This window comes from Streptomyces polyasparticus, from assembly GCF_014493765.1.
Taxonomy (GTDB): Bacteria; Actinomycetota; Actinomycetes; order Streptomycetales; family Streptomycetaceae; genus Streptomyces; species Streptomyces polyasparticus.
Map to the genome: position 1 here is coordinate 679,051 of NZ_JACTVJ010000007.1, position 52,986 is coordinate 732,036.

Sequence of the window (52,986 nt, forward strand, 5' to 3'; positions counted from 1 at the left end):
TCGCCGGGCAAGCAGAACGAGCTCAAGGAGCGCGAGACCGCCCTGGTCCTGAAGGACGACGAGGAGGACGGCGCACCGCCGCACCGCACTACGGTCGACCTCGACGGCGGCACGGCGGTCATCCGCCGCCCGGCGGCCTGACCGGGTACAACAGAGGCCACCGGGCACAACAGAGGCCACCGGGCACAACAGAGGCCACCGGGCACACCAGAGGCCACCGGGCACACCAGAGGCCACAGCCCTCAGACCTCCCGCAGCTCCGCCGCCCCGAACGACACGTCGAACCGGTCGCACCAGATCGACACGCTCCCGAAGTCGTCCAGATTCACCTCGGCCGGGATCACGTAGTTCTGGCTGCCCTTGTTCCCCTTGAGCTTGCCGAGGCTCACGTACTCCCCGTCGTCGAAGACCCGCCAGCCCGCGGTGCCCTCCTTGACCGGTGCGTCGGTGATCCAGACCCGCAGATCCGGACCGTTGCTGGTCTCCAGGTCGGTCAGCCGCAGCACCCGTGAACCGTCGGCCAGTTCGAGCACCTGCACCGACCCGCGCGTCTCGTGCTCATGGCTGATGAACTCGCCCCGCACCAGCGTCTTCGGCCCGGCGGGCGCGCTCGGGGCGGGCGAACCTTCCGCGGACGGCTCGGCCGCCGGCTTCCCTGCCGGCGGTGCGCTCGCGGTGGGTGAGATCCCGGGCAGCGCCTCGTTCACGGTCTCGTCCTGGAAGAGCTTCCACGGCTGGAACCAGTACAGGCCGAAGCCGACGAGCACCGCGCCGACCACGGCCGCGCTCACCACGACCTTCGGCTTCAGCAGACTTCGTATACGGGACATCGCGCTCTCCGCTCCACACGCGGCCGGACCGGCCGCCCTTGCCGTATTCAACGGCAGGGACGACCGGTCCGATCGCAGCGCGGAGCCGACGTAAGACTTCCGTCACCGCTTGACGGTCTTGTTGTACGCCCGCAGCGCCCACCAGTAGCCGAAGAGCGCGAGTCCGGCGCACCAGGCGAGGGCGATCAGGCCGTTGTTGCCGATCTCGCCGCCCATCAGGAGGCCGCGGACGGTCTCGTTGATCGGCGTGAAGGGCTGGTACTCGGCGAACCAGCGCAGCCCGGCCGGCATCGAGTCGGGGTCGACGACCGCGCTGCCCATGAGGGGCAGGAGCGTCAGGGGCAGCGGACCGTTGGAGGCGGACTCGACGGTCTTGGCGTTCATGCCCATGCCGGCGCACAGCCAGCTCAGGCCCAGGGCGAGGAAGATCAGCAGGCCGGCGGCGGCGAGCCACTCGACGACCGAGGCGTTCGGACGGAAGCCGATCGCGACCGCGACACCGGTGATCAGGGCGAGCACCGCCGTGACCTGGATGGTGCTGCCGAGCACATGTCCGCTGAGCATGGCGCCGCGGGAGATCGACATCGTACGGAAGCGGTTGATGATCCCTTCCGTCTTGTCGGTGCAGACGGACACGGCGGTGGCGACGGCGCCCGAGGTCGCGGTCATCACGATGATGCCGGGCACCAGGTAGTTGATGTAGTCGTCCCGCGTGGTGCCGGGGCCGAGGGTGCCGGTGCCGATCGCGCCGCCGAAGACGTACACGAAGAGCAGCAGGAAGAGCAGCGGCATGACGAGGATCGAGATCGTCATCGCCGGGTAGCGCTGCATGTGCTTGAGGTTACGGCGCAGCATCGTCAGGGAGTCGCGCACGGCGGTCGAGCCGCCGGGAGCGGTCTTGGCGGGGGTGAGGGCGGCGGTGCTCATCGGGCCGACTCCTTCTGCGGGGTGGTGTCCTGCGCGGGCTTGCCGGTGAGGGTGAGGAAGACGTCGTCGAGGTCGGGGGTGTGCACGGTCAGGGACTCGGCCGTGACCCCGGTGGTGTCGAGCACGTCGAGTACGGCGCGGAGGTTGGCCACCGAGCCGTCGCTGGGGATCTGCAGCGTCAGGGACTCCTCGTCCTTGTTCGCGACCCCGAACAGGCCGGCGGCGGTGTCGAGTTCGGCGGCGTCCGAGAACTGCAGCCTGACGTGCCCGCCGGGGATCCGCCGCTTGAGCTCCTCGGCGGTGCCCTCGGCGACGAGCCGGCCGTGGTCCAACAGCGCTATGCGGTCGGCGAGTTGGTCGGCCTCCTCCAGATACTGCGTGGTCAGGAAGATGGTCGTGCCCTGGCCGACGAGATCGCGGATGAGTTCCCACATGATCCGCCGGCTGCGCGGGTCGAGGCCGGTGGTGGGCTCGTCGAGGAAGATGATGCCGGGGCTCGAGACCAGGGTCATCGCGAGATCCAGCTTGCGGCGCATACCGCCGGAGAAGGTGGCGGCCGTCTTGTGCGCGGCCTCGGTGAGGTCGAAGCGCTCGAGCAGATGGGCGGAGCGCCGCTTGCCCTCGGCCTTGGGCAGATGGCTGAGGTCGGCCATCAGCATCAGGTTCTCCTCGGCGGTGAGGAGGTTGTCCACGGCCGAGAACTGGCCGGTGACGCCGATCGAACGGCGGACCTTCGCGGCCTGGCGAACCATGTCGTATCCGGCGATCTGCGCCTCGCCGCCGTCCGCGGCGATCAGGGTGGAGAGGATCTCCACGGTGGTCGTCTTGCCGGCGCCGTTCGGACCGAGCAGAGCGAAGATGCTGCCCTCCGGGATCGTCAGATCGATCCCGTCGAGGACGACCTTGTCTCCGTACGACTTGCGCAGACCGATGGCGGTGATGGCGGCGGGAGCAGCATTGGATGTGCTCATGACAGCCTGCCTCCTGTGCGTGGGTAGGGGGTGGTGAAGTGGCTTGTGGAGTACGGGGGTTGGGGTGGGCCCCTCGGATGTCGGGCTGAGGGGCCCGGCTCGATGACTGGTGAGGCGGATCAGGCGCGGCGGATCACGATGTCGCCGACCGAGGTGCGGCCGCGGACCTCCACGGTCTCCTTGGAGGCGTCGGGGCCCGTGCCCGGGCCGAGCTCGTTGCGTACGGCACCGGCCTTGGTGTTCACGTCCAGCCAGGCGGCCGTGCCTTCGGCGATACCGATCTCCAGGGGGCCGACGGAGGTCTCGAAGCGGACCTGGCCGCGCTCGACCCGGCCGATCCGGATGGCGCCGGCCGAGGAGGCCGCGTCCACGTCGCCGTGCGCGGTGCCCACGGAGATCCGGCCGTTGGCCGCCTTGGCCTGCAGGTTCCCGGTGATCGTGCCGACGGCGCTGTCGCCGTTGCTGTTCTTCACGGTGGCCGGACCGTCGATCTCGCCGAGGTCGATCCGCCCGGTGCCGGAGATGAACTGGTGGTCGGTGCCGCTCGCCCGGTCCACGCGGATGTCGCCGAACCCGGTCTTGATGTTGGCGTTGCCGACCTCGTCGAGATGGATGTTGCCCATGCTCGTCTTGACCGTGACATCGCCGAACCGGCCCTGGCCGTCGATGTAGATCATCGAGGCGTTGCTGCCGAGCGCGGAGCCCTCCGGTAGTTCGACGACCACGTCGATGCCGCCGGACTTGTTGAACACGGACCGCGACTTGGGCGCCTTCACGAGCAGCCGGCCGCCGGAGAAGGTGACCTGGGTGTTCTTCGCGGTGCGTACGTCGCGGTCGTTGGCGTCGTTGGTCGGCGTGACCTCGACGGTGGTGTCGGTGCGGTCGCTCGCGGCGATCCGCAGGTTGATCATGTCGCCCTCCACGGTGACGGTGATCGGTCCGGGGGTCTCGAAGCTGGTCATCTCGGGTCCGTCCTTACGGTGTGAAGTCTGAGGTCTGTGTCGTGCTTGAAGTCTTGGGGGCGGGGCCTCGGGTGAGGCTTCGGGCCCGGGGCCGTCAGCCGGCCCAGCCGGTGAAGTCCCGTGCGTGGTCGCGGTGGTGGGGGCCGGCCGGCGGCGGGGTCAGGGCGGCGGCCACGGCGCGGCCGAGCCAGGCGTTGAGCGAGAGCCCCTCGCGGGCCGCGGCCTCCTCGGCCTGCACCTTGAGGTGGGCGGCGAGGCGGAGGTTGATCCGCGAGGTGCCGCCCTCGTCGGGGGCGGCCGGCTCCGGGGCGGCCGCGGGCATCGGGTACGCGGTCGGCTCGGCGCGCTCCTGTACGTCGGGCTGCGGCGTGCTGACCACGAACTCGGGGTCGGTCCCCCGCAGCCGCACTCCGACGGAGCCGGGTGCGAGCTCACGGGTGACCTCGGCCATCGCGTCCGACAGTGCGTTGAGCAGTGCCAGGCGCGCGGCCGACTCGAGCGGCCAGGTGAGCCGCTCGGCCATGGCGCGTGCTTCCGGTCCGGCGGTCTCCGCGGCGGTCGCCAGCTCCTGGCGGAGGTTGTCGACGTACGGGGTGAGGTCCATGGCTCAACTATGGCGCCATCATGGCGCCACGTCAAGCGAAGTGTGGCGCCTAATGGTGCCAGGTGGCGCCGTGGGAGGCGTCATTGCAGGTCGGAGGGATCTGGGGGGGGAATTGGTGACGCCACCAGGGGTGCCGGAGGGCATCAGGGAGCGCCAGGGGTGCCAGGGAGTGCCACGGACGCCAGCCCGTACCGGGGACGCCAGGGGAGCGCGGCCATGCAAAAGCCCCCGGCCGTCGCACTCGGTGCGACGGCCGGGGGCCCTGTGCTCTGTGTCCGCTAGCCCACCCAGCCGGTGAAGCCCTGGCCCGCTCCGCGGGAGCGCGACGAGGGCGGGTCCTGGCGCGGGGCGGGGTTGATGGCCTGCGAGGCGGCGCGTACGAGCCAGGCGTTGACCGACAGGCTGTCGCGCGCCGCGGCCTCCTCGACCCGGGTCTTGAGGTGCGCCGGAAGCCGGAAGTTGATGCGCGCCATCGAGCCGTCGTCGGCCTCGGGCGCGGCCGGCGGCGCCGGGGGCAGCGGAGCCTGCGGGGGCTCGGGCAGCTGGGGCGCCGGCTCGGGTGCGGGCGGCGCCGTCACCACGAACTCGGGGTCGAGCCCGCGCAGCCGTACGTCCACCGAGCCGGGCGCGAGCTCACGGGTGACCTCGTCCATCGCCGCCGACAGGGCGTGCAGGAGGGTCAGCCGCGTCGCCGACTCCAGCGGTGCGGACAGCCGCTCGGCCAGATCGCGCGCCTCCGGGCCCGCGGCATCGGCGGCGGTCGCGAGCTCCTGGCGAAGAGTGTCCACATACGGCGTGAGGTCCATGACGCCAATTATGGGGCGTGTGGCGCCATGCCGGGTGCGAGGGTGCCAGGGGCGGAATGCGGGGGAGACGCAGGGCGGGCCGGGGTTGCCGGGCCCCGGGCGGACGGGACGTCACGCGCCCCAGTGCGGGGCCGGGCCGTGCGGACCACGGGGCTGCGGCGCGTGCGGTCCGCGGGGCTTGCGTACGGCGACGGTCACCGCGGAAAGCGCGGTGGTCACGGCGAGACTGCCGACCAGGACCATCAGGACGCCGACCATGAACAGGCCGCTGGCGTCGTCCGACCAGTCGGTGAACGCGGCGACGGACAGCCCGGCGGTGACACCGACGACGGGGACGGCGGGGTGGCGGCGGACGGCCGCCCAGTAGACGGGCGCGAGCAGGGTCAGAACCAGGCCGATCACCTGCCATGCCTCGTACGGTCCGGTGGTCGAGCCGTCGGGGTGCACATCGCGCTGCTGGTCCCAGCCGAGCCAGCCGGCCCAGGCGCCGATGGCCAGTGCGGTCAGGGCGAGGGCGGCGATCACCAGTCGGGCGGGGCCCGTGAGCTTCTTGTGCATGCCTCAAGCGTCCTCCGCGCCCGGGCGCGCGACCACCGTACGGATACTCATCCGCCCCCACCGCGCAGGTACTCACTCCCGGTGCCGAACCCCCGGCCCGGCACCCACCTCGGTGCCGAACCCCCGGCCCTTCACCCACCCCGGTCACGGCCTCCCGATCCCTCACCTCATCGCGTAGTACTCGGCCACCGCGGTGAGGGCCTCGGCCGGATACGTGTGCCGGATGCCCAGGGGCCGGCGGATGTCCTCGCCGTGCACGACGGTCTCGCCGAGCAGGGCGACGGCGGGCAGCGGAGGCTTGCGGGTGCTCGTCACCGCCTGCCGGAATCGGCCGAGCGTCTCGGCCGGCCCGCTGCCGAGCTGCCGCTCAAGCTGCATCGCCACCTGCCGGTCGAAGTCGAACCGGCAGCGCAGGACGCCCGCGAACCAGGTCACCGGGTTCAGCCGCGCGGAGGCGGTCAGATGCGCGAGGACCTCCCGTACCGACAAGCCCGTGCACAGCGAGGCCGTGGCCCAGCCCTCGGCGTCGAGATCCGCGAGGTCCTCGGCGAGCGCCGCCCGCTCGGCATGGACCAGCGGCCATACGTCACGGCTGGTGAGCCGCTTCTGCTCGGTCATCCGGAAACCCTTCTCCACGCGCGGCGCGCTGCGCGGCCGACCGCGCCGGCCGCACCACTCCTACCGGCACGCCCGCCTACTCGATCTCCCGCATCATCTTCTCCATCGACTCGATCGAGATCCGCGTGTGCGTCTGCTCCTCGATCGACCGGCGGTGCATCTCGATGTTGTCCTCTAGCAACTGCTGGTACTTCAGGGCCATCTGCTTGTACTGCTCCTCGCGCGAAGCCAGCATCCGGGCCCGCCAGGTCGCGGCGATCTGCCAGACGACCACGATCAGAAAGAGGAAGACGCCTCCGGCGCCGACCACTCCCGCCCAGTCCCCGCCGTTCATGAGGTGGTCTCCTTCATCGTCGTCTTCTCTTCCTTGGTGAGCTCCGTGGTGAGCGTGAGCGCCGCCCCGGCGACGGTCTCGGGGGTCAGCACATAGGCGAAGGGCGTGAGCTCGAAGTACTTCATCGCCTTGCCGTTCGCGGCCAGTTCGAGCGTCCCGGTCACCAGTCCTGCGGCTTCGAGCCGCTGCAGATGCATGTGCAGCAGCGGCCGTCCGATGCCGATCTCGCGGGCCAGGGCGCTCACGTAATTGCGGCCCCCGCCGAGCGCGGCGACGATCCGCATACGGTGCGGATTGCCGAGCGCCGTGAGGACCTTCAGGAGGTCGTCGCCCGACGGGGCGGGGGGCCGGCTCATGGGCTCCACAGTGCTCGCGCGGCCTGAACCCGTCAAAAGGATCTGACACATGTCGGGGAAGACTGGGGGACTTCCCGGGGTCCTGACCGGGGTCCGGTCAGGGTCGGTGTCAGGGTCAAGGAGTGGCGGAGGCGGAGGCCGGCGCCGACTCCGCACGCCCCGCCCGCAGATGGCCGCCCCGCTCCAGGGCCGCCACCGCTCCCGCGCACAGCGCACCCGTCGCGGCGAGCGCCGCCCACGGCAGCCAGGCCACGCCGGTGTCGAACAGCGCGCCCACCGCCAGGTTCCCGGCCGCGATCGCCAGACCCGAAGCGGTGTTGTACGCCCCGTAGTACGTGGCGACCAGACGCTCCCCGGACAGCCTGACCACGGTGTCCATCTCGAACGGGTAGAGCAGCGCGCCGCCCCACGCGAGCAGCGCGGCGCACAGGATCAACGCCGTCACCCCGTACAGGAACGAACCCCCGTACGGGAAAGGGCCGTTGTACAGGAGCGGCAGGAAGGCGCCGCCCATCAGGAGCAGTCCCCACACGATGGCCCGCGGCCCGGACAGCGTCCGCTTCGCCCACGCCGTCAGCCGCAACTGCCCCGACAGGGCGGCGAGCGCGGACACCGCGAAGACGGCGCCCGTCACCACACCGGTCCGCTCGCCGAACAGCTCGCGCGCCCGCAGCGGCAGGGCGAGATACACCTGGAAGGCCAGCACGTACGAGCCGGACATGGCCGCCGCGAACAGCAGGAACGGCCGGTTCGCCGCGATCGACCGCCAGTCCGCGAGCACCGCGCGCCAGGCCGGCTCGGCCCCGCGGTCGGCTGGCGCACGGGCGGGCAGCGCCCGCGCCTGGAGCAGCGCGAGCGCACCGAAGATGACCGCGGACGCCGCGCACACCGCCCTGAAGTCCCAGGCGAGCAGGGCGAGTCCGGCGAGCGGGCCGACCAGGATCCCGGCCTGGTAGAAGACGTTGAACGCGGCGAAGGCCTCCACCCGCCGCTCCGCACCGGCCTCGGCCGCCAGGTATGCCCGTACCGCCGGATTGAACAGCGCCCCCGCGAGCCCTGTCAGGGCGGAGGCCACCAGGAGCGCGGGCAGCGACTGCGCGAAGCCGAGCAGCGCGAAGGCCACGGTCCGCAGCGCGCACCCGGCCAGGATCATCGGCTTGCACCCGTAGCGGTCCGCGAGCGTCCCGCCGACCAGGAACATCCCCTGCTGCGACAGATTCCGTACGCCGAGCACCAGACCCACCGCCCAGGCGGCGAGCCCGAGGCCGTGACCGAGGTGGTCGGCGAGATACGGCATCAGCATGTAGAAGCCGAGGTTGATGGCGAATTGATTGACCATCAGAAGCCGTACGGCCGGGTCGAAGGACGCGACCTGCCTGCGGAGGTTGTGCTGCGTACGCGGCCCCTTCGTCGTCATCGCACACCCGCCGTACGGGCCAGCGGGTCGCGGACCTGCCCGCACCGCGTCCACCCGGTCACCACGCACGCGTCCGGCGTGGTGATCTCCGCGGGCCTGGGCGGCGGTTCGACGCCGAGAATCCCTTGTTCGGCACACCAGTTGTCGTTGTAGACCGTCTCCAGGTAGCGGTGCGGACCGTCCGGGAACACCGCCGCGATGCGCGTCCCGGGCGGCGAGGTCCGCGCCACCCACCCCGCGACCAGCGCGACCGCACCGACGCTCCAGCCGCCCGACGCGTAGTGCCGCCGCGCCAACTGGCGGCAGGCCCACACCGCTTCACCCGGCGCCACCCAGTGCACCTCGGCGAACGCCGCGTAATCCACGTTCGCCGGATGGACGCTGGAGCCGAGCCCGCGCATCAGGCGGGGCCCCGCGGGCTGCCCGAAGATCGCCGAACCGACCGAGTCCACCCCGACCACGCGCAGGTGCGGCGCGTGCCGGCGCAGCCCCTTGGCGATCCCTGCGGAGTGGCCGCCGGTGCCGACCGCCACCACCAGGGTGTCGATCCGGCCGAGCTGGGCGATGAGTTCGGCGGCCAGCGGCGCGTACGCGGCGACGTTGTCCGGATTGCCGTACTGATCCGGGCAGTACGCGCCGGGCCGGGCGGCGAGGAGCGCGGCGACCCGGGCCCGCCGCGCCTCCTGCCAGCCGCCCGTCGGATGCGGCCGCTCCACCTGGTCGACCTGGGCGCCGAGCGAGGCCAGGAGCCGCACCATCGCCGGCTCCATCCCGGGATCGGAGACGACGGTCACCGGATGCCCGTACGTGAGACCGGCGAGCGCGAGCCCGAGGCCGAGCGTGCCGCTGGACGACTCGACGACGGGCGCACCGGGCCGCAGCGCCCCGCGCCGCCGGGCCTCGCGGATCATGTGCAGGCCGGGGCGGTCCTTGATGCCGCCGGGGTTGGCGCCTTCGAGCTTGGCGAAGAAGCCGCGGCCGGGCGGGGCGAAGGGGCGGTCGATCCACAACACCGGGGTGTTCCCGACCAGTTGGGCGGGGCGGCGGGCGACGGCGGGGGCCGGCGGTGCGAGCTTGGTGTGGTGCGGGTGATGCATGTGCTCGGTGCACTTCATGGCGTACGGCTCCTACGTGCGGCCGTGCCGAAGGGGCGCGGGACGCACGGGATAGGCAGATCGGTTGGCGCGCGGCGGTACGTGGGGAACGTGGCGTACATGGCATACGTGACGTATCCGACGTACCGGGTGCGCCTATTGCCGCCAGACGCCGAGCAGGGACCGTTCGCCGCCGCGGCCCGGCGGACCCCCGTGGTCCACGCAGGTGTGTGCGGGGCGCCCGGGGGCGAAGGCCGGTGCGAGGTGGGGCAGGGCGGGCGCCGCGAGCTCCTGCGTGCCCGGATCGCGCGGCCGGTCGAGCGCGTGATCGACGTGCTCGCCGGAGTCGTGGTCATGCGCCGGATCCGTGACGAGGGCGGGCTGTTGGCCCTCGGAGATCCCGAGCTGCGGTGGGTGCGCTCCGTACGGGCCGTGCGTTCCGGAGAAGGACGCACTGTGCGCGGCGCTCGCGAGATGCGCGGTGATCAGCACGGCGAGCAGCGGCACCAGGACGGGACGTCCCCGTCGGATCGCCCGCACCAGGGCCGCCCGCCATGACTCGATCATTGACCGATCGTAAGTCGGCGCTTACGCGGCGTCACGTTCCGGTCGCGGCATATCGCCCGTACGTGGCGTGCAGGGCCGGTGAGGAGCGCCGGGCGTACGCGCTCAGTACGCCACCGTGTCGCACCAGGTCTCCGCCCAGGCCGAAGGCCCGTGGGTGTTGGCGGCGCGCACCGTGATGCAGACCTCGTCGCCGGAGAACGGGCCCCTGACCGTGTACGTCGTGGCGCCGGTGGAGTAGACGGTGTCGACGTTCTTGGCGGTGAAGGTGCTGCCCTTGTTCGTGTAGTGGATGTCGTATCTGGTCGCCCGCGGAATCGCGGACCAGCTCACCTTGATCGGCATATCGCAGGCGCCGACGCAGGAGTTGACGTACTCCAGCTTGTACGCGGTGAGCGCGGGCGGGGGAGAGCCCTCCGCCGAGCCGCCACCGGAAGAGCCGCCGCCGGACGCTCCGTCCTCGCCGGACCCGGCGCCGCCCGCCCCGTCACCCGAGGGTGCTCCGCCTCCGCTGTCCGGCTCCCGCGAACTGCTGCCGCTCTCCTGGCTGTCCGGGCCGTCGGCTCCCGCGCCGTCCTTCCCGCCGTCCTTGTCGTCGGCGTCGCCTCCGTCCCCCTCCTTGTCCTTCTTCTTGCCGTCCTCGGAGGGCGAACTGCTGGGCGTACGGGGGGATTCGCTCTCTCCCGGGGTGGCGCTCGCGCTGTTGCCGGGCGGCTGGGTGCGGGTCCTGTCCCCGTCGCCGCCGAAGGGTTGGAGCAGCGCGACCGTGCCGCCGCCGACGGCCAGGACGGCGACGATCGGCAGGACGAGTACGGAGCGCCGGCGCCGGGGACGCTCGTCGCGGGTCGCATGGCCCGGGCCGGTTATCGACTCGCCGGACCCCGGCTCGATCCCGGGCCCCGGCTCGATCCCGGGCCCCGGCGACGACCGCAGCCCGACCGTCGCCCGGTCGGCGGGACCGCCCGCCTGGCCGGTCCCGCCGACCGGTTCCTGCCGCATCGGAGCCACCCCCGCCTCGGCGTCCAGCAACTGCGCCGACTGCTGGGCGAGATGCGCGACGACGGGCGCGGGCAGCCAGCTGCCGCGCGCCATGGCGGGCCTCGGCCGCCGCGGGTCTGCGGTCAACTCCGCCACTCCGGGTCGCTGTTCGGCGTCCTTCGTCAGACACCGTGCGATCAGGTCCCGCAGCGCGTCGTGCTCGACCCCCGACAGATCGGGCTCGCCCTCCACGATCTGGTACATCACCGCATGCTGATTGCTCGCCCCGTGCCCGAACGGCAGCTGCCCCGTCGCCGCGTACGTGAGGACGCAGCCGAGCGTGAACACATCGCTCTTCACCCCGGCGCGCTGCCCGCGTATCTGCTCCGGTGACATGAACCCGGGCGAGCCGACGGCCATCCCCGTGCTGGTGAGCAGGGAGGCCACGGAGGCGTCGAGGGCCCGGGCGATCCCGAAGTCGATGACCTTGGTGCCGTCCACGGTCAGCATCACGTTGGACGGCTTGAGGTCCCGGTGCACGAGGCCGGCCCCGTGGATGTCCGTCAGCGCCTTCAACAGGCCGTCGGCCAGGGCGTGCACGGACGCGACCGGCAACGGTCCGTGCATCCGTACGACCTGCTCCAGCGAGAGACCGGCGACATATCCGGTGGCCACCCACGGCGGCTCGTCGTCGGGGCCCGCGTCGAGCACCGGCGCGGTGTACCGCTCGCCGACCCGCCGGGCCGCCTCGATCTCCTGCCGGAAGCGCGCCCTGAACTGCGGATCGGACACGTGCTCTTCGTGGACGACCTTCACGGCGACGGTCCGGCCGCGCTCCGCCCGCGCGAGGAACACCCGTCCCATGCCGCCGGCACCGAGCCGGCCGAGCAGCAGATACGGTCCGATCCTGGCCGGATGTCCCAGGGCGAGCGGCTTGATCCCGCCGTCGACGAAGTCCTCGCCGCCGGGCCCGCCCCGCTCGTCCTCGTTCGTCCCGCTCATGATGGTCTGGCTCCCCCGAGTCCGCGCGCCCGGTCAGTGGCGCAACGCCGTTGAGGATAAACGGTGTTGAGGCGCGTGGTGAAGGTGCGTCGGGTGCTGCGGACCGGCCCGGCTCGCGGACCGGCCCGCTTGCCGATCGGCCCCGCTCGCGGACCGGCCCCGCTTGCTGACCGGCCCCGCCGACGGATCAGCCCAGCTTCTTGCTGAAGTGGAACGCCACGATCTCCATGCCCTCGCGCAGATAGAACCGGTGCGCACGCGTGCGCTGGGTCCCCGAGTCCAGGTCGAGCCACTCACAGCCCGCCTCGCGCGCCCGCTCCTCCAGATACGCGAGCAGCGCGCGCCCCACACCCCCCGACCGTGCCGCTTCCGAGGTCACCAGGTCGTCCACGTACAGGCTGCGCAGCAGGCTCGTGTTCACGACGACCCGCCACCCGGCCACCCCCACGCAGCGCCCGTCGGCATCGTCGGCGTAGGCCGCGCTGAAGCGCAGGCCCTGTGTGTGCCCCTCGGCATGGACCGCGCGGAAGAGGTCCTCGGTCAGATGGGGGCGCAGCTCGCGCAGGACGGGCAGCACGTCGCTGCTGAGCCTGGGGTCACCGGGGGCGAGGTCGACGATCTTCATCCGGGCAGGATGTCACGCGGTCTCGCGGTACGGCAGGGGAGCCGTGCTCACACAGGTGCCGCAGGAGAGGAGTGCGCTCACAGGTCGGCTCCCCGGGCCCACACCTCACGGCCGCCACCGTCCCCCGTGCGGGGCAGCTCCTTCCAGCCCCATGTACGGAGCACCTCCCTGACCGCGGCAGTGCCCCGTTCCGGGGCGAGTCCGGTCACCACCAGGTCCGACGGATGGCGGGCGAGCAGCAGTTCGCCCAGGCGGGTGGCGACACCGCGGCGGCGGTGCGCGGGCAGCACCATCAGCTCGGCGAGCACGAACACCCGCCCGGACGCCGTGAGTTCCTCGGCGCGGGGCGTCACCTCGACGGGGTAGTCGGCCCACCATCGCCCGTCGCGCTTGGGGAGGTACCCGTAGACGCAGCCGGCAAGGCCGGACGCGTCCGCGACCGCCATGTCGAAGCCGTCGCGCTGTACATGCCGTTCGAACCGCTGCAGAAACCCCGTACGGTCGCGGAACTCGTCCCCGGCGGCGCCCCGGTAGGCCGTGACGTACAGATCGGCCACGGCCTCCCGCTGCTGCTCGGCCTGCCACCGGGTGAGCCTGCGCAAATACACCTCGGGCATCCGCCCTCCCCTCACGGTCCCTCGTCTGCGCCCCAGTTCAGCGGGCCTGCTTGTGCGTCGGGCGCTCCCGGCGGCGCCGGGCGGGGTGCCTTCCGCGGCCCCCGTCGCGATGGTCGTGCCGTTCGGCAGCCGGGGCGAACGGCGGCACGGGCGGCGGTCCTGTGCCTTCCGGGACGGAGGGCGGCCGGTGTCCGGGCTGGTAGCGGCTGTACGTACGCAAGGCGATCCTTTCGGCGTGCTGTTCGTTGAGGCGGTGGATCACATACGCGGCCACGGCGATCAGGGCCACGAGGGCGGCCGCAGTGACCGCGGTCTCCATGCCGGTCACCTCCTCGCGGCCAGCGGCACGGCGTGGGTCGAGGTCGCGCCGCCCTCGTACTCCCAGGACTCCTCCGAGTCCTGGGGCCGGTCGCCCGCGGCGAGGTCGGGGTGCCCGGCGATCTCGGCGGCGATGAGAGCGGTGGCGGTCAGCGGGGGCCCGTCCGTGACGCAGGCGGCGGCCATGAGCCGGTCCGCGGCCGCGGCATCCGTCTCGGGCGGGATCACCAGGAGGTCCCAGCGCCCCGCTCCGTATCCGAGGAGAAGGAGCTTGTGCGGGTCGAGCTCGGGGGTGAACCAGCCGATCTTCACGACACGGTTGCCGACGGCCGCCTGGCGGGGGACGACCGGCCAGAGCATCGGGTTCACGGCCACGCGGGTGATGCGGCCCCACAGCGGATCGAGCGCTTCCGCCAGAGCGGGGAGTTCGGCGGCCAGGTCACGGGAGCGGGGCCACCAGGCACCGTCCAACAGGCCATGTCCGGCAGGCGACTTGAGTGCCAGGCGGGCGGCGGCGGGCGCAGGGGCGGTGGGTGCGGAATGGGTGGTCGCGTTCATGATGCGAACCCGTCTTCGGAGTGGCGCGGCGGCCGTCCCCGATGGTTGTTGCTCACCGAGGACGAGACCCGCGCGGATGCCGGAGTACGAAGTGCCCTGGGTATTTCAAGAGTACTCCTGCGGTGGGCGCCGGCGGCAGGTCAGACGGCGCCCACCGCCATCAGGGCCGCCGAGTCGAGGCGGAGGGCGGGGTCGGCCGCCGCGGTCATCAGCCGGGCCGCGGTGTCGCCTTCACTGCACGGCGGTACGACGAGCAGGTCCCAGCGGGCCGCACCGTACGAGAAGAGCCGGATCGTGTGAGGGTCGAGGCCGGACGTGTACCAGGTGGCCGTGACCGTATGGCCGGTCACGGGCAGGATGCGCGGCTGCGACTGCCAGCTGTCCCGCTGGCACGCGACCCGGGTCACGCGTCCGTGCGAGACGTCGAACACATCGGTGAGCGAGGCGAGTTCGGCGGCCAGATCCGTGGTGCGCGGCCACCATGCTCCGCACACCGGTCCCTGCGGGAACGTCGGCGGACGCAGGGCGAGCCGTGCGGGCGGATAGCCGGCGGGCCGCCCGGCGCCGGCCGGATCGCGGTGGGCGGTCGGTGCGTTCATGACGCACGCCCTTCTGCGGGCCGCCGTGAAAGGAGGCAGGCCCGGTCTCGTGGTGCACCGGAAGCGGCGCCGAGCGGAGTCGGCACACGAGGAGCACCCGGTGACCCCAGCGTACGTCCGCGCCTGCGGCCCACGTCCCCGAGACCGCTCAGCCCCGGGCGGACGTCCGGACCGCATTTCGCCGGGCAGGAGTACGGTGGGAGAAGGCGAGGGCATTCGTTTGCCGGTCCACGACCACCAAGTGCACATTCCTCGCCATTCCTTCAGGGCAGCCCCTGACCCCGGCCGCGCCATCCGCAAGCAGGCCGAGGAGTCTGTACATGTCCGTGACATTCGCCAAGCGCACCACCCCTTCGGCTGCCACCTCGCAGCCCGAGGTCTACGACGGCAAGTCGCCGTTCCCGCAGGAGAGTCCACCGCCCGCACGCGAGGGCGGGGAGCGCCTGTACGTGGCGGTGACCGCGGTGATCGTCGTGCTGCCGTTCGTGGCGCTCGGCCTCGCCGCCTGGCTCCTGTGGGGGCGGCTGATCCACCCCACGGACATCGTGCTCGGGCTCGCCCTGTACGTGGTCACCGGCCTGGGCGTCACGGTGGGCTTCCACCGAGGGCTCACCCATGGCGGCTACCGGGCCGTGCGCCCCGTGCGGGTCGCGCTCGCGGTGGCCGGTTCGATGAGTTTCCAGGGCGATGTCATCGGCTGGGTGGCCACCCACCGCCGCCACCACGCGTTCACCGACCGCCCGGGCGACCCGCACTCCCCGTACCGCTATGGCACGCATCTGCGGGGCCAGTTGCGCGGTCTGCTGCACGCGCATGTCGGCTGGCTGTTCCGCAACGACCCCACACCGCCCGCGCGTTATGCCCCCGACCTGCTCGCCGACCGTGACATCCGGGCCGTCTCCCGCGCCTTCCCGGCGCTGTGCGTGCTCACCCTGGCCCTGCCGTTCGGTCTCGGCTGGGCGATCGGCGGCAGCCTCCTGTACGGAGTGACAGGCCTGCTGTGGGCGGGACTTGTCCGTATCGCCCTGCTCCACCACGTCACCTGGAGCGTGAACTCGCTGTGCCACATGATCGGTGAGCGCCCGTTCCGCACCCGTCGCCATGACCGGGCCGCCAACCTGTGGCCGCTGGCCCTGCTCTCGTTCGGCGAGAGCTGGCACAACCTCCACCACGCTGACCCCACCAGCGCCCGGCACGGTGTCGACCGGTGGCAGATCGACCCTTCCGCCGCCGTCATCCGCCTTCTCGAACGCCTCCGGCTGGCCCATGACGTGCGCTGGCCGGCGCCGGACCGCGTCGCCGCCCGGCGCATCTGACGGCCGGGGTATCGGACGCCCAGGCGGCCGGCCCCGATCGTCGACCCCCCTTCCCCGCACGGCAGCCGGCAGGAGCCGCACCCCATGACCATCGCACCCCCTCCTCCTGAATCCACCCTCCCGCTGCTCCGGCTGCGCCTGGCGCCCCGCGCCGGCGGACCCCGTGCCATCGACGGGGCCTGGTGGCCGCACTCGTACGACCTTCTCACCGAACTCCCCGTACTGCTTGCCGGGTTGCCCCGGGCCTGGGGTGACATCACGAGCGTCCTGCTGTGCGACGGGGCCTGGTCCAGGGCGCCGGGCCGGATGTTCGTGGCCGGCCAGGTGGTCCGGCTGCGCAGCAGTCCGGCGGCCGCCGCCGCCCGCACCGTCACCCTGCTCGCCCCCGGCCATGGCCGCTGGGACCTGCTCGTCGTTCCCCCGGGCACCACCGAGGCGGACGCGGACTCGATCATGGCGCGCGCGGCCTGCGACAGCGCGCGCGGCGTGTGATGACGGGCGCCGGGTACCGGCATCTGTCGGTCGACTGCCCCCGGGTACTTCAACTGGCTTATCTCGAAAGGGAATTGACGCATGCCGGGTCCGACGCTGGGTAGGTGGCTCTCCTACGTGCCCCTTGACCCCGGGCGCGGTCCCGAAGACGCCGTGATCCGCGACGCCGACATATGCGGATCCGGCGCCTCGTCCCCTGGGACGGACACGACCGGGGCTCTCCCGCGCCCCGACGTGCCCGGTGACGAGGTCGACGAGGAGGCGCTGAAGGGGGAGCCCGCCTTCTCGCCGGAACAGCTCCTGGCGATGTTCATCGGATTCCCGCCAGGGTCTGTTCCGCGGCAGTTGCGTGCCGGGTCGGCAGCCGGGGATCCGGGGGAGAGGTGCGTCCGATGAGACGTCATGGGCCCGCGTCCGCCAATGGACCGCCGCCTCTGCGGAGCGATGGTCCGCCGCCTCTGCGGAGCGATGGTCCGCTGCCTCTGCGGAGCCAGGAGCGGGGCCCCTCGCCTCTGGCGGCGGAGCGGCTCCACCCGTGGACCCGGTGCCAGGTCACGGACCGGCTGCAGGAACTGGGCGAGCTGTACGCGGCCAACTGCGGGACCGACGAGGTACTCGGCCAGGGGCGCAGCCGGGCCTTCACCGGGCGGCTGCTGCGCGACATCCGGCGTCCCGGGTTCGGCCTCCTGGTCGCGCAGGGCGCCACGGTCACGGCCTGCGCCTATGGATTTCCCCTGCGCAGCGGGGTGTTCGAGATCCGCGCGCTCGTCGTACCGCGCCGGGTGCGGGAGCTGTCGCCGCACCAGCCGTGGAACCTGGCCCGGCGGCTGCAGCGGCGGCTGCTCGCCGACCACGGCTGCACCGGGGGCCTCACCCGGGTCGCCCGCACCGACCTGCGGACCCTCACGGCGCTGCGCTCCTGGGGCTGGCGGGACGACGAGGAGCGCACGTACGGAATTCCGGTGTGGACCCCGCACTGCGTCCTGCTGCTCGACTTGTGACGAGGCCCGGCGGCCAGGTGCGTGCGCGCGTACGCTGGGTGTGCGGCAGCCCGTGACCCCGGCCCTCTCCGTGCAGGCTCGTACCGCGCAAAAGAGGCACTGCGCACCTTCGCCGACACCTCAGGAGTTGGGCCGTATGCGTATGTGCCCCGACCTGTTCGAAGAATGCCGCCTGGTCCGCGCCCGGGGCGAGCTGGATCTGACGACCGTCGACTCTTTCGCCCAGGCGCTGCGGGCCTCCCGGGCCACCGCCGGATCTCCGTTCCTCCTCGTGGACTTGAGTCTCGTGTCCTTCATGGACGGCAGCGTTCTGGCGCCGCTGGACGAGTCGTGGGCTGATTGCGAGCGACGGCGCGGATGGGTGCGGGTGGTCTATCTCCACCGAACCGGCCTCGTGTTCCGGGCCTCCGGGGACGAGGCCCGCTTCCCTCGCTACGCGAACTGCCGAAATGCCTGGCAGGGACTTGCCGCCTAGTGCACCGGACAGGCGTAGGGTGCGGCTCGGGCCGCCGTTCCTGCCATCGTGTGACCCGGCGTATGGGAATGGAGTGCGGTGATCAGTGACGGCATGGCCGATGCCCTGCGCACGCTGCGCTCCGGGGACGCGCGCCACCTGGCCCAGGAGTGCGCACGCGCACTGGATGCCACCGGTGTGGCGATCTCCCTCCTGGTGGGTGACACCAAGATGGTGGAGCCCGTCTGGTGCTTCCCCGAAGTGAGCGTCCGGTTCGAGGAACTGCAGTTCACCCTGGGTGAGGGCCCGGGCCACGACGCCTCCCGCAGCCGCACCCCCGTCGTGGTTCCCGAGCTGAGCGCGGTGCGTCCCGAGCGGTGGCCCGCATTGGTGCCCGCCGCGCGGGAACTCGGTGAACTCTCGGTGTCCTGCTTCCCGTTGGGCATCGGAGCGATCCGGACGGGAGTGCTTACGGTCCTCTGTACCCCGCCGAGGCGGCTGAGCCCGCAGCAGTACGCCGACGCCGCGGCCCTTGCGTCGGCGCTCACCGCGGTGCTGCTCAACGGCAACCACCGCGGCGACGGGAACGGGAGCGTCGACGACGCGTCGGCCCTGTTCCTCGACCAGACCAGAGAACTGCGCCGGGCCGTCGTGCACCAGGCGACCGGCATGATCAGCGTGCAGCTGGCGGTGCCCCTGTCGGAGGCGCTCGTACGGCTGCGGGCTTTCACCTTCGCCGCCGGCCGGGCACTTACGGATGTAGCCGAGGACGTGGTGGCCAGACGGCTCCGCTTCGACGACGATGAGAGCGGGCCGGTTTCGCCCGATGGTGGAAAGGGATGATGGGCATGGCCCGCGAACAGCGCCTGGCGGAGGTCTTCGTCGAGGTCGCCGATTCACTCATCGACGACTTCGACGTCCTCGACCTGCTGCAGCGCCTCTCAGCGCGCTGCGTCGAACTCCTGGACGTCTCGGCCGCCGGCATCATGCTCGCCGACGTCCACGGCGAGCTGCAGATCATGGCCGCTTCCGACGAGCACACGCGGCTGCTGGAACTCTTCGCCCTGCAGCACGAACAGGGCCCCTGCGTGGAGTGCTACCGCAGCGGCGAGCCGCGCAGCAACATCGACCTCACCGATCCGGAGGTCACCGCGACCTGGCCGCGCTTCGCGGCCCGGGCCAAGGAGACGGGATACGTGCGCACCCACGCGATCCCGCTGCGGCTGCGGCGCCGGGTGGTGGGCGCGCTCAACCTCTTCCAGGCCTCGCCGCACTCCCTGGGCGAATCGGACATCGCCCTCGCCCAGGCGCTCGCCGACGTGGCGACCATCGCGATCCTTCAGCAGCGCACCCTCGAACAGTCCCACGTCGAGAACAGCCAGCTGCAGCACGCCCTGGACAGCCGCATCCTGGTCGAGCAGGTCAAGGGCATCCTCGCGGAGCGCTGGGGCACCACGACGGACGAGGCCTTCGCGGTTTTCCGCTCCTACGCACGCTCCCGCCAGCTGCGCCTCTCCGACCTGGCGCGACGCATCATCGAAGGCGACTACGACACCTCGTCCCTCGTCGGCTCCTCGTCCGAGGAGGCCTCGGGCACGGTATAGAGCTCCGCACAGCGGCGGATAAAGTGGGCACACCCCACCCCGCCGCATGTTCGTACGACCCCGGGCGTGCCCCAGCTCGACAGGTGCCTGCCCTTGTCCACGTCCGTGCCGTCCCCTGCCGCCTCCGCGCTGTCCCGCGCCGCCCGGCTTCGCCCCGACTGGCTGAAGGACCCCAGGGTCTGGCGTACGGAGATACTCGCCGGCCTGGTCGTCGCCCTCGCGCTCATCCCCGAGGCGATCTCCTTCTCGATCATCGCCGGGGTCGACCCGGCGATCGGCCTGTTCGCCTCCTTCACCATGGCCGTGGTGATCTCCGTCGTCGGCGGCCGCCGCGCGATGATCTCGGCCGCGACCGGTGCCGTCGCGCTGGTGATCGCCCCGCTCAACCGCGAGCACGGTCTCGGCCATCTGGTCGCCGCGGTGATCCTCGCAGGCGTCATCCAGATCGTGCTCGGCGTGCTCGGGGTCGCGAAGCTGATGCGGTTCGTGCCGCGCTCGGTGATGGTCGGCTTCGTCAACTCCCTCGCCGTCCTGATCTTCCTGGCGCAGGTGCCGGAGATGCGGGACGTGCCCTGGGCGGTCTATCCGCTGATCGTCGGCGGTCTCGCCCTGATGGTGCTTCTCCCGAAGATCACCAAGGTGGTTCCGGCGCCGCTGGTCTCCATCGTGATCCTGACCGTGATCACGCTCGCCGCGGGCATCGCGGTCCCGACGGTCGGCGACAAGGGCGAGCTCCCGTCCTCGCTCCCGGTGCCCGGCCTGCCCGACGTGCCCTTCACGCTCGACACCCTGACCACGATCGCCCCGTACGCGCTCGCGATGGCCCTCGTCGGTCTGATGGAGTCGCTGATGACCGCGAAACTGGTCGACGAGATCACCGACAGCCGCTCGTCCAAGACCCGCGAGTCCATCGGGCAGGGCATCGCCAACATCGTGACCGGCTTCTTCGGCGGCATGGGCGGCTGCGCGATGATCGGCCAGACCATGATCAACGTACGGGTGTCGGGGGCCCGTACGCGTCTGTCGACCTTCCTCGCGGGCGCGTTCCTGATGGTGCTCTGCATCGTGTTCGGCCCGGTGGTCTCGGACATCCCGATGGCCGCGCTGGTCGCCGTCATGGTGATGGTGTGCTTCGCGACCTTCGACTGGCACTCCATCACGCCCACGACCCTGCGGCGGATGCCGGCCGGGGAGATCGGCGTCATGGTGATCACGGTCGCCGTCGTGGTCGCCACCCACAACCTCGCGATCGGCGTGGTCGTCGGCACCCTCGCCGCGATGGCCGTCTTCGCGCGGCGCGTGGCCCATGTCGCCGAGGTCACCGCGGCCACGGCAGCGGACGGCACCTCGGTCGTCTACACCGTGACCGGCGAACTCTTCTTCGCCTCGGCCAACGACCTGGCCGGCCGCTTCGCGTACGCCACCGACCCGGACAAGGTCGTCGTCGACCTGAGCGCGGCGCACGTCTGGGACGCGTCCTCCGTCGCGGCCCTGGACGCGGTCGCGGCGAAGTACGCCCAGCGCGGCAAGTCCGTGGAGATCGTCGGCCTCAACGAGGCGAGCGCCCGGATGCACCAGCGCCTGAGCGGCGAGCTGACCGGCAGCCACTAGCTCCCGGAGCGTCCGCCGCCTGCGGCACGGATCAGGGGGTACGGCGGCGGCGTACGACCCACAGCATGACACCGGCACCGGAGACGACACCGGCCCCGGCGAGTGCGCCGAGCTGTCCGGTGGACAACTCCGCACCCGTATCGGCCAGTTCGGGAAGGGCGGGCCGGCTATGTGTGGGGCTCGGCGCGGGCGTTGTCGGTTCGGGGGCGGAGGTCGTGGGCCCCTCCGTCGGCTCGGGGCCTGAGGTGGTCGGCCCCTCCGTCGGCTCGGGGCCTGAGGTCGTTCCCGTCGGTTCGGGGCCCGAGGTGGTCGGCCCGTCAGTCGGCTCGGGACCCGAGGTCGTCTCCGTTGGGGCGGGAGCCGAGGTCGTCTCCGTCGGGGCGGGAGCCGAAGTCGTCGGCGACAGAGTCGGGCCGGGCGTCGGGACATCGTTCTCGCACGTCAGATCGGCGGCGAACGGGAAGTAGTGGATCTCGCCCGCGTTCACATCGGATCCGCCCGCCCCGGGCGTCCCGGCGAGCGGGCCCGCGTCCAGGGACTTCACGATGACGTCGCCCTCGATGTTGGACGGATCGAGGTCGGTCAGATGTGCGTTCGGCGCGTAGATCGTGCCCTCGATCGAGTCGCCGTCCGTGATGGTGATGTCGGTGGCGTCGGGGAAGTCCCAGAGGATGTACGGCGCGTTCGTGCCCGAGACGCCCGCCATGTTCGGCGTGGACCAGTCGAAGTCCCCGCCGGTCGCCGTGGTGTCGACGACGACCACGAGCGGGGTGTCCGCGCTCGGCTGCGTCGTGAACGTCATGATGTCGACGTTGTTCAGCTGCTCGCCGGTCAGCCGCAGCACGTTGGTCTGTCCGGCCGTCAGGCCGACCGTGACGTTGGACCCGGCCGGCGGGTCGAGGACGACGGCGCCACTGCTCGTGTCGGTCAGGGTCACGTTGTTCAGGCACGAGGCCATCGCGGCGGCCCGCTCGCGGTACGTCGCGAACAGCGAGGCGAAGTCCATCAGCCCGCTCCGCTCGACGGTGCCGGCGGCCTGCCGGGTGGTCAGCTCGATACGGGGCGTGGAGTCGTAGCCCGAACCCGCGGGGACCACACGGGTGTTGACGGAGGCCCCGTTGTTGTCGGTGTCCAGGGCCCGGTCGCCGCTCATGTCCCCGATGTGGACGTAACCGTTCGTCAGCACCTTCAGGACGCCGCTCGGGCTGCTTGCCGCATAGTCGACGGAGCCGCCGACGAGCAGCGCCGTCGGGTTGCCGTCGCCGGGCGCGATGAAGGTGCCGGGCGTGTGCAGCGAGACGTTGTAGCCGGCACCCATCGTGAGATCCCCGCCGATCGCGACGGGCCCTTCGGACTCGGTGCTGCCGAGCGTCGCGTCCCCTTCGGTGACCACACCGAAGCCGTTGTTCCCGGCGACGGGGTTGCCGATCGTGACGGTGTCACGCGCGGGAACGCCCGCCGCCGAGGACACGGGACCGGCCGAGAGCAGCAGGCCGCCGGCGCACACGGCGCACATCGTGGCGATCCCGAGCGCGGCCGGCCCGGCCGCCGCTTCGAGTCCGCCACGCCGCTGCGCTCCGAGGTACTGGGTCATACGCGCGACTGTGCACGCGGACGAAGGCCCGGCGCTCCCACCACGCCGGGCCCTTCCCTCGTACGTACGCCGTCAGTCCCTGCCGCCCTGGCACCCGCATCGGAACACGGCCGTCAGCGTGTGGTCCCGTTCGTCGAGCAGGAGCGTGGTCTCGCCCATGCCCTTCTCCTCGTCGCCGCCGTACGGCTTCCCGTCGAGGATCCAGTCGACGAAGACATGACCGGGTTCGGGGACGGCCGTGACGTGGAGGGTGTCGCCCTCCGCGTACGGACCCGGCTCCGAGATGCTCAGCGTGCCCTTGCCCGCCGTCCGCAGGCTCACCTTCTGGTCCCGCGGTTCGAAGACCGCGGTCAGGGCCATGTCGTCCGCGCCCACGTCGAGCGCGACCGTGTCGTCCTCACCGGCGTACGACCCGTCCAGCTGCCAGCCCGCGAACCGCCACCCGGGCGCCGCCTCCGCCTCGTACAGGAGGTCGGTCCCTTCGAGCACGCCACCGTCCGGCTGGATGCCGCGGCGGCCGGACTTGCGGACGACCTTGCCCTTGCCCTTGGCCTTCGCGGAGACCTTCGAGGTGGGCGCCTTGCCCTTGCGGAAGACGGCGGTCAGCGTCCGGTCCCCGGTCATCGGCACACGCGCGGTGGCCGCCTTGCCCGGCAGCCGCTTGCCGTCGAGGACCCAGTGGTCGAAGACGAAGCCCTCGGCGGCGTTCGCGGTGAAGGCCGCGCTGGAGCCCGGCAGATACGGACCGGGCCGCGCGGGGGTGACGTATCCCGTCTTCGTGGGGTGCCCCGCGGCCTTGACCGCGCACAGCGAGGGCGCGCTGCGGGCCGCGCGGTAGCCGGCGACCGCCTTGGCGGTGCGGGTGAACACATCGACCGTGTCCGCCTCATTGCGCTTGCCGAGCGGCACCCCGAGCGCCTCGCCGCGGTAGCGCTGGCGCGGGGTCTCGAAGTGGTTGATGCGGTGGCAGCGGCCCTTCGTGGCGCGCCGGCACCCCGACTCGTACGCCATGATCGTGGACCAGTCGCCGTCGCGCGGGAAGTAGCCGTTGGCGCCGTACGGCGGGGGCTGCACGGGCTGGGTGGCGCGGTCGTGCGAGGCGCCCAGGTTGTGGCCGATCTCGTGGCCGAAGGAGTAGTGGCCGATCGCGCTCTGCGCCACGACCGAGAAGCCGAAGTTCGTCGTACGGGGTCCCGGCGCCGGCGGGACGTAGCCGAGGCCGCCGTACTGCTGGCCGGCGGCGAGCACGGACACCAGGTCGGCCCCGGACTTGTCGCGCAGACCGTGCAGGTGGTCGGCCACCTTGTCGGCGGGATCGGCGATCGCCCGCAGCAGCGGCTGGCCGATGGTGTCCAGACCGCCCGGCAGCTTCCCGACGGGTGCGGTGTGCACCAGGCGCAGCCGCACCTTGGCACCGCTGTCGGCGAAGGCGTCGTTGGCCAGGGCGACGGCGCGGGCGGCCTGGGTGCGGATCTGCTTCTCGCCGCGCGCCTCCTTGAGTGCCCCCGGTGTGTAGCCGATCAGGACGTCGAGGACATGGATGCCCTTGGTGCCCTTGCACTTCGGCCCGACGAGCGGAGGCCCGGGCGCCGGCGCGGACCGTACGGGCGGCGCCGCGGGCGGCGGGTCGAGCGGGGGCTCGTCCTCCTCGGCCATCGGCGTCAGCTCGCTGATCGTCACCTGGCCCGGGCCCGCGGGCACCACGGCGTAGGCGCTGCCGCCCAGCATGAACTGGGCGCCGAGCAGCGCGTCCTCGGTGCTCCCGTCGCAGCCGCTCTCCAGCGTGACCAGGACGTCCTGGCCCTCGGCGCCCGCCACGGTGCCGGACCACATCAGCCGGCCGTCCTCGGTGGCGCGCGACTCCTCCACCACCTGCACCGTGGTGTCGTCGAACAGCGGGAAGACCACCTCGCGCACCGGCCCGCGCCCGCACAGCGCGTCCACGGCGGACGGCGCCACCCGGGCGGTCCGCGCACGGACCGCCTCCTCGCCGATCTCGTCGCTGCTCACCGGGGCGTCGGCGGCCGACGGCGGGGTGAGCACCGCGTACGCCGCGCCCCGGCCGCCGGACTCGTCGCCGCCGTCGTCACCGCTCGCGGTGCCGGTGACGCCGAACACCACCGACACGGCGAGCGCCGCACCGGTCCATCTGTATCGCGTATCCCGGGAACCCCGAGTGCTTCGCGCCATGTGCTGTCTCCGCTGTCCGTATCCCCACGGCTTGTCTGACGATCTGTCAAATCAAGGCATGGGTTCCTTGTACGGAGCGGCGCTTCACGCGCGGTACGGGAGTGTCACCCGGGTGCCGTGCGGGGGGAGGCGTACGGGTTCGCGTCATTCGGTCGTCCGGTTGTCCAGTCGTCCGTACGATTCCGTGCCCGTCCTGTTGCCGGCCGACCCCGGACGGGCATGGACGCCGCGCCCTGCGCCTATCGACAACCTCCGTGCAGGACTACGCTGTTGAGTGCAGCCCCAGTCCTCGGCGGCAACCCATCTCTCCTCGACCTCGTGACGTCGATCGAGCGGGGGAGACCCTTCGCGCCGGGGAGGCCCGCCGTGGTCCTGTTGCTCGCCGTCCTCGCCCTCGCCTTGTTCGGTCTGGGCTTCGTGAACTCCCTCTGGTGGCTGTTCGCCGTCGCGCTGGTCTTCGCGTACGTCCATTACGGCCGTGGCGGAGCGGGGCGCCCCGGTCGCGACGAGGGTCCCGCGTACAGGGAGTACCGGGATGCCCGCGACCGCGAGGAACGCTGGTCCCGTCGCTATGGGAGCCGGCGCCGCGGCCGCTGGCTGCGCCAGGACCGTCGCGACCGCCTGCACCATCGCTAGGCCGGGTGTCGTGAACCAGATGGTCAGGAGACGGGTGTCGTGAACCAGATGGTCAGGAGACGGGTGCCGTGAACCAGACGGTCAGGAGACGGGCGTGATGAGCCAGACGGTCAGGACCAGGGAAGACCGCAACCGGACGATCAAAATGCGGGAAGACCGCCACCGGACGGTCAGGATCCGGGACGACCGCAACCGGACGGTCGAGATCAGGGAAGACCGATGGGCCTTGAAGGCCGAGGTGGCCTGGGGAGACAGGGCCCCGGCGCAGACCATCGGCTTGCTGCGTGCGGAGAACGAGACCTTGCGCAGAGCGCTGGCGGGCCACGCGCTGATCGACCAGGCGCGCGGCATGGTGATGGTTCTGACGCCCTGCTCCCGCGGGGAGGCCAGAAGCCTGCTGGTGGATGTGGCACGGCAGAGCGGCCTCAAACTCCGCGAGGTGGCCGCGGCCTTCGTGGCCACCTCGGACGGGACGCAACTGCCCCGCCGCCTGCACCCCGCACTGTGCAGGGCGCTGCAACGGCTGCACGCCGCACAGCGCCGAGCACCTGACCGCCGAGCACCTGGCCGCCGAGCATCGGGCGACCCTCACGGAAGGGCCGGAAGAACATGATCCGCACAGCTGACATCCGCGAGTGGCGCGACCGTGCTGTCGTGGACACCGAGGGACACAAGATCGGCGTACTCGAAGCGGTGTACGTGGACACCACCACCGACGAGCCCGCCATGGCCACCGTGCGCACCGGACTGCCGACCCGCCACCGGCTGTTCTTCGTCCCCCTCGACGAGGCCGTCGCCGGGCCGGACCGGCTGACCGTGCGGTACGCCAGGTCCCTGGTGCGCCGGGCCCCTTCGATCGGCACGGACGACATCCTGCCCGCCGAGCAGGAGGCGGCGATCTTCCAGCACTACGGCCTCACCTACCAGCCCGGCGCGGGCGGCGAGAGGCAACTCGCCCGCCGCTGACCACCTGTGTGTCGAGGGGCGGATCGTGCAGCAGGCGACCACAGTCCACGAAGCCCGGCAGGCGCCCAGCACTGAACTGGTTGCGACGCTGCGGGAGCCGGCGGCTGAAGCAGGTGAACTGCGTTCGGAGGCAGATGAACTGCGTTCGGAGGCAGATGTACTGCGCGCCGAGGCACATGAACTGCGCGTCGAGAACGAGCAGTTGCGCCGCGCGCTGAACAGTCGCGCGGTGATCGACCAGGCGCGCGGCATGCTGATGGTCCTGGCGCCGTGTTCCAGCGAGCGGGCCTGGAGTCTGCTGGTGGATGTATCCCAGCACGGCAACGTCAGACTCCGGGTCGTAGCAGCCGCCCTGGTCGCCACAGCGGAGGGCGAGGCGTTCCCGGACCACCTGCGGCGCGAGCTGCGCGGCGCGCTGCGGCGTCTGCACGCGACCGAGCGTCGTGACGGGTAACCGGCCTGCTGGGACGGGTAACGGGCCTGCCGGGACGGTAACGGGCCTGCCGCGACGAGCACCCGGACGCCGCGACGGGTGAGGGACCCGCCGTGACGGGTGACGGATCCGTCGTGACGGGTGAGGGACCCGCCCCGACGGACAGCGCCATGCGATCGCAAGTGGGCAGGTTCCGCCGCTACGGAGCCAGTAAGCGGCATATGCCGATGGATGCGGTCCGGTTGCGGTGAGATGGCCCGGTCCACTGTGGCGGATCAGCGAATTGGGGCCGATATGGGCGACACGATCAGAGCATCGGTCCCGGACGGGCCCGGAGTCACCGGGAGCACACGCGACCACTGCGTCGTCCGGCCCCGTACGGAAGAGCCGCCGCACGTCGAGAACCGGTTCCGGGGTCTCCTCGAAGCGGCCCCGGACGCCATGGTGATCGTCGACGACGCCGGAACGATCAGACTCGTCAACGCCCAGACGGAGACCCTCTTCGGCTACCAGCGCGAGGAACTCCTCGGCCACCCGGTCGAGATGCTCATCCCCGGCCGGTTCCGTGCCCAGCACGGCGTCCACCGCGACGAGTACGCCGTGACGAGGCAGGTGCGGCCGATGGGGGCCGGTCTCGAACTGCACGGTCTGCGCAGGGACGGCAGTGAGTTCCCGGTCGAGATCAGCCTCAGCCCGCTGGAGACCGCCGACGGCCTCCTCCTGTCCGCCGCCGTCCGTGACGTCAGCGAACGCAAGGCCGCCGAGGAACGTTTCCGCAGCCTCCTGGAGTCCGCGCCGGACGCCATGGTGATCGTCGACGACGCCGGGACGATCAAGCTGGTCAACGCGCAGACCGAGACCCTGTTCGGCTATCCGCGGGCCGAACTCCTGGGCCGCCCGGTCGAGTTCCTCGTCCCCGAACGGTTCCGCGCCCATCACATGATGCACCGCGCCGGCTACGACTCGAACCGGCAGGTGCGGCCGATGGGAGCCGGTCTCGAACTGCACGGTCTGCGCAAGGACGGCAGCGAGTTCCCGGTCGAGATCAGCCTCAGCCCCCTGGAGACCGCCGACGGCCTCCTCGTCTCCGCCGCCGTCCGCGACGTCAGCGAACGCAAGGCCGCCGAGGCCCGTATCAACGAACTCGCCGCACTCGTCGAGTCCTCGCAGGACGCCATCCTCGCCAAGACCCTCGACGGCCGCATCACCTACTGGAACGCCGCCGCCCACCGGCTGTACGGCTACACGGCCGAGGCCGCCATCGGCCGGCACGTGTCGATGCTGGCCTCTCCCGAGCGCAAGGACGAGATCACCCAACTCCTCGAGCGGCTGCGCGAAGGCGAGAAGATCGAGCACTTCGAGACACTCCGGCTGACACGGACCGGCACCATGCTCGACGTCGACGTCACCCTGTGGCCCACCCGCGACTCGCGCGGCAAGGTCATCGGAGCCTGCGCCATCGTGCGCGACGTCACCGAGCGCAAGCGGGCCGAGGCCGAACTGACCACCCTGTACGAACAGCAGAAGCACATCGCCCTGACGCTGCAGCGCAGCCTCATGGGTACACCGCCGTCCATCCCCGGCCTGGACGCGGCCAGCCGCTATCTGCCCGCCACGCAGGGCGCGGGCGTGGGCGGTGACTGGTTCGACCTGATCCCGCTGGGGGCCGGACGGGTCGGTGTCCTGATCGGCGATGTCATGGGCCGCGGTCTGGAAGCGGCCTCCGTGATGGGGCAGTTGCGCTCCGCGGCCCACGCCCTGGCCAAGACCGGTATGCAGCCCCGCCAGCTCATGCAGGCCCTGGACGCGGTCGTCGCGGATCTCAACGTCCCCGACCAGCTCGTCACTTGCTGCTACCTGGTCATCGACCCGGACGTCGGCTCCGTGACGACCTGCTCGGCCGGCCATCTGCCCACCCTCGTCACCGGCCCCGGCGGCAGCACCCGCAGACTCCCCGTACCCGTCAACGCACCGCTCGGCGTCGGCGACGTCCTCTACCAGCAGTCCTTCACCGCGATTCCGCCCGGCGCCATCCTCGTCCTGTACACCGACGGCGTGGTCGAGACCCCGGGCAGCGACATCGAGTGTCAGATCGACCGCCTGACCGGGGTCCTGGACGACGCCTTCCTCTCCGATACGAGCCTGGAAGCGGCGGCCGACCACGTCCTGGCCGCGCTGCTCCCCGACGCCGAGGGCCACAACGACGACGTCACGCTGCTCCTCGCCCAGCTCCCCGCCGCCCCGCTGGCCACCGCCACGGTGGAGCTGCCGGCCACGCCGAGCGCGGTGTCCGAGGGCCGCGGCTTCGTGGTGAAGGCCCTCACCTCCTGGGACTGCGCCCACAAGGCCGACGACGCCCGGCTCCTGGTCTCGGAGGTCCTCACCAACGCGGTCCAGCACGCGGAGGGCCCGCTCGTCCTCCACCTGCGCCGCTCCGCCACCGAACTCGCCGTGGAAATCAGCGACTTGAGCCCACACCTGCCCCAGCCCCGCCTGGCCGCCGAGGACGAGGAATCCGGCCGCGGCCTCATCCTCGTCGACACCCTCGCGGACAGCTGGGGCGTCCGGCCGACGGACCAGGGGAAGACGACCTGGTTCGCGCTCAGGCTGTGAGCAGCGGCCCGAGGACACACATGAACAGGTAAGGCATCCACCTGTCAGTACTCCATGACACTGTGCCGTCATGACGACCACGACGGAGCTCACGCTCTTCGCCGACTACCACCAGATACACGTCTGCGACGCCGACTCGGACGGCGATCTCGGCGATGCGTGGACAGAACAAGCAGTTGCCGATCAGCTCGCGGTCGCGCGGGATGCGCTGGGCATCGGCACCACGGTCGACGTCAATGTGTCCGTCACCGTCACAGTCCTGCCGCAGGAACCGATCGACGACAGTGCGGAGTTCGACCACGTCGTCGAGGCCGGCCTCCATGTATCGGCCGGCCGCCTGATGATCCTGGGCTGCACCGATTACGGCCCCGACGCGGCAACTTTCCCGGTGCGGCCGGGCTGGAATCGCGTCCGCGCCTCCCGGAGCAACCTGGCTCGCGCAGCCCGGGCCGACATCGACTCCGACGAGACCCCCGAAACGACCGAGAAGATCCGCATACAGGTCTGGCCGGCCCCCGAACTTCCCCCAAAGATCACAAAACGGTGGTCATGACGGTCGGAGACCCGTTCCCGCCCGGAACTCGGTCACGCAGCCGGACGCACGCAGAGACAGGTCTCGCCGGGTGTGGCGGGGGCTTGGGGAGCGATTCTGCTCCCCAACGGCTCCCACGGGGCATGACGGCGACGACATGCGTCCTTGCGCCGGTTGTACGTATGGGCGTCCGGTCGGCGTCCCCAACCGCCGACCGGACACCGGCACCCTCAGGCCGCCAGAGCGCGGGAGCACTGGCGGACAGGAGAAGGCCCCTCGGTTCGGTCTTCGTTGACGTGTCAGCTTGGCCAGGGCGTGTGATAGCCGAGCCGCATGTGTCCGTCCGGGGTGCGGTGCAACTGCAGACCCGCCGCGCCGATGGCGCCGCCACCCCGCCCCTCACCCGGCTCATCGGCCTCAATCCAGAAGCTCGAAGCCTCGTACGGAACCTGACCACCCTGGACTGACGGGCGCTCGCCCCTCGGGCCAAGACGGGAGCCGTTCTGGGAGCCGCATCCCGAAGTCGGCTCCCAGAACGGCTCCCAAGATGGCCCCCAACGCACATCAGGCCCGGTACTGATCTCTCAGTACCGGGCCTGACCTGGTGTTTCAGCTGTCGGGGTGGCGGGATTTGAACCCACGACCTCTTCGTCCCGAAGCAACTTGGGTGGGGGCGCTGCCTTGGGCTGGTGCATCTCTCACCTGCGCCGATGGTCCGCGGACGTTCGGGCTCGTCTGCCGATGTCCGTGGGCGTTGTCACGCACTTAGACACTCACCCGACGCTACTTGATCGCGGTCTAGCGCATTGCCGTGATCAGCGCAGCAATGCCGATCAGGAGAGTTCCAATGCCTGTCATGATCGGGGCCATCTTGCCTATGGCATGCCTGGCCGGTCCGCTAGGCTCGCGCTCGGCAGGGGTGGTCGGTGTTTCCATGTCACTCCTCGCTTGGCGCATCTTTGTGAGATGCGTGTGAAGCCCCGTCCGGGTCTGGCGAGACAATGCGGGCGGGGCTCTTTATGGCCACGGAACGTATCAGCAACCGGTTCAGGCGAAAGTACGCAGAAGCTTGTTTCGGCTTTCGTGAGCGTCTCATGGCGCGACGCTCATTTGCTTTCTAGATCAGAAACTCCCGGTGCTCTCACCTGCGCCTTTCCATCCTTGGCATATGCCCCGAGCCGGACTGGGTGCTCCCCGAGCCGGACTGGGTGCTCCCCGAGCCGGACTGGGTGCTCCTTGAGCCGGACTGGGTGCTCCCTGAGCCGGACTGTGCCGCCAAAGAGACCATCACGTATGGGCCGATATCGGGCGGCGTGCAAAATCGTGAATGGCTTGTTCTGTGCGGTAGTGCTGAGCTCAATCGACAGGTCGGTGGAGCGGCTTTGGGCTGGAGCTGCTTTGGGGCGAGTGATCATGGCCCCTTACGCTCGCCGCGATTCGGGCAGTCTCTGGACCTGCCCGCAATAGCCCGAATCGGGGCCATGATCTTAGAGGCTCGCCCCAAAGTGGCTGCGTAAAGCCGCGGAGCCGACCGCCCCAGCCCCGTGCCGGCCGTTTGTACCTCTCCGTTGGCGCCCTCGCCGAGCGCGCCGCGGGGCGCGGTCGCCGGTGGCGAAGACATGGAGGCGGGCCGCGCCGAGAGCGGCGCGCGCCCCGCGTGCGGGGCGCCTTGAACTCGTAGAGAAGGTTTTTACTCAAGCACCGGTTCCGGCTACGGGGCTGCGGGCGTCTGGCCGTGTTCGAGATAGACCGGCGCTGCCGAAGTCCGGGCTGCGATGGCCGCGTGAATGCGTCGGGCCAACCGCGGGATCGTGCGCTCGTTGATCTCGGCAGGGTCCAGGAAGCTGAAGCTCGTCAGCTCGTCGGGCTGAAGCGTGATCCGGTCCAGGTCTTCGGCGCTGAGCTCGCCGCCGTCGAAGAGGTAGAGGACCTTGTCGCCCTCGTTGCCGTTCGGTGCCCAGTCGACCGCGAGGAGTCGGCCTAGTGGCGGAGTGATCCCGAGCTCTTCGCGGACTTCGCGGGCTGTGGCCTGGAGCGGGGACTCGCCCGTCTCGACGTAGCCGCCGGGGATGTCCCAGTAGTCCTTGTAGGACGGCTCGACCATGAGTACGCGCCCGCTCTGGTCAAAGAAGAGCGCACCCGCGGCCATGCGCGGATGCGCCATATTCGCTTCGTGCTCGTTGACTGCCATGCAGCCGAGCGTATCGATGCAGCTAGAGAGCGAACGGCTCGTACGCCAAAGCGCGGTCAACGACCTTCTCGGGTGTCTGCTCTGGGTCAAAGTCCCAGAAGATGTAGTCGCTGACGTGAGGGCAGACGAGTCCTCGTTCCAGAGCCTCTATCGCCGCAGAGTCTTCAGCTTCAGTTCCGAAGCCTCCGTTCATGAGGCGCTCCACGATCTCGATGGCCTCGGTTCTGGTCATGTGAGGCGTCGCCCATCGTGCGTGCGCACCTGGGGCCCGTCCTCGCGCAGCGCGTCCAGCACGCGTACCGAGTAGACCTCGCCCATACGCTCGGAGACCTCGGCAGGTGTCAGCCAGTCGACAGCGATCGACTCGTCTGAGAGCTGCGCCTGCCCGCCCTCGGGACGGCACCGGAAGACCAGGGCCACGATTCCCCGCGACGTGTTCTTGTAGACCCCAGTCAGGCGCTCGACCTCGACCTTGATCCCGGTCTCCTCGTAGACCTCACGACGTACGCCCTCCTCGGGCGCCTCGGCCAGTTCGAGCACGCCGCCTGGTGGTTCCCAAGTCCCGTTGTCCGCACGCTTGATCGCCAGAATGCGACCGTCCTCGCGTACGACGGTGCCTGCCACAGACACCGAGTGGAGCGGCGTTGACCTTTCATCGTGGGCACTGTTACTCATGTACAGGAGCATAGAAGGAAGAGAAGGACTATGACGAGTGCAGTAGGAGAGAAATCGGCGAAGCCGAAGTACCTCCAGATCGCCGACGATCTAGAGCAGGACATCAGGACCGGCGTGCTTGCCCCTGCTGCCGATGTGCCCAGTGAGGCCGCGCTCATGGATCGGTACAAGGTCTCGTCTGGCACGGTGCGTAAGGCCATTGCTGAACTGCGTGCGCTCGGACTCATTGAGACGCACCACGGCAAGGGCTCGACTGTGAAGTCCCGGCCGCCCGTCACGCGCAAGTCCTCGGACCGGTTCAGGCGTTCGCACCGAAAGGCCGGTAAGGCTGCGTACCTCGCCGAGACGGAACAGGCCGGAGTGAAGGCGGACGTGCGGGTCCTGTCGGTCGGCCCTGTTGCGGCTCCTGCGGAAATCGCGAAGCGGCTGGCCGTGAAGGAGGGCGCGAAGGTGCTCGCCCGTCGGCGGCTCTACTTCAGCGACGGCACCCCGACCGAGGAGGCGACCTCGTACCTGCCCTGGGATGTCGCGCGCGACATCCCCGAGCTGTTCGAGCACAACCCGGGCGGTGGCGGTATCTACGCCAGGCTTGAGGAGCACGGCCACGAACTCGCCGAGTTCACCGAGACCGTACAGGCGCGTCTGGCGACCAAGCAGGAGGTGAGCGCGCTGAGCCTCAGTCCCGGTTCGCCCGTGATCCACCTGACACGGAACGCGGTGACCACGGAGGACCGCGTCGTTGAGGTCTGCGACACCGTGATGGCCGCTGACCAGTTCGTTCTCGACTACCGGATCCCTGCTACGGATTGACGTTGCGTCAGCTCTGATCGACCCGCCAAGAATCTTCGGCTTGGCGGGTTGACTCATGTATAGGAGTTGGGCACTCTTATTCACATCACTCATATACATGAGTGACTGAGTCCAACTCATCTACAGGAGTCAGCTCATGCCGTCCTTCAAGATCGACACTTCGACCGCCGTCACGTTCATCGCGGTCGAGCCGAAGCCCAAGCTGAAGAACCGGCAGACCGGTGAGATCGCCATCGACATGGAGACCGGCGCGCAGATGATGACCGTTGGCCTGACGATCGCCGATGACGGCGAGGCGAACCTCTACACCGTCTCCGTCCCCGAGACCGGCATCCCCAAGGGGCTGACCCTCGGCATGCCCGTAAAGGTCGTCGGGCTCAAGGCCCGTGACTGGGAGAACGTGAGCGGCGGAGAGAAGCGGTTCGGCATCGCCTTCCGCGCGGTCGCCCTGGTCGCGCCGGGCAAGGAGGGCTAAGCCGCGATGGCCCCCGACCTGTGGCTGATCGTCTTAGCCGTGGCGTCCGTCGCGGCCCTGGTGCTGAAGTGGCGCCGCCCGGCCTGGTACTGGCTGACCTTCGGGATCGCGTTCGCGGTCCTGCGGGTCCTGATCCGGTACACGACCGTGATGGACGCCTGCCAGCTCACCGTCCCCGCCCCGCGCTGGCGGATCTGGCTCGCCCGGATGTTCAAGTGGCAGATACCCCGCCAACGCGCACCGAAGATCCTCCGGGTGCGCCCCACACGGACCGGGCTCCGGCTGCGGCTCAAGATGCGGCCCGGACAGGACGCCTTCGAGTTCTCCGCCGCCGCGGACCGGCTCCGGCACTCCTTCGCCGTGCAACAGGTGGTCTCCCGGGAAGTCCGTCCCAGCGTGGTCGAGTTGACCATGACCGGCTACGACGTGCTCAAGCGCGTACAGATGCCCGCCGCCGTTCCAGACCGTGATCTCCTCAAGGTCCCGGTGGCGTTGTGCGAGGACGGCACGATCCATCTGCGCGACTACCGGGCAGTGCCGCACTCGCTGAACCTGGGCGCCACCCAGTCCGGCAAGTCCGTCTACCAACGACAGCTGATCAAGGAACTTGCCGCACAGCCGGTGGCGTTGGTCGGGATCGACTGCAAACAGGGCGTTGAGCTCGCGCCGATGTCCCGCCGCTTCTCGGCCCTGGCCGACAACCCCGATGACGCGCTCGGCCTGCTCGAAGCGCTCGTGGACCGGATGAACGGGATCTACCAGCTCATCCGTGCCGAGCAGCGCATCAGCGCCGACGTCCCCGACGCGGAGATCACCGCGGACATCTGGGGCCTGCCCGAGACTCTGCGGCCTGTGCCGGTCGTGCTCACCATCGACGAAGTGGCCGAACTGGCGCTGTTCGCCTCGAAGGCAGACGAGAAGCGCCGGGACCGGATCATCACCGCTTTGGTCCGGCTCGTCCAGCTCGGCCGCGCCGCCGGGATCTACGTGGACATCTACGGGCAGCGCTTCGGCTCCGAGCTCGGCAACGGGATCACCATGCTGCGCGCTCAGCTCACCGGCCGCTCCTCGCACCGCGTCAATGACGAATCCAGCGCCAAGATGGCCTTCGGCGACATCTCCCCGCACGCGGTCTTCGCCACCACGCAGATCCCTAAGGAGCGCCCCGGCACGGCCGTGGTCGGCGACTCCACCGGCGGATGGATCCGCATCCGCACCCCGCACACCTCGCTCCGCTCTGCGGTCAACGCCTGCAACAAGCACGCGCATCTGACCCCCGACCTGCCCGAGCTCGCCGCGTTCCGGCCCGTCCTGCCCGCGGCCAAGCCGGTCGAAGTCCCGGCGCCCGCGGCCCCCGCTGAGGCCCCCGCCGCGGTCTGATCCACCCCTCGCTTCACGGTCGGCGCGACCGCTTCGCGCCAGGTCCCTACCCGAGCCATGCCCGAAACCCGAAGGAGATCGCTCCATGTGCGCCACCTGCCTTGACCTGCTGCGTACCGCCTCGATGATCGCGGTCCTGGACGACTACGCGAACGAGCCCGATGTGGACGAGGAGTTTGTCGACGTCCTCGCGTTCGGCCTGAACGCCTCGCTGTTCCTCGCCTACGACCCGACCGCCTACCCGCCCACGGGCCACACCTACCCGGCCACCGGGTGAGCGCCATGGCCGCGAAGAAGGCGCCTGCCGCGAAGAAGTGCCGCCCGTGCAAGGGCACCGGAGAGGTCTCCCGCCCGGTCGTCGTCGGCCGCAAGCGCCGCACCGTCGGCCACCAGACCGGCATGTGCCTGAACTGCTTCGGCACCGGCCAAGCGCCCACCGCCTGACCCGCCGTCGCCGGGCGCCCGGACCCGATCCCCGCCCGGCACGGCCCCAATCCCAAGGAAGGAGGACCCGAGATGCGCAACTCGCTTCGCTTCGACGCCGTGCTGATTCAGGCCGTGATTGCCGGGGCCTTGTCCTTCGCGCACCTGCATGACATCGCGGAAGCGGCCGGACAGCACGGCTGGAAGGCGTGGGCCTACCCGGTCTCTGTCGACTTGCTGCTTGTCGCCGCGTGGCGCCGTCTTCGGCAGGGCCGTACGCCGCGGCTGGCCTGGTGCTGGTTCCTGATCGCGCTGTTCGCCTCGCTCGGCGCGAACGTCGCCACCGCCGGGTTCCTCGACCTCGACCACGCCCCGGCCTGGCTGCGGTTCCTCGTCGCCGGATGGCCTGCGCTCGCGTTCCTCGGCGGCACCCTGCTCGCCCACGGCACCGACCCCGAGTCCAAGCGCGAGACCGCCGTGCCGGCCGAATTCGCAGCCCCCGCGGAATCCGCGCCTGAGCCCGTTCCTGCCGTGGTCGACGTGCCCGATCCGGCTCGGCAGCTGCCACCGGCCAAGCCCGCGGTAAACGTCCCGCCCGCGCTCGTGGACCACGCCCGCAAGGTCGCCGACGCCCACCGCGCTCGAACCGGCCACCCAATCGACACGGACACCCTGCGCACCCAGCTCGGTGTCCCCGCCCCGATGGCGTCCGCCATTGCGGCTCAACTCACCTGATCCCGAAGGAGAACACCCGTCATGCCCCTGCACCTGATCTTTCGCAAGCTGCGCCAGGTCGGCCCGATCACCATCGGCACCGGCATGGACCGCGACGGCCACATGACCTACATAGCGGCCTGCGGCGCCGAACGGTGCGGCTGGTCCGGCGAGTACACCACTGTCGCCGCCGCGAACGTCGCCGCCGAAGGCCACCGCTGCCGCGTCCGCTGACCCCACCCGACCCCGACAAGGAGCCCGTCATGGACGTGCCGTTCTGGTTCTTCATCACCGTCGTCGCCGTGATCGGCGTCAAGCTCGCCCGCCCGCCGCTCTGGCTGGTCCTGGTCCTGCTGATCGGCGGCTACCTGCTCGCAGGCAGCTTCCTCGCCCCGGCCATCGAGACCGGCACCGAATCCGGCGTCCAGATCACCAACCCCTGAACCACTGGAAGGAGTTCAGCTCATGTTCAAGCCCCACGTCCCGACCAACCCGATGCCGACCGGCGAGATCATCCCGGTTATCACCACTCTCGGACAGCCCCCGACCGTGCACCACGCACCGCCTCCCGCGCCCTGCGCCTGCCACCACCCGCACACCGCCCCGGCGAATGCTCCGGCCCGTACGGGGATGACCCCCGGAACCGTGATCGCGCTCGCCGCGGCCGGAACCGTCGGCGTCGTGGTGATCGGCGTGGTCCTGGTCTCAATGCTCCTCGCCGTCGCCATCGCGGGTGCCTCGCTCGCCGTCGTCGCGCTCGCGCTGCGCTCGGCCCTCGCTCCGCCGCCGTCGAAGCGACGTTGACCGGCCCCGGGACGGCCTCAACCGCCAAGTCTCCGCCGTCCCGGCGCCCAGCCCCTACCCGATCACTCAAACCGGAAGGAACAACCATCATGACCGACCACCAGAACCCTGCTGCCCGGATCTGCCCAGACTGCGATGGCTTCGCCTCCGTCGCCGTTACCCTGGGCGGCCGCAACCGGCTGGGCTTCCTCAACACCATCACCGCGCACTGCAAGCGTTGCGAGGGCACGGGCACCCTGCCCCCGCTCCGCACCCTCGTCGACGCCGCGGCCACCGCCGCCTTCGCCGGGGGCGCCAAGTGACCACCACTACGACTCAGGCCCCCGAGGCCAGAGCGCTCCGTGACCTGGCCGACCTCGCCTCACTCGGCCACCTGCCCGGCCTGGTACGCCAGTTGCAGGGCCTGGGCGGCTGCACCAACCCGATCCGCCTCGACGGCCACCGCACCGAGCACCCCATCGACACGACCACGGGGGAGCTGGGCCCGGCCGTGCGCCACCTGGCCGCGTCCGACCTCCCCGCCGGTCACCTCCTGGTCCGCTGCAACAACCGCCGCGCCACCCGCTGCGCCGCCTGCGCGGAGACCTACCGCCGCGACACCTACCAGCTCATCACCGCGGGCCTGAAAGGCGGCAAGGGCACCCCCGAGCAAGTCGCCACCCACCCACGGGTGTTCGCCACCTTCACCGCCCCTTCCTCCGGGCCCGTCCACAACCGCCCCGCCTCCGGCCGCTGCCGCTGCGGCACCCAGCACCCCGCCGACACGCCGGAGTTAGGGACCCCGCTCGACCCCGACACCTACGATTACGAGACCGCCGTCCTCTGGAACGCGCACGCCTCGAAGATCTGGGCCCGCTTCACGATCTACCTGCGCCGCGAGGTCGCCAAGCGCGCGGGCCTCACCCAGCGCGAGTTCGCCGAACACGCCCGCGTCTCCTTCGCCAAGGTCGCCGAATACCAGCGTCGCGGCGCGGTTCACTTTCACGCAGTGATCCGCCTCGACGGCCCCGACGGAGGTGACACCCCACCCCCGCACTGGGCGAGCGCCGAACTCCTCACCGACGCCATCCGTGCCGCTGCTCGAGTAGCGTCCGCGCCCGGTCCCGTCCTCCACGGCCGCGCCTACACCTTCATGTTCGGCACCCAGCTCGACGTCCGTCCGATCCGCTCGGCCGACTTCGCGGGCGGCACCGAGCTCACCGACCGGGCCGTCGCCGCGTACATCGCCAAGTACGCCACCAAGGGAGCCGAGACCACCACAGGCACCCTCGACCGCCCCCTCAAGTTCCTCGCCGAACTCGCTCAGCTCCGCATCAGCGAGCACGCCCGCCGCATGATCCGAACCGCATGGATCCTCGGCGCCCGTCCCGAGCTGGAAGACCTCCGCCTTCGCGCTTGGGCTCACATGCTCGGCTTCCGCGGCCACTTCTCCACCAAGACCCGCCGCTACTCGACCACCCTCGGAGCGCTCCGCCAGGCCCGAGCCGATTGGCGTCGCGCCCAATCCGAGTCCACCGTGCCGGCCGATTCCACTGCCGCTGAAGACACCACCCTCGTCCTCGCTCACTGGACCTACGCCGGGGTTGGCCTGTCCCGCGGCGAGGAATGGCTCTCCGCCGCTCATGCCCCTGCCACCGGCCTGGAAGGAGCCACAGCATGACCACCGCCGCTGTCCAGGTGCTGACCGTGAAAGAGGTCATGGTGCGGCTCAGGCTCGGACGCTCCAAGGTCTACGACCTGATCCGTACGAAGCGATTGCATTCCTACACCGAGGGCCGTGCCCGTCGAATCCCCGAGAGCTCGGTGGAGGACTACATCCGAGCTCGCCTTGAGGAGGCTGCCTGATGGCGACGCGACGCAGCCGTGGTGACGGCGGCCTCCACTGGGACGCCAAGCGCGAACGCTGGATCGCAACGGCGAGCCTCGGATTCGACCCGAGCGGCAAGCGGATCGTGAAGAGGGCCAGCGGCAAGACCAAGACCGCGGCCAAGGCCAAGCTCAAAGAGGTTCTGCGGGACTATGAGGACGGTCTCGCGATCGCGCCGACCGGCTACACGGTCAAGGACGCGGTGACCGACTGGCTTCGGTACGGCCTGGCCGGACGTGACGCCTCGACCGTCAAGACGCTCACCATCCTCTGCAACACCCACGTGATCCCTGCGCTCGGGTTTCGGAAGCTGCGGGACCTCAGCGCCGATGACGTGGACCGGTGGCTAGCGGAGAAGGCGAAGGTGCTCAGCACGCGTTCGCTGGAAGGCATCCGCTCTTGCCTGAACCGCGCGGTCAAGCGGGCCATGGCGCGGGACAAGGTGAAGCGGAACGTCGTAGAGCTGTGCTCGGTCCCCAAGGGACGCCCTGGCCGTGAGTCCAAGTCCCTCACGCTCAGGCAGGCGGAGGCGGTGCTCGTCGCTGCTGAGGACTCGCCGCTCTACGCGTACTTCGTCGTTTCCCTGCTGACCGGTGGCCGTACGGAGGAGATGCGCCCACTCCGCTGGGATCACGTGGACCTCGAAGGCGACCCGACCGCCGACCCCGCGGTTCCTCCGCACGTCGCGGTGTGGCGCTCGGTGCGAGCCACGGGAGACACCAAGACCCGGAAGTCCCGCCGGACCCTCGCCCTGCCCGGCCGAGCGATCGACGCCCTGAGGATCCAGTGGGAGCGGCAGGGCTGGCAGCGGGTGGCTGCTGGTGACGAGTGGCAGGAGACCGGTCTCGTCTTCACCTCGGCCGTGGGCACCGAGCTGGATGCCGCGAACGTCCGGAGGGAGTTCCGCAAGGTCCTCGCACAGGCCGCGAAGGTTCCTGGCATCGAGATCAAGCCGCATGAGTGGACGACGCGGGAGACCCGTACGTCCTTCGTCTCGATCCTGTCGGATCGTGGCATCCCGCTCGAAGAGATCTCGCGGCTGGTCGGCCACTCCAGTACGGCCGTCACGGAGGAGGTCTACCGGAAGCAGATCCGCCCGGTGATCCAGACGGGTGCCGTCGCCATGGATGGGATCTTCGGCAAGCCCCCGCCTCCGAAGCGGTAGTCACGCAGTTAGTCACGCACAAAGCCAAAGGCCCGATACCGAATCCGGTACCGGGCCTTTGACCTGGTGTTTAGCTGTCGGGGTGGCGGGATTTGAACCCACGACCTCTTCGTCCCGAACGAAGCGCGCTGCCAAGCTGCGCTACACCCCGATGTCGTACTCCACGTCCTCGGTCCTGCAGGTCGCGGCGACATCGATTACTTTAGCGGACCGGCGCCCGGAGACGAAATCCGGTTTTTGCGGGGGCCCGGCGCGGGGCGGATGCGGTCGAGGCCCACGAAGGCCAGGGCCAGGGCGTAGAAGCAGAGGCCGAGGACGACCGCGTTGCCCAGGACCCCGGCGTATCCGTGCTGCTCCACGTCCACGAAGGGGTACGGGTAGCGGGCCTCTGAACCCGGGGACATGAGCGCGCCGCGCAGCAGGCAGAAGGCCAGATAGGCCAGGGGATAGAGCAGCCACAGGCCCGCGTGGCGCAGCCGCAGGCCGCCCGGGCGGGTCAGGAAGAGCCAGTCGACGGCGGCGGCGAGCGGGGTGACCGTGTGCAGGAGCTCGTTCGAGACGCCGCGCCAGCCCGTCATCGGGCCCACCTGGTCCGTCATGGAGAAGTCGCTCGACGCGTTGGCGAGGAGCAGGTGGTAGACGAGGCCGGTGATGGAGATGAAGAGGACCGTCCCCGTCGTCACCCAGGGCGGCAGCGGCGCGCGGCCCTTCCAGGCGCGCCAGGCCGAGAGGGCGAAGACGGCCGCGACGATCAGGTTGCTCTGGATCGTGAAGTAGCTGAGGACGCGCAGCGGGCTCGCCAGGCAGAGGTTGATGACGATGCCGGTGATCGCGGCGAGGGAGATCAGCGCGCGGAAGACGGCGGCGAACGGGCGCCGCGCCGGCGGGCTCACGGCTTCGGGCGGTACTCCGGTCTCACTCGGTACGTGTCCGGAAAATCCGGATGAGGGCGCAGCCATGACCTCACGGTAGACAACGTTCCGCAGCACCGCCCACCGACCCCCGCCCGAGCCCGCGCCCGTGCCTGAGCCCGCGCCCCAACCCGACCAGGGATCAGCGCTCCACCAACGTCAGCAGCGTCGCCTCCGGCGGGCACGCGAACCGCACCGGCGCGTACCGCGAAGTACCGCAGCCGGCCGAGACGTGCAGATACGAGGTGTGGCCGCCGGCTGTGTGCGTGGACAGGCCCTTCACGCGGTCCGTGTCCAGATCGCAGTTGGTGACCAGCGCCCCGTAGAAGGGGATGCACAGCTGGCCGCCGTGCGTGTGCCCGGCGAGCACCAGCGGGTAGCCCTCCTCCGTGAAGGCGTCCAGGCAGCGCAGATACGGGGCGTGCACGACGCCGATCGAGAAGTCGGCGCCCGCGGCGGGGCCGCCCGCCACCTCCTCGTAACGGTCGCGGCGGATGTGCGGGTCGTCGAGTCCGGTGAAGGCGATCTCGTATCCGTCGATCTTCAGCGAACCGCGCGTGTTGGTGAGGCCCACCCAGCCCGCCGCGTCGAAGCCGTCGCGCAGGTCCTCCCACGGGTTGTGGAGGGCGCCGACGACCGGCGGATTGCCGTTGAGGCCGTGCTTGCCCTGCAGCCGCTCGGTCAGATAGCGGCCGGGGTTGCGCAGGCGCGGACCGTAGTAGTCGTTCGAGCCGAAGACGTACGCGCCGGGGAACTGCATCAACGGGCCGAGCGCATCCATGACTTCGGGCACGCCCTCCGGATCCGACAGGTTGTCACCCGTGTTGATGACGAAGTCCGGGCGCAGCCCCGCAAGCGACTGCAGCCAGTGCCGCTTCTTGCGCTGGCCGCTCACCATGTGGATGTCGGAGACCTGGAGTACGCGCAGCGGCCGCATGCCCTTCGGAAGGACCGGAACCGTCACCCGGCGCAGCCGGAAGGACCGCACCTCGATCCCTGCCGCGTAGGCCACACCCGCGGCTGCCGCCGCGGTGATTCCCAGAGGTACTCCGTATCGCGCGCGCATGGAACCCATCGTCGCAGACGTAGGCGGAGGGCCACAGTCCGCCTGCGCACCCCCGTACCGCAGGGGAAATGCGCGGGCGTCACACGCGGCGTACCTGCGACACTGAACCCATGACCACGCTCAAGACCAAGCTGCAGGCAGACCTCAATGTCGCGATCAAGGCGCGCGACGAGCTGCGCTCCTCCACGCTGCGGATGACCCTCGCCGCGATCACCAAGGAGGAGGTCGCGGGCAAGGAGAAGCGCGAGCTCTCCGACGACGAGGTGCAGAAGGTGATCACCCGCGAGGCGAAGAAGCGCCGCGAGGCCGCCGAGGCCTTCGCGCAGGGCGGGCGTGCCGAGTCTGCGGAGCGCGAGAAGGCGGAGGGCGAGGTGCTCGCCGAGTACCTGCCGAAGCAGCTGAGCGACGAGGAGCTGACGCAGATCGTCGCGCAGGCCGTCGAGGAGGCCAAGGCCGCCGGCGCCGAGGGCCCGCGCGCGATGGGTCAGGTCATGAAGATCGTCAACCCGAAGGTGGCCGGCCAGGCCGAGGGCGGCCGCGTCGCCGCGGCGGTCAAGCAGGCACTGGCGGGCTGAGACAGCTGACATCACGTCGTACGTGAACGAGGGCGCCCCCTGTCGTACGTGAACGAGGGCGCCCCCTGACCCGGGGGCGCCCTCACGCACGTACAGACAGAGCAGGATCAGCGAGGCTCGGGCCACCCGCCGCCGTTGCCGTTGGCGTTGCCGCCGTTCTCCGTACCGCCGTCGATGAGGCCGCCGATGACACCGGCGTCCGTACCGCCGTCGGTGCCGCCGTCGCCGCCGATCGCACCGCCGTCGCCACCGCCGATCAGACCGCCGTTGTCACCGCCGCCGGGACGGCCGGGCTTGCCGTCGTCCCCGTCGTCGTCCTTGTCCTTGTCCTTCTTCGGGACGTCAGGGATGTGCACCCGGTTGAACTGCGGTGCTTCCTTGCCGGCCAGCGCGCCGGTCATGGCGTCGCGCCAGATGGGGCCGGGGACCTCACCACCGAAGACCTTCTCGTGGTAGCGGCCGCCGATGGTGATGTACTCCATCTCCACCTGCTGGGTCGGCGAACCGACCCACACGGCGCCGGACATGTTCGGGGTGTAGCCCACGAACCAGGCGTTCTTGCGGAAGTCGGTGGTACCGGTCTTTCCGGCGTTGTCGCGCCCGCTCAGGCCGGCCCGCGCACCCGTACCGGAGTCGACCACACCGCTCAGGAGCGAGTTGATGGAGTCGGCCGTCTGCACCGACATCGCCTGCTCGCAGGTCGACTTGGGCACCTCGAGCGCCTTGCCGTTCGCGTCGGTGATCGACTCGATGGCGACCGGGGAGCAGTAGGTGCCGCGGTTGGCGAACGCCGCGTACGCGCTCGCCATGGTGAGCGGCGACATGCCGTTGGAGCCGAGGGTCAGCGCCGCGGGAGATTCGGGAAGCTGCTTGCCGTCGCCCTGCACGACATGCAGCTTGTTCGTCATCTCGGTGATCGGGCACATGCCGATGTCGGCGATCATCTGGACGAAGTAGGTGTTGACCGACTTCTCCATCGCCTCCTTGAGACCGTACGGTCCGACCTCGGACTCGTTCTCGTTCTCAGCCATCTCGTTCTTGACGTTCTTGTACGTGGTGTTGCAGCCGGTGATGGGGCTGGGATACGGCATCTCATACGGCGCCGGATACACCTGGTTCAGCGGCTTGTTCTGCTCTATGGCCGCCGCGGCGAGGAACGGCTTGAACGTCGAACCCGTCGGGAACCCGAAGTTCGACCCGCCCATCCGGTGGTCGACCGAGTAGTTGATCGTCGTCTCGTTCTTCTTGTCCTCGCCGCCGTACGGCCGCGACTGGCCCATCGCGAGGATCTTGCCGCTGCCTGGCTCGACGATCGTGGCCGCGGCGGCCACCTTGTCCTTCTGGTAGACGTGATCCTTCAGCGAGGCCTGCACCGACTCCTGCGCCTGCGGGTCGAGCGTGGTCCTGATCCGCAGACCGCCGCGGTTCCACTTCTCGGCGCGCTCCTCGCGGGTGTCGCCGAAGGTGGGGCTGTCGAGGAAGGCCGTCTTCACGTAGTCACAAAAGAACCCCGCGCCCTTGGTTGCGGTGATGCACCCGTTCTGCGGCTTGGAGATCTTCAGCGCGATGTCCGAGGCCTTGGCCTTGTCCGCGTCCTGCTGCGAGATGTCGCCGGTGGCGACCATCCGCTGCAGCACCACATTGCGGCGCTTCTTGGCCTCCTGCTCGTCGTTCACCGGGTCGTACCGGCTCGGCGACTGCACGATGCCGGCGAGCAGCGCGGCCTCCTGCAGGTTCAGCTGCTTGGCCGGCTTGGAGAAGTAGCGCTGCGAGGCGGCCTCGACTCCGTAGGCCTGCTGGCCGAAGAACGTGATGTTCAGGTAGTTCTCGAGGATCTTCTTCTTGCCGAGCTTCTCCTCGACCTGGATCGCGTACTTCAGCTCGCGGATCTTGCGGCCCAGGGTCTGCTGCGTGGCCTCGCGGAACTTGGCCGGGTCGTCCATCGCCTCTTCGACGAAGACGTTCTTCACGTACTGCTGCGTCAGGGTCGACGCACCCTGGGAGACACCGCCGGAGCGCGCGTTCTCGTTCACCGCGCGCAGGATGCCCTTGAGGTCGACCGCGCCGTGCTCGTAGAACCGCGAGTCCTCGATCGCGACGATCGCCTTCTGCATGTACGGCGAGATGTCCTTGAGGTCCACCAGCGTGCGGTCACGCGCGAAGACCGTCGCGATCGGCTTGTCGTTCGCGTCGGTGATCGTGGTGCGCTGCATCAGCGGAGGCTGCTTCAGATTGGCGGGGATCTCGTCGAATTCCTCGACGGATCCCTTGGCCGCGAGCCCCACCAGGCCCGCCGCGGGGAGCGCGATGCCCGCAAGGACCGCGCCGGAGAGCACGCTGACGCCGAGGAACTTGGCGGCCTGCTGCGTCGGCGACAGTCCGCCACCCGAGAGCTTCTTACCCATGGGGGCAGCCTAATCCGTAGGTCTGTGCGTTCCGAGGGATCGGTCGGTCATCGGGATGTTCGACCCCGATCCGTAACCGGAGAGGGCTGTGACACGAATGTGATCACAGAGGCGCCTCCATACGGGCAACCGTTCGGCTCTTTCCTTGGTCAAGAGTGCGCAGTTTCAGTCAACTCATGCCTTCCATTCATGCCTTGCGCACAGGAAACAGGGAGCTTCGTGCGATCCACTCGTACGGCGATGGCGGCCGCGGCCGTCGTGGCCGCCACCGCGGCCCTTTCGCTCACCCATGTCCCCACCGCTGCCGCCGCGACCGTCAGGGCGGCCGACGACTTCAACGGTGACGGATACCGGGATCTCGTCGTCACCAGTGGCGGCCACGGTGAGAATCCGCAGGTCACCGTGGTGTACGGGACGTCCTCCGGTCCCGGCACGCGCGTGCAGCTGATCACGCAGAACTCGCCGGGCATCCCCGGCGGCACCGAGGCGGGGGACCAGTGGGCCACCGCGACCGTGGCCGCCGACCTCGACAAGGACGGGTACGGGGACCTCGTGGTCTCCTCGCCGGGCGAGGACGTCGGCACGGTGCAGGACCGCGGCGGGCTCACCGTCGTCTGGGGCGGCTCCGCCGGTCTCGGCTCCGGGACCGTCTTCCACTCCCCGTACGGCAACAGCGCCACGAGCGGCGACCAGGCCGGCATCGACATCGAGGCCGGCGACTTCGACGGCGACGGTGACAAGGACCTGGCCGCGCTGAGCAACAGCCAGGCCGGGGTGGCCCTGTTCAAGGGGCCGTTCACCCGGGACGGCAAGTCGCAGGGCGTCTCGTCGCTCGGTGGGTCGTACGGCTATCTCTCCGGCGAGGAGCTCGCCGCGGGCAACGCCGACGGCAGCGGCGCCACCGACCTCTATGTGCTCGGGCGCGATCTGCACGTCAGCGAGTCGAATTCCGTCCGCGCGTTTCTGCACCGCGGCGGCAGCGGCTTCGCGCAGAGCGCCGGCTCGCTGCGGATCCCGGACGACATGGGCGGCCAGGTCGGCGGCTCCTCGCTGGCCCTCGCCGACTTCGACAAGGACGGCTACGGCGACCTGGCCGTGGGCCGCGGCCTGGAGAACACCGACAGCGGGCGCGGCTCGGTCATCGTCCATTACGGCGGCTCCGCCGGCATCAACACGGCCCGTACGCCGGTGAAATTCACCCAGGACTCCGCCGGCGTCCCGGGCGGGTCCGAGAACAACGACCACTTCGGCGCGAACCTCACGGCCGGCGACGTCAACGGCGACGGCTACGCGGACCTCGCGATCGCCGCCCCGGGCGAGGCGCTCGGCACCAAGACGTACGCCGGTACGGTCACCGTCCTGCGCGGCCGCGCGGGCGGTCTGAGCGGCACCGGGGCCGTCGCGTTCCACCAGGACAGCTCGGGCGTCACGGGTGCGGCGGAGAAGGACGACCACTTCGGTCTCAACGTGCGGCTCGCGGACTACACGCGGGACGGCCGCGCGGACCTGTTCGTCTCCACCAACGAGCAGCTGGGCGGCGAGGACCGCTGGGGCCTGGTCCACCTCCTGAAGGGGTCGACCACGGGCACGACCGCCACGGGCTCCAAGTACTGGACGCTCGACACCCTCCGCCTGAGCCACCGGCACCTCGGCGAGGGCTTCCTGCACTGACCGCAGCAGACCGCGGGCGGCCGGACGAAAACCGGCCGCCCCAGGACGCAGCAGGGCGCGGGCCAACGTTCCGATTCGCCGGACAGGCGTATAGGCGTTGGCCTAAGCTGCTCACAACTGTCACAGCAGTGCGGTCCCGTATCAAGACTCCGACACCCCCCGAAGCCGCCGGAGCTCTGTCCGTTTCCGCCTCATGCGTCATCCGGCGCCCGTTGTGACCCAGCTGAACTGCCCCGATCTGTCGGGTAGGTCACGCATGTCCGCAGCTCACTCCGTCGGGTGATCTGCCGCTTACGCATAGTCCGTTCGGGCCATTCAAGATTGGGCCCGAAGGGGGTGTTGCGCTGTGCCCACCTTCCGTAACGTCCTCAACTGGCGGCGGTGAATATGCCGCTGCCGCCGTGGGGGAGCCTCGATTCGGGAGAGGACGGCGCCGGCATGGGCTGGGTAGTTGACTGGAGTGCGCAGGCAGCCTGCCGCACTACTGATCCGGATGAACTGTTCGTACAAGGTGCGGCACAGAACAGGGCCAAGGCGGTGTGCACCGGGTGTCCGGTGCGTACGGAGTGCCTGGCAGACGCCCTGGACAACCGTGTCGAGTTCGGTGTCTGGGGTGGAATGACCGAGCGGGAGCGCCGCGCATTGCTGCGCAGGCGGCCCACGGTCACCTCATGGCGCCGGCTGCTCGAGACGGCCCGCAGTGAATATGAGCGCAGCACGGGCCTGTTGCCCGTGGACGCCGAGGACAGCGAGACGTACGAGAGCTACGCCGCAGTGGGCTAGTCCCCGTACGGCAACTGTCCCTGTTTTACGGCTCAGCCCGGCCGACCGCCGGACGCGAGCCGGTCGCCGATGTCGCGAAGCCCCGCGAGGTCATGTACATCGCCGGGCAGCGCGGCCACTTCGGCCACTGCCACCTCCGGGTGCAGGGCCGTGAAGCGGTCACGCGTGCGCTGTTCGCGGGAGAGCAGTCGCATCCGTTCGGCGTGCAACCGCAGCAGTCCCGCGGTGAGTTCCGTCACCGGGGTTTCCGTGACAGGAGATTCCGTGACAGGAGTGTCCGTCACCGGGGCTTCCGTTGCCGGGGTTTCAGGAGAATCGTGGGGTTCGGGAGGGGTACGCACCTCTTCCTTCCCGCCCTCCTGATCCACAATGCCGTCCGCTTCATGATTTTCTACGGGGCCCAAGTCGTCGCTCTCGACAGGGAGTTCGGCGCCGAGAGCCTCCGCCGCGGCGAGCGCCCGCTCCGCCGAGAGCCGCGCGGCACCGCTGCCGTGCACCCGGTTGAGGACGAGACCGGCGAGCGGCATACGGTCCGCCGCGAGCCGCTCCACGAAGTACGCGGCCTCGCGCAGCGCGTCCCGCTCGGGCGCGGCCACCACCAGGAAGGCCGTCCCCGGCGCCTGAAGCAGCCGGTACGTGGCATCCGCCCGCGTACGGAACCCGCCGAACATCGTGTCCATCGCGGCCACGAACGTCTGCACGTCCTTGAGGAACGGACCGCCGAGCAGCTTGCCGAGCGTGCCGGTCATCATCGACATCCCGACGTTCAGGAACTTCATCCCGGCCCGCCCGCCGACCTTCGCCGGAGCCATGAGCACCCGGATGAACTTCCCGTCCAGGAAGGACCCGAGCCGGCTCGGAGCGTCCAGGAAATCCAGGGCCGAGCGCGACGGGGGAGTGTCGACGACGATCAGATCCCACTCGTCCCGCGCGCGGAGCTGCCCCAGCTTCTCCATCGCCATGTACTCCTGCGTACCGGCGAATCCGGCCGAGAGCGACTGGTAGAAGGGGTTCTCCAGAATCGCCCTGGCCCGCTCGGCATCCGCGTGCGCCTCGACGATCTCGTCGAAGGTCCGCTTCATGTCGAGCATCATGGCGTGCAGTTCGCCCTCGCCCTCGATGTCCTTGACCCGCCGCGGGGTGTTGTCCAGCGAGTCGATGCCCATCGACTGGGCAAGCCGCCGGGCCGGGTCGATGGTCAGGACGACCACCTTGCGGCCGCGTTCGGCCGCCCGCACGCCGAGGGCCGCCGCGGTCGTGGTCTTGCCCACGCCGCCCGCGCCGCAGCACACGATGATGCGGGTCCTCGGGTCGTCGAGCAGCGGATCCACGGCGAGCGTGGGGGGCACATCCAGCGTCATGAGACTCCCTAGACTCCCTGCCGGCGCAGCGCCCCGGCCAGGCGGTAGAGCCCGGCCAGATCGATGCCGTCGCTGAGGAACTCCAACTCCTGTACGGGAAGGCCGAGTCCGGCCAGTTCGGCGCGCTGCTCCTCTTCCAGGGCGATGCGCTCGGCGTACTCGTCGGCCTGCGCGAGCAGCGGCTCCACCAGTTGCTCGGCGAGCCCGCCCTTGCGCGCGCCGCCGAGACCGGCCCGGGACAGCTCCTTGGCGATGGCCGACTTCTTGATGTCGCGGGGCACGGGGCCGTCGAGCAGCGTCGGGCGCACCATGTTCACCAGGATCCGGCCCACCGGAAGCCCGGCCGCGCGCAGTTCGGCCACCCCGTCGAGGGTCTCCTGGACCGGCATCTCCTCGAGCAGGGTCACCAAGTGCACCGAGGTCTCGGCGGACTTGAGCACCCGCATCACGGCCTGCGCCTGATTGTGTATCGGCCCGATCTTCGCGAGCCCGGCGACCTCGTCGTTCACGTTGAGGAAGCGGGTGATGCGCCCGGTGGGCGGCGCGTCCATCACCACGTAGTCGTACGCGTAACGCCCTCGCTTGTCCTTGCGGCGTACCGCCTCACAGGCCTTGCCCGTGAGCAGCACGTCCCGTACGCCGGGCGCGATGGTCGTGGCGAAGTCGATGGCGCCGAGCTTGCGCAGCGCACGGCCCGCGCCGCCGAGCCGGTAGAACATCTGGAGGTAGTCGAGCAGCGCCAGCTCGGCGTCGATGGCGAGCGCGTACACCTCGCCTCCGCCGGGGGCGACCGCGATCTTGCGCTCCTCGTACGGAAGCGCCTCGGTCTCGAAGAGCTGGGCGATGCCCTGCCGGCCCTCGACCTCGACGAGAAGGGTGCGTTTGCCCTCGGTCGCGAGGGCGAGCGCGAGGGCGGCGGCGACCGTCGTCTTACCGGTCCCGCCCTTGCCGCTGACGACCTGAAGCCTGCTCACGCCTTCGAGCGTAACCAGTCGGGCGCGGTTGAATCCCGCGGGCTCCGTACCCGGCACGCAACCCGGTGGCCGGCCGGGCCCCGGCCGATTGGTCCGGCCGCCTCCGCCGGGGCATTACGCTCGGCCCCATGACCAAGTACGAGTACGCCACTGTGCCGCTTCTGGTACACGCGACCAAGCAGATTCTGGACACCTGGGGCGAGGACGGCTGGGAGCTCGTCCAGGTCGTGCCCGGGCCGAACAACCCCGAGCAGCTCGTGGCCTACCTCAAGCGGGAGAAGCAGGCATGAGCGGAGCCGTCGAGGCCAGGCTCGCCGAGCTCGGTCTGCAGCTGCCCGGCGTCGTGGCGCCGCTCGCGGCCTACCAGCCCGCCGTCCAGTCCGGCGCCTACGTCTACACCGCGGGCCAGCTCCCGATGGTGGACGGCAAGCTCCCGACGACCGGCAAGGTCGGCGCCGAGGTGACGCCCGAGGAGGCCAAGGACCTGGCCCGTACGTGCGCGCTCAACGCGCTCGCCGCGGTCAAGTCGATCGCCGGCGACCTCGACCGCGTCGCGCGGATCGTGAAGGTGACCGGTTTCGTCGCCTCCGCCACGGACTTCACCGGCCAGCCCGCCGTGCTCAACGGCGCGAGCGAGCTGCTCGGCGAGGTCTTCGGCGACAAGGGCGTGCACGCCCGCAGCGCGGTGGGCGTGGCGGTGCTTCCGCTGGACGCTCCCGTCGAGGTCGAGTTCATCGTGGAGCTTGTGCAGGACTGAGCTCCACGCCTGGCATGTGCCTTGGGTCCCGGTCGTTGGTGGTCGGGACCTTGGCGTTGGTGGTCGGGCCTCGGCGTTGGCGGTCGGGACCTTGGCGTTGGTGGTCGGGACCTTGGCGTTGGTGGTCGGGCCTCGGCGTTCGCGGCCCGGACCTCGGCGTTCGCGGGGCGTTGTCAGTGGGCGCCGATAGCCTGGAAAGGGCTTCGGCCCCCGGGCGGGAGGGGACTGTCCGGCCCCGTACGAGATCGATTGCCTCTCGAACATCCACGCGCGAGCGGATAGCCTCCGCCCATGTCCAATGGCCAGTGGTACCCGCCGGAATGGCCCGACCGGATCAGGGCGCTCGCGAACGGCGAACTCACGCCCACGACCCCGCGCCGGGCCGCCACCGTCCTGCTGCTCCGCGACGGCGCGCAGGGCACGGATGTCTACATGCTGCGGCGGCGGACCTCCATGGCGTTCGCCGGCGGTGCGTACGCGTATCCGGGCGGCTCGGTCGATCCGCGCGACGACGACCGGCACGTCGACTGGGCGGGCCCCTCCCTCACCAGCTGGGCCGAGCGCCTCGGCGTCGCCGAGGCCGAGGCGCAGGCGATCGTGTGCGCGGCCGTACGGGAGACCTTCGAGGAGGCGGGCGTCCTGCTCGCCGGACCCACGGCGGACTCGGTCGTCGGCGATGTCTCGGGCGACGACTGGGAGGCGGACCGGGCCGCGCTCGTGGAGCGCGAGCTGTCCTTCGCCGAGTTCCTCGCGCGCCGCGGCCTCGTGCTGCGCTCCGATCTGCTCGGCGTCTGGGCGCGCTGGATCACCCCGGAGTTCGAGCAGCGCCGGTACGACACGTGGTTCTTCGTGGCCGCGCTGCCGGAGGGCCAGCGCACGCGCAATGCCTCCACCGAGGCCGACCGTACGGTGTGGATCCGGCCGGCCGCGGCGGCGGCGGGCTACGACCGGGGCGAGCTGACGATGATGCCGCCGACGATCACGACGCTGCGGCAGCTTGAGCCGTACGCGGGGGCGGCGGACGCGCTGGCCTCCTCGGCCAAGCGGGATCTGACGCCCGTACTGGCCCAGGCGCGCCTGGAGAAGGACCAGTTGGTGCTCTTCTGGCCGGGGCATGACGAGTTCACCAAGCACATTGCGCTGAAGCTCCACGAGAACGGCCCGGGCGCATGACCGACGCAGCCGCCCTGCCGGGCCAGCCCCGCGGCGGGGTCCTCTCGGGGCCCGCGACCGCCCGCGCCGTCAACGTCCTCGCGCCGAACGCGAACGCGATGACCCTGGACGGCACGAACACCTGGATCCTGTCGGAGCCGGACTCGCCGCTCGCGGTCGTCGTGGACCCCGGGCCGCTGGACGAGGGACATCTCCAGCAGGTCATCGCGACCGCCGAGAAGGCGGGCAAGCGCATCGCGCTCACCCTGCTCACGCACGGCCACCCGGATCACGCGGAGGGCGCCTCGCGCTTCTCGGACCTCACGGACACGCACGTACGGGCGCTCGATCCGTCGCTGAGGCTCGGCGACGAGGGGCTGTCGGCCGGGCAGGTCGTGGAGGTCGGCGGCCTGGAGATCCGGGTCGTCCCCACCCCGGGCCACACCGCCGACTCGCTCTGCTTCCACCTCCCCGCCGACCAGGCGGTGCTGACCGGCGACACGATCCTCGGCCGCGGTACCACGGTGGTCGCGCACCCGGACGGCCGGCTCGGCGACTACCTGGACTCGCTGCGGAGGCTGCGCTCCCTGACGGTGGACGACGGCGTGCACACGGTTCTGCCCGGCCACGGCCCGGTCCTTGAAGAC

At 70.5% G+C, this 52,986-nt stretch carries 63 protein-coding genes, 1 tRNA gene and 1 pseudogene (2 of these 65 cut by a window edge); 34 read left to right on the forward strand and 31 right to left on the reverse strand.

The features are described 5' to 3' along the window. Positions 1-141, forward strand: partial view of a DUF6191 domain-containing protein gene (locus H9Y04_RS18700; protein WP_187815002.1) — the final stretch only. It extends 174 nt beyond the left edge of the window; the window shows 141 of its 315 coding nt (coding positions 175-315); its start codon lies beyond the left edge, outside the window; its stop codon occupies positions 139-141. Positions 142-242: 101 nt separating this feature from the next. Here the strand turns inward: H9Y04_RS18700 and H9Y04_RS18705 are convergent, their stop codons facing one another. The 19 genes and pseudogenes from H9Y04_RS18705 to H9Y04_RS18795 form a co-directional block, all read right to left on the reverse strand. Further along, positions 243-830, reverse strand: coding sequence for a DM13 domain-containing protein (locus tag H9Y04_RS18705; protein WP_187815003.1), 588 nt, complete (start codon positions 828-830; stop codon positions 243-245). 102 nt (positions 831-932) lie between these two features. Next, a complete protein-coding gene (locus H9Y04_RS18710; protein WP_187815004.1) occupies positions 933-1,757 on the reverse strand; it encodes an ABC transporter permease in 825 nt (274 codons plus the stop codon). Then, positions 1,754-2,728, reverse strand: a complete 975-nt coding sequence (locus H9Y04_RS18715; protein WP_187815005.1) for an ATP-binding cassette domain-containing protein — start codon at positions 2,726-2,728, stop codon at positions 1,754-1,756. Before H9Y04_RS18715 ends, H9Y04_RS18710 begins: the two co-directional genes overlap by 4 nt. Positions 2,729-2,847: 119 nt before the next feature. Then, entirely contained in the window at positions 2,848-3,690 is an 843-nt protein-coding gene (locus tag H9Y04_RS18720; RefSeq protein WP_187815006.1) for a DUF4097 family beta strand repeat-containing protein, read from the reverse strand. 94 nt (positions 3,691-3,784) lie between these two features. Beyond that, positions 3,785-4,294 carry a toxin-antitoxin system HicB family antitoxin gene (locus H9Y04_RS18725; RefSeq protein ID WP_187815007.1) on the reverse strand — a complete coding sequence of 170 codons (510 nt, stop codon included), beginning with the start codon at positions 4,292-4,294 and terminating at the stop codon, positions 3,785-3,787. Positions 4,295-4,572: 278 nt separating this feature from the next. Next, positions 4,573-5,100, reverse strand: coding sequence for a hypothetical protein (locus H9Y04_RS18730; RefSeq protein ID WP_187815008.1), 528 nt, complete (start codon positions 5,098-5,100; stop codon positions 4,573-4,575). 111 nt (positions 5,101-5,211) lie between these two features. Further along, a complete protein-coding gene (locus H9Y04_RS18735) occupies positions 5,212-5,658 on the reverse strand; it encodes a hypothetical protein (protein WP_187815009.1) in 447 nt (148 codons plus the stop codon). Between the two features lie 174 nt (positions 5,659-5,832). Further along, positions 5,833-6,276 (reverse strand): annotated as a pseudogene (locus H9Y04_RS18740) (maleylpyruvate isomerase family mycothiol-dependent enzyme); the annotation flags it as partial. Positions 6,277-6,352: 76 nt separating this feature from the next. Further along, entirely contained in the window at positions 6,353-6,610 is a 258-nt protein-coding gene (locus tag H9Y04_RS18745; protein WP_187815011.1) for a hypothetical protein, read from the reverse strand. Then, positions 6,607-6,966, reverse strand: a complete 360-nt coding sequence (locus tag H9Y04_RS18750; protein WP_187815012.1) for an ArsR/SmtB family transcription factor — start codon at positions 6,964-6,966, stop codon at positions 6,607-6,609. The genes H9Y04_RS18745 and H9Y04_RS18750 overlap by 4 nt, the downstream gene beginning before the upstream one ends. Before the next feature lie 115 nt (positions 6,967-7,081). Then, on the reverse strand, positions 7,082-8,383 hold the full coding sequence (locus H9Y04_RS18755; RefSeq protein WP_187815013.1) for an MFS transporter: 1,302 nt from the start codon (positions 8,381-8,383) through the stop codon (positions 7,082-7,084). Continuing rightward, on the reverse strand, positions 8,380-9,498 hold the full coding sequence (locus H9Y04_RS18760; RefSeq protein WP_187815014.1) for a PLP-dependent cysteine synthase family protein: 1,119 nt from the start codon (positions 9,496-9,498) through the stop codon (positions 8,380-8,382). Before H9Y04_RS18760 ends, H9Y04_RS18755 begins: the two co-directional genes overlap by 4 nt. Positions 9,499-9,633: 135 nt before the next feature. After that, entirely contained in the window at positions 9,634-10,044 is a 411-nt protein-coding gene (locus tag H9Y04_RS18765) for a hypothetical protein (protein WP_187815015.1), read from the reverse strand. Between the two features lie 102 nt (positions 10,045-10,146). Further along, positions 10,147-12,021, reverse strand: a complete 1,875-nt coding sequence (locus tag H9Y04_RS18770; protein WP_187815016.1) for a protein kinase domain-containing protein — start codon at positions 12,019-12,021, stop codon at positions 10,147-10,149. 187 nt (positions 12,022-12,208) lie between these two features. Next, a complete protein-coding gene (locus H9Y04_RS18775; RefSeq protein WP_187815017.1) occupies positions 12,209-12,646 on the reverse strand; it encodes a GNAT family N-acetyltransferase in 438 nt (145 codons plus the stop codon). Between the two features lie 77 nt (positions 12,647-12,723). Then, on the reverse strand, positions 12,724-13,263 hold the full coding sequence (locus tag H9Y04_RS18780; RefSeq protein WP_187815018.1) for a GNAT family N-acetyltransferase: 540 nt from the start codon (positions 13,261-13,263) through the stop codon (positions 12,724-12,726). Between the two features lie 37 nt (positions 13,264-13,300). Further along, on the reverse strand, positions 13,301-13,582 hold the full coding sequence (locus tag H9Y04_RS18785; RefSeq protein ID WP_187815019.1) for a hypothetical protein: 282 nt from the start codon (positions 13,580-13,582) through the stop codon (positions 13,301-13,303). A gap of 5 nt (positions 13,583-13,587) precedes the next feature. Beyond that, positions 13,588-14,139 (reverse strand): DUF5994 family protein, encoded by a 552-nt coding sequence (locus tag H9Y04_RS18790; protein WP_187815020.1) that lies wholly within the window; start codon positions 14,137-14,139, stop codon positions 13,588-13,590. Positions 14,140-14,279: 140 nt separating this feature from the next. Beyond that, positions 14,280-14,738 carry a DUF5994 family protein gene (locus H9Y04_RS18795; protein WP_187815021.1) on the reverse strand — a complete coding sequence of 153 codons (459 nt, stop codon included), beginning with the start codon at positions 14,736-14,738 and terminating at the stop codon, positions 14,280-14,282. 320 nt (positions 14,739-15,058) lie between these two features. Between H9Y04_RS18795 and H9Y04_RS18800 the strand changes: the two genes are divergently transcribed. The 7 genes from H9Y04_RS18800 (at position 15,059) to H9Y04_RS18830 (ending at position 21,216) form a co-directional block, all read left to right on the forward strand. Beyond that, the gene (locus tag H9Y04_RS18800; RefSeq protein WP_187815022.1) at positions 15,059-16,054 is read left to right on the forward strand and encodes an acyl-CoA desaturase; all 996 of its coding nucleotides are present in this window, start codon (positions 15,059-15,061) and stop codon (positions 16,052-16,054) included. An 84-nt stretch (positions 16,055-16,138) separates the two neighbouring features. After that, positions 16,139-16,546 (forward strand): DUF5994 family protein, encoded by a 408-nt coding sequence (locus H9Y04_RS18805; RefSeq protein ID WP_187815023.1) that lies wholly within the window; start codon positions 16,139-16,141, stop codon positions 16,544-16,546. Between the two features lie 392 nt (positions 16,547-16,938). Next, positions 16,939-17,547, forward strand: a complete 609-nt coding sequence (locus tag H9Y04_RS18810; protein WP_187815024.1) for a hypothetical protein — start codon at positions 16,939-16,941, stop codon at positions 17,545-17,547. A 136-nt stretch (positions 17,548-17,683) separates the two neighbouring features. Next, the gene (locus H9Y04_RS18815; RefSeq protein WP_236070968.1) at positions 17,684-18,022 is read left to right on the forward strand and encodes an STAS domain-containing protein; all 339 of its coding nucleotides are present in this window, start codon (positions 17,684-17,686) and stop codon (positions 18,020-18,022) included. 78 nt (positions 18,023-18,100) lie between these two features. Continuing rightward, positions 18,101-18,844 carry an ANTAR domain-containing protein gene (locus H9Y04_RS18820; RefSeq protein ID WP_187815025.1) on the forward strand — a complete coding sequence of 248 codons (744 nt, stop codon included), beginning with the start codon at positions 18,101-18,103 and terminating at the stop codon, positions 18,842-18,844. Next, entirely contained in the window at positions 18,841-19,605 is a 765-nt protein-coding gene (locus tag H9Y04_RS18825; protein WP_187815026.1) for a GAF and ANTAR domain-containing protein, read from the forward strand. Before H9Y04_RS18820 ends, H9Y04_RS18825 begins: the two co-directional genes overlap by 4 nt. 129 nt (positions 19,606-19,734) lie before the next feature. After that, complete coding sequence (locus H9Y04_RS18830) at positions 19,735-21,216, forward strand: SulP family inorganic anion transporter (protein ID WP_187815134.1); 1,482 nt, start codon at positions 19,735-19,737, stop codon at positions 21,214-21,216. Between the two features lie 31 nt (positions 21,217-21,247). Here H9Y04_RS18830 and H9Y04_RS18835 read toward each other — a convergent pair whose 3' ends face one another. Together H9Y04_RS18835 and H9Y04_RS18840 are read right to left on the reverse strand one after the other, a co-directional pair. Beyond that, positions 21,248-22,810, reverse strand: a complete 1,563-nt coding sequence (locus tag H9Y04_RS18835; RefSeq protein ID WP_187815027.1) for a choice-of-anchor A family protein — start codon at positions 22,808-22,810, stop codon at positions 21,248-21,250. Positions 22,811-22,882: 72 nt separating this feature from the next. Next, on the reverse strand, positions 22,883-25,000 hold the full coding sequence (locus tag H9Y04_RS18840) for an InlB B-repeat-containing protein (RefSeq protein ID WP_187815028.1): 2,118 nt from the start codon (positions 24,998-25,000) through the stop codon (positions 22,883-22,885). 270 nt (positions 25,001-25,270) lie between these two features. Between H9Y04_RS18840 and H9Y04_RS18845 the strand changes: the two genes are divergently transcribed. The 6 genes from H9Y04_RS18845 to H9Y04_RS18870 all read left to right on the forward strand — a co-directional run bounded on the left by H9Y04_RS18845 (position 25,271) and on the right by H9Y04_RS18870 (position 30,201). Continuing rightward, entirely contained in the window at positions 25,271-25,636 is a 366-nt protein-coding gene (locus H9Y04_RS18845) for a hypothetical protein (RefSeq protein ID WP_236070970.1), read from the forward strand. 97 nt (positions 25,637-25,733) lie between these two features. After that, positions 25,734-26,249, forward strand: a complete 516-nt coding sequence (locus H9Y04_RS18850) for an ANTAR domain-containing protein (protein ID WP_236070971.1) — start codon at positions 25,734-25,736, stop codon at positions 26,247-26,249. Then, entirely contained in the window at positions 26,246-26,602 is a 357-nt protein-coding gene (locus H9Y04_RS18855; RefSeq protein WP_187815029.1) for a PRC-barrel domain-containing protein, read from the forward strand. Before H9Y04_RS18850 ends, H9Y04_RS18855 begins: the two co-directional genes overlap by 4 nt. 25 nt (positions 26,603-26,627) lie before the next feature. Then, positions 26,628-27,056: an ANTAR domain-containing protein gene (locus tag H9Y04_RS18860; RefSeq protein ID WP_308801023.1), complete on the forward strand. Its 429-nt coding sequence runs from the start codon at positions 26,628-26,630 to the stop codon at positions 27,054-27,056. A gap of 273 nt (positions 27,057-27,329) precedes the next feature. Continuing rightward, positions 27,330-29,648: a SpoIIE family protein phosphatase gene (locus H9Y04_RS18865; RefSeq protein ID WP_187815030.1), complete on the forward strand. Its 2,319-nt coding sequence runs from the start codon at positions 27,330-27,332 to the stop codon at positions 29,646-29,648. 70 nt (positions 29,649-29,718) lie between these two features. Beyond that, positions 29,719-30,201 carry a hypothetical protein gene (locus tag H9Y04_RS18870; protein WP_187815031.1) on the forward strand — a complete coding sequence of 161 codons (483 nt, stop codon included), beginning with the start codon at positions 29,719-29,721 and terminating at the stop codon, positions 30,199-30,201. A 777-nt stretch (positions 30,202-30,978) separates the two neighbouring features. On the opposite strand, the gene H9Y04_RS18875 is transcribed toward H9Y04_RS18870, so the two are convergent. From H9Y04_RS18875 to H9Y04_RS18890, 4 genes are all read right to left on the reverse strand, one after another. After that, the gene (locus H9Y04_RS18875) at positions 30,979-31,116 is read right to left on the reverse strand and encodes a hypothetical protein (protein ID WP_187815032.1); all 138 of its coding nucleotides are present in this window, start codon (positions 31,114-31,116) and stop codon (positions 30,979-30,981) included. A 775-nt stretch (positions 31,117-31,891) separates the two neighbouring features. Then, positions 31,892-32,371, reverse strand: coding sequence for an NUDIX domain-containing protein (locus H9Y04_RS18880; protein ID WP_187815033.1), 480 nt, complete (start codon positions 32,369-32,371; stop codon positions 31,892-31,894). Between the two features lie 22 nt (positions 32,372-32,393). Further along, positions 32,394-32,603 (reverse strand): bacteriocin immunity protein, encoded by a 210-nt coding sequence (locus tag H9Y04_RS18885; RefSeq protein ID WP_187815034.1) that lies wholly within the window; start codon positions 32,601-32,603, stop codon positions 32,394-32,396. Next, positions 32,600-33,058 carry an NUDIX domain-containing protein gene (locus H9Y04_RS18890; RefSeq protein WP_187815035.1) on the reverse strand — a complete coding sequence of 153 codons (459 nt, stop codon included), beginning with the start codon at positions 33,056-33,058 and terminating at the stop codon, positions 32,600-32,602. Before H9Y04_RS18890 ends, H9Y04_RS18885 begins: the two co-directional genes overlap by 4 nt. Positions 33,059-33,076: 18 nt before the next feature. Between H9Y04_RS18890 and H9Y04_RS18895 the strand changes: the two genes are divergently transcribed. The 13 genes from H9Y04_RS18895 to H9Y04_RS18955 all read left to right on the forward strand — a co-directional run bounded on the left by H9Y04_RS18895 (position 33,077) and on the right by H9Y04_RS18955 (position 40,684). After that, positions 33,077-33,856, forward strand: coding sequence for a GntR family transcriptional regulator (locus tag H9Y04_RS18895; RefSeq protein WP_187815036.1), 780 nt, complete (start codon positions 33,077-33,079; stop codon positions 33,854-33,856). Between the two features lie 136 nt (positions 33,857-33,992). Beyond that, positions 33,993-34,331 carry an SCO3933 family regulatory protein gene (locus H9Y04_RS18900; RefSeq protein WP_187815037.1) on the forward strand — a complete coding sequence of 113 codons (339 nt, stop codon included), beginning with the start codon at positions 33,993-33,995 and terminating at the stop codon, positions 34,329-34,331. A 6-nt stretch (positions 34,332-34,337) separates the two neighbouring features. After that, positions 34,338-35,711 carry an FtsK/SpoIIIE domain-containing protein gene (locus tag H9Y04_RS18905; protein ID WP_187815038.1) on the forward strand — a complete coding sequence of 458 codons (1,374 nt, stop codon included), beginning with the start codon at positions 34,338-34,340 and terminating at the stop codon, positions 35,709-35,711. Positions 35,712-35,796: 85 nt separating this feature from the next. Next, the gene (locus tag H9Y04_RS18910; RefSeq protein ID WP_187815039.1) at positions 35,797-35,988 is read left to right on the forward strand and encodes a hypothetical protein; all 192 of its coding nucleotides are present in this window, start codon (positions 35,797-35,799) and stop codon (positions 35,986-35,988) included. A 5-nt stretch (positions 35,989-35,993) separates the two neighbouring features. Then, the gene (locus tag H9Y04_RS18915; RefSeq protein WP_187815040.1) at positions 35,994-36,155 is read left to right on the forward strand and encodes a hypothetical protein; all 162 of its coding nucleotides are present in this window, start codon (positions 35,994-35,996) and stop codon (positions 36,153-36,155) included. A gap of 72 nt (positions 36,156-36,227) precedes the next feature. Beyond that, positions 36,228-36,869 carry a DUF2637 domain-containing protein gene (locus H9Y04_RS18920; RefSeq protein ID WP_187815041.1) on the forward strand — a complete coding sequence of 214 codons (642 nt, stop codon included), beginning with the start codon at positions 36,228-36,230 and terminating at the stop codon, positions 36,867-36,869. Positions 36,870-36,890: 21 nt separating this feature from the next. Further along, entirely contained in the window at positions 36,891-37,082 is a 192-nt protein-coding gene (locus tag H9Y04_RS18925; protein ID WP_187815042.1) for a mobile element transfer protein, read from the forward strand. Positions 37,083-37,111: 29 nt separating this feature from the next. Beyond that, positions 37,112-37,291: a hypothetical protein gene (locus tag H9Y04_RS18930; protein ID WP_187815043.1), complete on the forward strand. Its 180-nt coding sequence runs from the start codon at positions 37,112-37,114 to the stop codon at positions 37,289-37,291. Positions 37,292-37,313: 22 nt separating this feature from the next. Next, positions 37,314-37,652 (forward strand): SpdD-like protein, encoded by a 339-nt coding sequence (locus tag H9Y04_RS18935; protein ID WP_187815044.1) that lies wholly within the window; start codon positions 37,314-37,316, stop codon positions 37,650-37,652. Between the two features lie 89 nt (positions 37,653-37,741). Then, on the forward strand, positions 37,742-37,954 hold the full coding sequence (locus tag H9Y04_RS18940; RefSeq protein ID WP_187815045.1) for a hypothetical protein: 213 nt from the start codon (positions 37,742-37,744) through the stop codon (positions 37,952-37,954). After that, a complete protein-coding gene (locus tag H9Y04_RS18945; RefSeq protein ID WP_308801024.1) occupies positions 37,951-39,312 on the forward strand; it encodes a replication initiator in 1,362 nt (453 codons plus the stop codon). The genes H9Y04_RS18940 and H9Y04_RS18945 overlap by 4 nt, the downstream gene beginning before the upstream one ends. Beyond that, positions 39,309-39,497: a helix-turn-helix domain-containing protein gene (locus H9Y04_RS18950; protein WP_187815046.1), complete on the forward strand. Its 189-nt coding sequence runs from the start codon at positions 39,309-39,311 to the stop codon at positions 39,495-39,497. The genes H9Y04_RS18945 and H9Y04_RS18950 overlap by 4 nt, the downstream gene beginning before the upstream one ends. Next, the gene (locus H9Y04_RS18955) at positions 39,497-40,684 is read left to right on the forward strand and encodes a site-specific integrase (RefSeq protein WP_187815047.1); all 1,188 of its coding nucleotides are present in this window, start codon (positions 39,497-39,499) and stop codon (positions 40,682-40,684) included. The genes H9Y04_RS18950 and H9Y04_RS18955 overlap by 1 nt, the downstream gene beginning before the upstream one ends. Before the next feature lie 77 nt (positions 40,685-40,761). Here H9Y04_RS18955 and H9Y04_RS18960 read toward each other — a convergent pair. From H9Y04_RS18960 to H9Y04_RS18970, 3 genes are all read right to left on the reverse strand, one after another. After that, positions 40,762-40,835 (reverse strand) — tRNA-Pro (locus H9Y04_RS18960). A gap of 46 nt (positions 40,836-40,881) precedes the next feature. Beyond that, positions 40,882-41,643, reverse strand: a complete 762-nt coding sequence (locus H9Y04_RS18965) for a Pr6Pr family membrane protein (RefSeq protein WP_187815048.1) — start codon at positions 41,641-41,643, stop codon at positions 40,882-40,884. Between the two features lie 94 nt (positions 41,644-41,737). Then, on the reverse strand, positions 41,738-42,661 hold the full coding sequence (locus H9Y04_RS18970; RefSeq protein WP_187815049.1) for a metallophosphoesterase: 924 nt from the start codon (positions 42,659-42,661) through the stop codon (positions 41,738-41,740). A 110-nt stretch (positions 42,662-42,771) separates the two neighbouring features. Between H9Y04_RS18970 and H9Y04_RS18975 the strand changes: the two genes are divergently transcribed. Further along, positions 42,772-43,236: a GatB/YqeY domain-containing protein gene (locus tag H9Y04_RS18975; RefSeq protein ID WP_187815050.1), complete on the forward strand. Its 465-nt coding sequence runs from the start codon at positions 42,772-42,774 to the stop codon at positions 43,234-43,236. Between the two features lie 107 nt (positions 43,237-43,343). On the opposite strand, the gene H9Y04_RS18980 is transcribed toward H9Y04_RS18975, so the two are convergent. Then, complete coding sequence (locus H9Y04_RS18980) at positions 43,344-45,641, reverse strand: transglycosylase domain-containing protein (RefSeq protein ID WP_187815051.1); 2,298 nt, start codon at positions 45,639-45,641, stop codon at positions 43,344-43,346. 219 nt (positions 45,642-45,860) lie between these two features. Here H9Y04_RS18980 and H9Y04_RS18985 point away from each other — a divergent pair, with 219 nt between their 5' ends. Together H9Y04_RS18985 and H9Y04_RS18990 are read left to right on the forward strand one after the other, a co-directional pair. Continuing rightward, positions 45,861-47,312 carry an FG-GAP-like repeat-containing protein gene (locus tag H9Y04_RS18985; protein ID WP_187815052.1) on the forward strand — a complete coding sequence of 484 codons (1,452 nt, stop codon included), beginning with the start codon at positions 45,861-45,863 and terminating at the stop codon, positions 47,310-47,312. A 438-nt stretch (positions 47,313-47,750) separates the two neighbouring features. Further along, complete coding sequence (locus H9Y04_RS18990) at positions 47,751-48,095, forward strand: WhiB family transcriptional regulator (protein ID WP_187815053.1); 345 nt, start codon at positions 47,751-47,753, stop codon at positions 48,093-48,095. A 32-nt stretch (positions 48,096-48,127) separates the two neighbouring features. Here the strand turns inward: H9Y04_RS18990 and bagB are convergent, their stop codons facing one another. Both bagB and bagA read right to left on the reverse strand, forming a co-directional pair. Then, on the reverse strand, positions 48,128-49,456 hold the full coding sequence (gene bagB / locus H9Y04_RS18995) for an ATPase BagB (RefSeq protein WP_187815054.1): 1,329 nt from the start codon (positions 49,454-49,456) through the stop codon (positions 48,128-48,130). Positions 49,457-49,464: 8 nt separating this feature from the next. Beyond that, the gene (gene bagA, locus H9Y04_RS19000) at positions 49,465-50,430 is read right to left on the reverse strand and encodes an ATPase BagA (RefSeq protein ID WP_187815055.1); all 966 of its coding nucleotides are present in this window, start codon (positions 50,428-50,430) and stop codon (positions 49,465-49,467) included. A gap of 128 nt (positions 50,431-50,558) precedes the next feature. Between bagA and sp36 the strand changes: the two genes are divergently transcribed. The 4 genes from sp36 to H9Y04_RS19020 all read left to right on the forward strand — a co-directional run. After that, positions 50,559-50,720, forward strand: a complete 162-nt coding sequence (gene sp36 / locus H9Y04_RS19005) for a Sp36 family protein (RefSeq protein ID WP_018386146.1) — start codon at positions 50,559-50,561, stop codon at positions 50,718-50,720. Next, complete coding sequence (locus tag H9Y04_RS19010; RefSeq protein ID WP_187815056.1) at positions 50,717-51,187, forward strand: RidA family protein; 471 nt, start codon at positions 50,717-50,719, stop codon at positions 51,185-51,187. Before sp36 ends, H9Y04_RS19010 begins: the two co-directional genes overlap by 4 nt. Before the next feature lie 291 nt (positions 51,188-51,478). Beyond that, positions 51,479-52,360: an NUDIX hydrolase gene (locus H9Y04_RS19015; protein ID WP_187815057.1), complete on the forward strand. Its 882-nt coding sequence runs from the start codon at positions 51,479-51,481 to the stop codon at positions 52,358-52,360. Continuing rightward, a protein-coding gene (locus H9Y04_RS19020) for an MBL fold metallo-hydrolase (RefSeq protein ID WP_187815058.1) crosses the window boundary here: on the forward strand, positions 52,357-52,986 show its 5' portion. 201 nt of this gene lie beyond the right edge of the window; 630 of the gene's 831 nt are visible here — the first part of the coding sequence; it begins with the start codon at positions 52,357-52,359; its stop codon lies off the right edge, out of view. Before H9Y04_RS19015 ends, H9Y04_RS19020 begins: the two co-directional genes overlap by 4 nt.

Coding starts and splice junctions, on each gene's coding strand:
- H9Y04_RS18715 (WP_187815005.1), bottom strand. CDS start 2,728: ATGAGCACATCCAATGCTGCTCCCGCCGCCATCACCGCCATCGGTCTG.
- H9Y04_RS18835 (WP_187815027.1), bottom strand. CDS start 22,810: ATGACCCAGTACCTCGGAGCGCAGCGGCGTGGCGGACTCGAAGCGGCG.
- H9Y04_RS18780 (WP_187815018.1), bottom strand. CDS start 13,263: ATGCCCGAGGTGTATTTGCGCAGGCTCACCCGGTGGCAGGCCGAGCAG.
- H9Y04_RS18755 (WP_187815013.1), bottom strand. CDS start 8,383: ATGACGACGAAGGGGCCGCGTACGCAGCACAACCTCCGCAGGCAGGTC.
- H9Y04_RS18885 (WP_187815034.1), bottom strand. CDS start 32,603: ATGACCAGAACCGAGGCCATCGAGATCGTGGAGCGCCTCATGAACGGA.
- H9Y04_RS18950 (WP_187815046.1), top strand. CDS start 39,309: ATGACCACCGCCGCTGTCCAGGTGCTGACCGTGAAAGAGGTCATGGTG.
- H9Y04_RS18725 (WP_187815007.1), bottom strand. CDS start 4,294: ATGGACCTCACCCCGTACGTCGACAACCTCCGCCAGGAGCTGGCGACC.
- H9Y04_RS18980 (WP_187815051.1), bottom strand. CDS start 45,641: ATGGGTAAGAAGCTCTCGGGTGGCGGACTGTCGCCGACGCAGCAGGCC.
- H9Y04_RS18705 (WP_187815003.1), bottom strand. CDS start 830: ATGTCCCGTATACGAAGTCTGCTGAAGCCGAAGGTCGTGGTGAGCGCG.
- sp36 (WP_018386146.1), top strand. CDS start 50,559: ATGACCAAGTACGAGTACGCCACTGTGCCGCTTCTGGTACACGCGACC.
- H9Y04_RS18850 (WP_236070971.1), top strand. CDS start 25,734: ATGAGCCAGACGGTCAGGACCAGGGAAGACCGCAACCGGACGATCAAA.
- H9Y04_RS18790 (WP_187815020.1), bottom strand. CDS start 14,139: ATGAACGCGACCACCCATTCCGCACCCACCGCCCCTGCGCCCGCCGCC.
- bagB (WP_187815054.1), bottom strand. CDS start 49,456: ATGACGCTGGATGTGCCCCCCACGCTCGCCGTGGATCCGCTGCTCGAC.
- H9Y04_RS18760 (WP_187815014.1), bottom strand. CDS start 9,498: ATGAAGTGCACCGAGCACATGCATCACCCGCACCACACCAAGCTCGCA.
- H9Y04_RS18965 (WP_187815048.1), bottom strand. CDS start 41,643: ATGGCTGCGCCCTCATCCGGATTTTCCGGACACGTACCGAGTGAGACC.
- H9Y04_RS18925 (WP_187815042.1), top strand. CDS start 36,891: ATGCCCCTGCACCTGATCTTTCGCAAGCTGCGCCAGGTCGGCCCGATC.
- H9Y04_RS18895 (WP_187815036.1), top strand. CDS start 33,077: ATGACGAGTGCAGTAGGAGAGAAATCGGCGAAGCCGAAGTACCTCCAG.
- H9Y04_RS18730 (WP_187815008.1), bottom strand. CDS start 5,100: ATGGACCTCACGCCGTATGTGGACACTCTTCGCCAGGAGCTCGCGACC.
- H9Y04_RS18930 (WP_187815043.1), top strand. CDS start 37,112: ATGGACGTGCCGTTCTGGTTCTTCATCACCGTCGTCGCCGTGATCGGC.
- H9Y04_RS18745 (WP_187815011.1), bottom strand. CDS start 6,610: ATGAACGGCGGGGACTGGGCGGGAGTGGTCGGCGCCGGAGGCGTCTTC.
- H9Y04_RS19010 (WP_187815056.1), top strand. CDS start 50,717: ATGAGCGGAGCCGTCGAGGCCAGGCTCGCCGAGCTCGGTCTGCAGCTG.
- H9Y04_RS18915 (WP_187815040.1), top strand. CDS start 35,994: ATGGCCGCGAAGAAGGCGCCTGCCGCGAAGAAGTGCCGCCCGTGCAAG.
- H9Y04_RS18810 (WP_187815024.1), top strand. CDS start 16,939: ATGAGACGTCATGGGCCCGCGTCCGCCAATGGACCGCCGCCTCTGCGG.
- H9Y04_RS18815 (WP_236070968.1), top strand. CDS start 17,684: ATGCGTATGTGCCCCGACCTGTTCGAAGAATGCCGCCTGGTCCGCGCC.
- H9Y04_RS18865 (WP_187815030.1), top strand. CDS start 27,330: ATGGGCGACACGATCAGAGCATCGGTCCCGGACGGGCCCGGAGTCACC.
- H9Y04_RS18900 (WP_187815037.1), top strand. CDS start 33,993: ATGCCGTCCTTCAAGATCGACACTTCGACCGCCGTCACGTTCATCGCG.
- H9Y04_RS18785 (WP_187815019.1), bottom strand. CDS start 13,582: ATGGAGACCGCGGTCACTGCGGCCGCCCTCGTGGCCCTGATCGCCGTG.
- H9Y04_RS18795 (WP_187815021.1), bottom strand. CDS start 14,738: ATGAACGCACCGACCGCCCACCGCGATCCGGCCGGCGCCGGGCGGCCC.
- H9Y04_RS18905 (WP_187815038.1), top strand. CDS start 34,338: ATGGCCCCCGACCTGTGGCTGATCGTCTTAGCCGTGGCGTCCGTCGCG.
- H9Y04_RS19015 (WP_187815057.1), top strand. CDS start 51,479: ATGTCCAATGGCCAGTGGTACCCGCCGGAATGGCCCGACCGGATCAGG.
- H9Y04_RS18720 (WP_187815006.1), bottom strand. CDS start 3,690: ATGACCAGCTTCGAGACCCCCGGACCGATCACCGTCACCGTGGAGGGC.
- H9Y04_RS18920 (WP_187815041.1), top strand. CDS start 36,228: ATGCGCAACTCGCTTCGCTTCGACGCCGTGCTGATTCAGGCCGTGATT.
- H9Y04_RS18735 (WP_187815009.1), bottom strand. CDS start 5,658: ATGCACAAGAAGCTCACGGGCCCCGCCCGACTGGTGATCGCCGCCCTC.
- H9Y04_RS18770 (WP_187815016.1), bottom strand. CDS start 12,021: ATGAGCGGGACGAACGAGGACGAGCGGGGCGGGCCCGGCGGCGAGGAC.
- H9Y04_RS18855 (WP_187815029.1), top strand. CDS start 26,246: ATGATCCGCACAGCTGACATCCGCGAGTGGCGCGACCGTGCTGTCGTG.
- H9Y04_RS18805 (WP_187815023.1), top strand. CDS start 16,139: ATGACCATCGCACCCCCTCCTCCTGAATCCACCCTCCCGCTGCTCCGG.
- H9Y04_RS18825 (WP_187815026.1), top strand. CDS start 18,841: ATGATGGGCATGGCCCGCGAACAGCGCCTGGCGGAGGTCTTCGTCGAG.
- H9Y04_RS18870 (WP_187815031.1), top strand. CDS start 29,719: ATGACGACCACGACGGAGCTCACGCTCTTCGCCGACTACCACCAGATA.
- H9Y04_RS18840 (WP_187815028.1), bottom strand. CDS start 25,000: ATGGCGCGAAGCACTCGGGGTTCCCGGGATACGCGATACAGATGGACC.
- H9Y04_RS18940 (WP_187815045.1), top strand. CDS start 37,742: ATGACCGACCACCAGAACCCTGCTGCCCGGATCTGCCCAGACTGCGAT.
- H9Y04_RS18775 (WP_187815017.1), bottom strand. CDS start 12,646: ATGAAGATCGTCGACCTCGCCCCCGGTGACCCCAGGCTCAGCAGCGAC.
- H9Y04_RS18880 (WP_187815033.1), bottom strand. CDS start 32,371: ATGGCAGTCAACGAGCACGAAGCGAATATGGCGCATCCGCGCATGGCC.
- H9Y04_RS18890 (WP_187815035.1), bottom strand. CDS start 33,058: ATGCTCCTGTACATGAGTAACAGTGCCCACGATGAAAGGTCAACGCCG.
- H9Y04_RS18955 (WP_187815047.1), top strand. CDS start 39,497: ATGGCGACGCGACGCAGCCGTGGTGACGGCGGCCTCCACTGGGACGCC.
- H9Y04_RS18765 (WP_187815015.1), bottom strand. CDS start 10,044: ATGATCGAGTCATGGCGGGCGGCCCTGGTGCGGGCGATCCGACGGGGA.
- H9Y04_RS18970 (WP_187815049.1), bottom strand. CDS start 42,661: ATGCGCGCGCGATACGGAGTACCTCTGGGAATCACCGCGGCGGCAGCC.
- H9Y04_RS18800 (WP_187815022.1), top strand. CDS start 15,059: ATGTCCGTGACATTCGCCAAGCGCACCACCCCTTCGGCTGCCACCTCG.
- H9Y04_RS18875 (WP_187815032.1), bottom strand. CDS start 31,116: ATGGAAACACCGACCACCCCTGCCGAGCGCGAGCCTAGCGGACCGGCC.
- H9Y04_RS18750 (WP_187815012.1), bottom strand. CDS start 6,966: ATGAGCCGGCCCCCCGCCCCGTCGGGCGACGACCTCCTGAAGGTCCTC.
- H9Y04_RS18975 (WP_187815050.1), top strand. CDS start 42,772: ATGACCACGCTCAAGACCAAGCTGCAGGCAGACCTCAATGTCGCGATC.
- H9Y04_RS18990 (WP_187815053.1), top strand. CDS start 47,751: ATGGGCTGGGTAGTTGACTGGAGTGCGCAGGCAGCCTGCCGCACTACT.
- H9Y04_RS18710 (WP_187815004.1), bottom strand. CDS start 1,757: ATGAGCACCGCCGCCCTCACCCCCGCCAAGACCGCTCCCGGCGGCTCG.
- H9Y04_RS18935 (WP_187815044.1), top strand. CDS start 37,314: ATGTTCAAGCCCCACGTCCCGACCAACCCGATGCCGACCGGCGAGATC.
- H9Y04_RS18910 (WP_187815039.1), top strand. CDS start 35,797: ATGTGCGCCACCTGCCTTGACCTGCTGCGTACCGCCTCGATGATCGCG.